General features: G+C 70.2%; 56 protein-coding genes, 1 pseudogene and 1 riboswitch (1 of these 58 only partly in view). Of the genes and pseudogenes, 30 read left to right on the top strand and 27 right to left on the bottom strand.

Features of this window, described 5'->3' with window-relative positions; genetic code table 11:
• Together QSK25_RS22135 and QSK25_RS22130 are read left to right on the top strand one after the other, a co-directional pair.
• Positions 1 to 1,449, top strand: partial view of an ATP-binding protein gene (locus QSK25_RS22135; RefSeq protein ID WP_285640847.1) — the 3' portion only. The gene continues 1,104 nt to the left of window position 1, outside the view; 1,449 of the gene's 2,553 nt are visible here — the last part of the coding sequence; its start codon lies off the left edge, out of view; it ends in the stop codon at positions 1,447 to 1,449.
• 57 nt (positions 1,450 to 1,506) lie between these two features.
• Entirely contained in the window at positions 1,507 to 2,022 is a 516-nt protein-coding gene (locus tag QSK25_RS22130) for an EF-hand domain-containing protein (RefSeq protein ID WP_285640845.1), read from the top strand.
• On the opposite strand, the gene folE is transcribed toward QSK25_RS22130, so the two are convergent.
• Positions 2,010 to 2,558: a GTP cyclohydrolase I FolE gene (gene folE / locus QSK25_RS22125; RefSeq protein ID WP_285640844.1), complete on the bottom strand. Its 549-nt coding sequence runs from the start codon at positions 2,556 to 2,558 to the stop codon at positions 2,010 to 2,012. The two genes, QSK25_RS22130 and folE, sit on opposite strands and share 13 nt — an antisense overlap.
• A 54-nt stretch (positions 2,559 to 2,612) precedes the next feature.
• Between folE and QSK25_RS22120 the strand changes: the two genes are divergently transcribed.
• Positions 2,613 to 3,290: a helix-turn-helix transcriptional regulator gene (locus QSK25_RS22120; protein WP_285640842.1), complete on the top strand. Its 678-nt coding sequence runs from the start codon at positions 2,613 to 2,615 to the stop codon at positions 3,288 to 3,290.
• Here the strand turns inward: QSK25_RS22120 and cobN are convergent.
• A complete protein-coding gene (gene cobN / locus QSK25_RS22115; protein WP_285640841.1) occupies positions 3,230 to 6,817 on the bottom strand; it encodes a cobaltochelatase subunit CobN in 3,588 nt (1,195 codons plus the stop codon). The genes QSK25_RS22120 and cobN overlap by 61 nt on opposite strands.
• Positions 6,818 to 6,852: 35 nt before the next feature.
• Positions 6,853 to 6,987, bottom strand: a riboswitch (cobalamin riboswitch).
• 8 nt (positions 6,988 to 6,995) lie between these two features.
• Between cobN and QSK25_RS22110 the strand changes: the two genes are divergently transcribed.
• The 3 genes from QSK25_RS22110 to QSK25_RS22100 are packed head-to-tail and all read left to right on the top strand — an operon-like array spanning position 6,996 to position 10,131.
• Entirely contained in the window at positions 6,996 to 8,051 is a 1,056-nt protein-coding gene (locus tag QSK25_RS22110) for a ferredoxin-like domain-containing protein (protein WP_285640839.1), read from the top strand.
• The gene (locus QSK25_RS22105; protein WP_285640837.1) at positions 8,048 to 8,668 is read left to right on the top strand and encodes a precorrin-8X methylmutase; all 621 of its coding nucleotides are present in this window, start codon (positions 8,048 to 8,050) and stop codon (positions 8,666 to 8,668) included. Before QSK25_RS22110 ends, QSK25_RS22105 begins: the two co-directional genes overlap by 4 nt.
• Positions 8,665 to 10,131, top strand: a complete 1,467-nt coding sequence (locus tag QSK25_RS22100; RefSeq protein WP_285640835.1) for a precorrin-2 C(20)-methyltransferase — start codon at positions 8,665 to 8,667, stop codon at positions 10,129 to 10,131. Before QSK25_RS22105 ends, QSK25_RS22100 begins: the two co-directional genes overlap by 4 nt.
• Here the strand turns inward: QSK25_RS22100 and QSK25_RS22095 are convergent.
• The 6 genes from QSK25_RS22095 to QSK25_RS22070 are packed head-to-tail and all read right to left on the bottom strand — an operon-like array spanning position 10,103 to position 16,093.
• Positions 10,103 to 10,849 (bottom strand): cobalt-precorrin-6A reductase, encoded by a 747-nt coding sequence (locus QSK25_RS22095; protein ID WP_285640832.1) that lies wholly within the window; start codon positions 10,847 to 10,849, stop codon positions 10,103 to 10,105. The genes QSK25_RS22100 and QSK25_RS22095 overlap by 29 nt on opposite strands.
• On the bottom strand, positions 10,846 to 11,586 hold the full coding sequence (gene cobM / locus QSK25_RS22090) for a precorrin-4 C(11)-methyltransferase (protein ID WP_285640831.1): 741 nt from the start codon (positions 11,584 to 11,586) through the stop codon (positions 10,846 to 10,848). The genes QSK25_RS22095 and cobM overlap by 4 nt, the downstream gene beginning before the upstream one ends.
• A complete protein-coding gene (cbiE, locus tag QSK25_RS22085) occupies positions 11,583 to 12,728 on the bottom strand; it encodes a precorrin-6y C5,15-methyltransferase (decarboxylating) subunit CbiE (RefSeq protein WP_285640829.1) in 1,146 nt (381 codons plus the stop codon). The genes cobM and cbiE overlap by 4 nt, the downstream gene beginning before the upstream one ends.
• Positions 12,709 to 13,098, bottom strand: a complete 390-nt coding sequence (locus tag QSK25_RS22080; protein ID WP_285640828.1) for a TIGR03618 family F420-dependent PPOX class oxidoreductase — start codon at positions 13,096 to 13,098, stop codon at positions 12,709 to 12,711. Before QSK25_RS22080 ends, cbiE begins: the two co-directional genes overlap by 20 nt.
• A gap of 37 nt (positions 13,099 to 13,135) precedes the next feature.
• Complete coding sequence (locus tag QSK25_RS22075) at positions 13,136 to 13,606, bottom strand: hypothetical protein (protein WP_285640827.1); 471 nt, start codon at positions 13,604 to 13,606, stop codon at positions 13,136 to 13,138.
• A gap of 51 nt (positions 13,607 to 13,657) precedes the next feature.
• Positions 13,658 to 16,093, bottom strand: coding sequence for a pectate lyase-like domain-containing protein (locus QSK25_RS22070; RefSeq protein ID WP_502881888.1), 2,436 nt, complete (start codon positions 16,091 to 16,093; stop codon positions 13,658 to 13,660).
• 264 nt (positions 16,094 to 16,357) lie between these two features.
• Between QSK25_RS22070 and QSK25_RS22065 the strand changes: the two genes are divergently transcribed.
• Complete coding sequence (locus tag QSK25_RS22065; protein WP_285640824.1) at positions 16,358 to 17,197, top strand: helix-turn-helix domain-containing protein; 840 nt, start codon at positions 16,358 to 16,360, stop codon at positions 17,195 to 17,197.
• Complete coding sequence (locus QSK25_RS22060; RefSeq protein WP_285640821.1) at positions 17,172 to 17,357, top strand: DUF397 domain-containing protein; 186 nt, start codon at positions 17,172 to 17,174, stop codon at positions 17,355 to 17,357. Before QSK25_RS22065 ends, QSK25_RS22060 begins: the two co-directional genes overlap by 26 nt.
• On the opposite strand, the gene QSK25_RS22055 is transcribed toward QSK25_RS22060, so the two are convergent.
• The 6 genes from QSK25_RS22055 to QSK25_RS22030 form a co-directional block, all read right to left on the bottom strand.
• On the bottom strand, positions 17,341 to 18,330 hold the full coding sequence (locus QSK25_RS22055; protein ID WP_285640819.1) for a hypothetical protein: 990 nt from the start codon (positions 18,328 to 18,330) through the stop codon (positions 17,341 to 17,343). The two genes, QSK25_RS22060 and QSK25_RS22055, sit on opposite strands and share 17 nt — an antisense overlap.
• A gap of 16 nt (positions 18,331 to 18,346) precedes the next feature.
• On the bottom strand, positions 18,347 to 20,011 hold the full coding sequence (locus QSK25_RS22050; RefSeq protein ID WP_285640817.1) for an aminotransferase class V-fold PLP-dependent enzyme: 1,665 nt from the start codon (positions 20,009 to 20,011) through the stop codon (positions 18,347 to 18,349).
• A 1-nt stretch (position 20,012) separates the two neighbouring features.
• Complete coding sequence (locus QSK25_RS22045; protein WP_502881882.1) at positions 20,013 to 20,771, bottom strand: amino acid ABC transporter ATP-binding protein; 759 nt, start codon at positions 20,769 to 20,771, stop codon at positions 20,013 to 20,015.
• Positions 20,758 to 21,564 carry an amino acid ABC transporter permease gene (locus QSK25_RS22040; protein ID WP_285640812.1) on the bottom strand — a complete coding sequence of 269 codons (807 nt, stop codon included), beginning with the start codon at positions 21,562 to 21,564 and terminating at the stop codon, positions 20,758 to 20,760. The genes QSK25_RS22045 and QSK25_RS22040 overlap by 14 nt, the downstream gene beginning before the upstream one ends.
• Entirely contained in the window at positions 21,554 to 22,456 is a 903-nt protein-coding gene (locus tag QSK25_RS22035) for an ABC transporter substrate-binding protein (RefSeq protein ID WP_285640810.1), read from the bottom strand. Before QSK25_RS22035 ends, QSK25_RS22040 begins: the two co-directional genes overlap by 11 nt.
• Before the next feature lie 222 nt (positions 22,457 to 22,678).
• On the bottom strand, positions 22,679 to 23,773 hold the full coding sequence (locus QSK25_RS22030; protein WP_285640808.1) for a HEAT repeat domain-containing protein: 1,095 nt from the start codon (positions 23,771 to 23,773) through the stop codon (positions 22,679 to 22,681).
• A gap of 97 nt (positions 23,774 to 23,870) precedes the next feature.
• Here QSK25_RS22030 and trxA point away from each other — a divergent pair, with 97 nt between their 5' ends.
• The 8 genes from trxA (at position 23,871) to QSK25_RS21990 (ending at position 28,497) form a co-directional block, all read left to right on the top strand.
• Positions 23,871 to 24,251 carry a thioredoxin gene (gene trxA / locus QSK25_RS22025; RefSeq protein WP_285640806.1) on the top strand — a complete coding sequence of 127 codons (381 nt, stop codon included), beginning with the start codon at positions 23,871 to 23,873 and terminating at the stop codon, positions 24,249 to 24,251.
• A gap of 33 nt (positions 24,252 to 24,284) precedes the next feature.
• A complete protein-coding gene (locus tag QSK25_RS22020) occupies positions 24,285 to 24,674 on the top strand; it encodes a phage holin family protein (protein ID WP_285640804.1) in 390 nt (129 codons plus the stop codon).
• A complete protein-coding gene (locus tag QSK25_RS22015) occupies positions 24,671 to 25,057 on the top strand; it encodes a DUF3618 domain-containing protein (RefSeq protein WP_285640803.1) in 387 nt (128 codons plus the stop codon). Before QSK25_RS22020 ends, QSK25_RS22015 begins: the two co-directional genes overlap by 4 nt.
• The gene (locus QSK25_RS22010; protein ID WP_090101560.1) at positions 25,054 to 25,323 is read left to right on the top strand and encodes a DUF4235 domain-containing protein; all 270 of its coding nucleotides are present in this window, start codon (positions 25,054 to 25,056) and stop codon (positions 25,321 to 25,323) included. Before QSK25_RS22015 ends, QSK25_RS22010 begins: the two co-directional genes overlap by 4 nt.
• A gap of 75 nt (positions 25,324 to 25,398) precedes the next feature.
• The gene (locus QSK25_RS22005; protein ID WP_285640800.1) at positions 25,399 to 26,238 is read left to right on the top strand and encodes a chorismate transformation FkbO/Hyg5 family protein; all 840 of its coding nucleotides are present in this window, start codon (positions 25,399 to 25,401) and stop codon (positions 26,236 to 26,238) included.
• A gap of 39 nt (positions 26,239 to 26,277) precedes the next feature.
• Positions 26,278 to 26,796: a VOC family protein gene (locus tag QSK25_RS22000; protein ID WP_285640799.1), complete on the top strand. Its 519-nt coding sequence runs from the start codon at positions 26,278 to 26,280 to the stop codon at positions 26,794 to 26,796.
• Positions 26,797 to 26,809: 13 nt separating this feature from the next.
• The gene (locus QSK25_RS21995; RefSeq protein WP_285640798.1) at positions 26,810 to 27,898 is read left to right on the top strand and encodes an S-(hydroxymethyl)mycothiol dehydrogenase; all 1,089 of its coding nucleotides are present in this window, start codon (positions 26,810 to 26,812) and stop codon (positions 27,896 to 27,898) included.
• Positions 27,898 to 28,497 (top strand): MBL fold metallo-hydrolase, encoded by a 600-nt coding sequence (locus QSK25_RS21990; RefSeq protein WP_285640797.1) that lies wholly within the window; start codon positions 27,898 to 27,900, stop codon positions 28,495 to 28,497. The genes QSK25_RS21995 and QSK25_RS21990 overlap by 1 nt, the downstream gene beginning before the upstream one ends.
• 18 nt (positions 28,498 to 28,515) lie before the next feature.
• Here QSK25_RS21990 and QSK25_RS21985 read toward each other — a convergent pair whose 3' ends face one another.
• Together QSK25_RS21985 and QSK25_RS21980 are read right to left on the bottom strand one after the other, a co-directional pair.
• Complete coding sequence (locus QSK25_RS21985) at positions 28,516 to 29,790, bottom strand: pentapeptide repeat-containing protein (RefSeq protein ID WP_285640795.1); 1,275 nt, start codon at positions 29,788 to 29,790, stop codon at positions 28,516 to 28,518.
• 12 nt (positions 29,791 to 29,802) lie between these two features.
• Entirely contained in the window at positions 29,803 to 30,561 is a 759-nt protein-coding gene (locus QSK25_RS21980) for an enoyl-CoA hydratase/isomerase family protein (RefSeq protein ID WP_285640794.1), read from the bottom strand.
• 104 nt (positions 30,562 to 30,665) lie between these two features.
• Here QSK25_RS21980 and QSK25_RS21975 point away from each other — a divergent pair, with 104 nt between their 5' ends.
• Together QSK25_RS21975 and QSK25_RS21970 are read left to right on the top strand one after the other, a co-directional pair.
• Positions 30,666 to 31,637, top strand: coding sequence for a DUF2332 family protein (locus QSK25_RS21975; protein ID WP_285640793.1), 972 nt, complete (start codon positions 30,666 to 30,668; stop codon positions 31,635 to 31,637).
• Between the two features lie 11 nt (positions 31,638 to 31,648).
• Positions 31,649 to 32,566 carry a hypothetical protein gene (locus QSK25_RS21970; RefSeq protein ID WP_285640791.1) on the top strand — a complete coding sequence of 306 codons (918 nt, stop codon included), beginning with the start codon at positions 31,649 to 31,651 and terminating at the stop codon, positions 32,564 to 32,566.
• Here the strand turns inward: QSK25_RS21970 and QSK25_RS21965 are convergent.
• A complete protein-coding gene (locus QSK25_RS21965; protein WP_285640789.1) occupies positions 32,563 to 33,381 on the bottom strand; it encodes an esterase/lipase family protein in 819 nt (272 codons plus the stop codon). The genes QSK25_RS21970 and QSK25_RS21965 overlap by 4 nt on opposite strands.
• 222 nt (positions 33,382 to 33,603) lie before the next feature.
• Here QSK25_RS21965 and QSK25_RS21960 point away from each other — a divergent pair, with 222 nt between their 5' ends.
• A complete protein-coding gene (locus QSK25_RS21960; protein WP_285640787.1) occupies positions 33,604 to 35,145 on the top strand; it encodes a WS/DGAT/MGAT family O-acyltransferase in 1,542 nt (513 codons plus the stop codon).
• Between the two features lie 47 nt (positions 35,146 to 35,192).
• Complete coding sequence (locus QSK25_RS21955) at positions 35,193 to 35,699, top strand: hypothetical protein (RefSeq protein ID WP_285640786.1); 507 nt, start codon at positions 35,193 to 35,195, stop codon at positions 35,697 to 35,699.
• Here QSK25_RS21955 and QSK25_RS21950 read toward each other — a convergent pair.
• The 3 genes from QSK25_RS21950 to QSK25_RS21940 are packed head-to-tail and all read right to left on the bottom strand — an operon-like array spanning position 35,609 to position 38,023.
• A complete protein-coding gene (locus QSK25_RS21950; protein WP_285640785.1) occupies positions 35,609 to 36,523 on the bottom strand; it encodes an alpha/beta fold hydrolase in 915 nt (304 codons plus the stop codon). The genes QSK25_RS21955 and QSK25_RS21950 overlap by 91 nt on opposite strands.
• A gap of 43 nt (positions 36,524 to 36,566) precedes the next feature.
• The gene (locus QSK25_RS21945; RefSeq protein WP_285640783.1) at positions 36,567 to 37,451 is read right to left on the bottom strand and encodes a hypothetical protein; all 885 of its coding nucleotides are present in this window, start codon (positions 37,449 to 37,451) and stop codon (positions 36,567 to 36,569) included.
• Entirely contained in the window at positions 37,448 to 38,023 is a 576-nt protein-coding gene (locus tag QSK25_RS21940; RefSeq protein WP_285640781.1) for an RNA polymerase sigma factor, read from the bottom strand. The genes QSK25_RS21945 and QSK25_RS21940 overlap by 4 nt, the downstream gene beginning before the upstream one ends.
• 71 nt (positions 38,024 to 38,094) lie before the next feature.
• Here QSK25_RS21940 and QSK25_RS21935 point away from each other — a divergent pair, with 71 nt between their 5' ends.
• The 8 genes from QSK25_RS21935 to QSK25_RS21905 are packed head-to-tail and all read left to right on the top strand — an operon-like array spanning position 38,095 to position 45,112.
• Positions 38,095 to 39,000, top strand: a complete 906-nt coding sequence (locus QSK25_RS21935; RefSeq protein WP_285640780.1) for a protein kinase family protein — start codon at positions 38,095 to 38,097, stop codon at positions 38,998 to 39,000.
• Positions 39,001 to 39,059: 59 nt separating this feature from the next.
• Positions 39,060 to 39,149 carry a putative leader peptide gene (locus QSK25_RS45430; RefSeq protein WP_322789012.1) on the top strand — a complete coding sequence of 30 codons (90 nt, stop codon included), beginning with the start codon at positions 39,060 to 39,062 and terminating at the stop codon, positions 39,147 to 39,149.
• A 40-nt stretch (positions 39,150 to 39,189) separates the two neighbouring features.
• On the top strand, positions 39,190 to 40,305 hold the full coding sequence (locus tag QSK25_RS21930; RefSeq protein ID WP_285640779.1) for an ROK family transcriptional regulator: 1,116 nt from the start codon (positions 39,190 to 39,192) through the stop codon (positions 40,303 to 40,305).
• A 44-nt stretch (positions 40,306 to 40,349) separates the two neighbouring features.
• Positions 40,350 to 41,309 (top strand): TauD/TfdA dioxygenase family protein, encoded by a 960-nt coding sequence (locus QSK25_RS21925; protein WP_285640778.1) that lies wholly within the window; start codon positions 40,350 to 40,352, stop codon positions 41,307 to 41,309.
• Positions 41,309 to 42,331, top strand: a complete 1,023-nt coding sequence (locus QSK25_RS21920) for an ABC transporter substrate-binding protein (RefSeq protein ID WP_285640777.1) — start codon at positions 41,309 to 41,311, stop codon at positions 42,329 to 42,331. Before QSK25_RS21925 ends, QSK25_RS21920 begins: the two co-directional genes overlap by 1 nt.
• Positions 42,328 to 43,161 (top strand): ABC transporter permease, encoded by an 834-nt coding sequence (locus QSK25_RS21915; protein WP_285640776.1) that lies wholly within the window; start codon positions 42,328 to 42,330, stop codon positions 43,159 to 43,161. Before QSK25_RS21920 ends, QSK25_RS21915 begins: the two co-directional genes overlap by 4 nt.
• Complete coding sequence (locus tag QSK25_RS21910) at positions 43,137 to 43,799, top strand: ABC transporter ATP-binding protein (RefSeq protein WP_285640774.1); 663 nt, start codon at positions 43,137 to 43,139, stop codon at positions 43,797 to 43,799. The genes QSK25_RS21915 and QSK25_RS21910 overlap by 25 nt, the downstream gene beginning before the upstream one ends.
• Positions 43,796 to 45,112 (top strand): LLM class flavin-dependent oxidoreductase, encoded by a 1,317-nt coding sequence (locus QSK25_RS21905; RefSeq protein ID WP_285640772.1) that lies wholly within the window; start codon positions 43,796 to 43,798, stop codon positions 45,110 to 45,112. The genes QSK25_RS21910 and QSK25_RS21905 overlap by 4 nt, the downstream gene beginning before the upstream one ends.
• On the opposite strand, the gene QSK25_RS21900 is transcribed toward QSK25_RS21905, so the two are convergent.
• Complete coding sequence (locus QSK25_RS21900) at positions 45,101 to 45,961, bottom strand: patatin-like phospholipase family protein (RefSeq protein ID WP_285640771.1); 861 nt, start codon at positions 45,959 to 45,961, stop codon at positions 45,101 to 45,103. The two genes, QSK25_RS21905 and QSK25_RS21900, sit on opposite strands and share 12 nt — an antisense overlap.
• A 45-nt stretch (positions 45,962 to 46,006) precedes the next feature.
• Positions 46,007 to 47,104: an alkaline phosphatase family protein gene (locus tag QSK25_RS21895; RefSeq protein ID WP_285640770.1), complete on the bottom strand. Its 1,098-nt coding sequence runs from the start codon at positions 47,102 to 47,104 to the stop codon at positions 46,007 to 46,009.
• Positions 47,105 to 47,153: 49 nt separating this feature from the next.
• Here QSK25_RS21895 and QSK25_RS21890 point away from each other — a divergent pair, with 49 nt between their 5' ends.
• Complete coding sequence (locus QSK25_RS21890; protein WP_285640769.1) at positions 47,154 to 49,490, top strand: Tex family protein; 2,337 nt, start codon at positions 47,154 to 47,156, stop codon at positions 49,488 to 49,490.
• Positions 49,491 to 49,598: 108 nt separating this feature from the next.
• Here QSK25_RS21890 and QSK25_RS21885 read toward each other — a convergent pair whose 3' ends face one another.
• The gene (locus QSK25_RS21885) at positions 49,599 to 50,837 is read right to left on the bottom strand and encodes an ABC transporter substrate-binding protein (RefSeq protein ID WP_285640768.1); all 1,239 of its coding nucleotides are present in this window, start codon (positions 50,835 to 50,837) and stop codon (positions 49,599 to 49,601) included.
• A gap of 231 nt (positions 50,838 to 51,068) precedes the next feature.
• Between QSK25_RS21885 and QSK25_RS21880 the strand changes: the two genes are divergently transcribed.
• Entirely contained in the window at positions 51,069 to 52,640 is a 1,572-nt protein-coding gene (locus tag QSK25_RS21880) for a phytoene desaturase family protein (RefSeq protein WP_285640767.1), read from the top strand.
• Positions 52,641 to 52,738: 98 nt separating this feature from the next.
• Here QSK25_RS21880 and QSK25_RS21875 read toward each other — a convergent pair whose 3' ends face one another.
• From QSK25_RS21875 to QSK25_RS21860, 4 genes and pseudogenes are all read right to left on the bottom strand, one after another.
• Positions 52,739 to 53,602 carry an ABC transporter ATP-binding protein gene (locus tag QSK25_RS21875; protein ID WP_285640766.1) on the bottom strand — a complete coding sequence of 288 codons (864 nt, stop codon included), beginning with the start codon at positions 53,600 to 53,602 and terminating at the stop codon, positions 52,739 to 52,741.
• Between the two features lie 25 nt (positions 53,603 to 53,627).
• Positions 53,628 to 54,005 (bottom strand): GntR family transcriptional regulator, encoded by a 378-nt coding sequence (locus QSK25_RS21870; RefSeq protein ID WP_285640764.1) that lies wholly within the window; start codon positions 54,003 to 54,005, stop codon positions 53,628 to 53,630.
• Positions 54,006 to 54,036: 31 nt separating this feature from the next.
• Positions 54,037 to 55,005: an ABC transporter permease gene (locus QSK25_RS21865; protein WP_285640763.1), complete on the bottom strand. Its 969-nt coding sequence runs from the start codon at positions 55,003 to 55,005 to the stop codon at positions 54,037 to 54,039.
• Between the two features lie 224 nt (positions 55,006 to 55,229).
• Positions 55,230 to 55,736 (bottom strand): annotated as a pseudogene (locus tag QSK25_RS21860) (ATP-binding cassette domain-containing protein); the annotation flags it as partial.
• Positions 55,737 to 56,016: the final 280 nt, after the last annotated feature.

Below are 56,016 nucleotides of genomic sequence, written 5' to 3'. Positions count from 1 at the left end.
GCCGCCCGGTTGCTGTGGCGGGCGTTGCGCGAACCGGTGGCGAACCCGTCGAGGGCGTTGCGGTTGCTGGGGATCGCCGAACTGGTCGGCAACCTGCCGGGCGCGACGGCCCGGCTGCGCGAGGCGTACCAGTCCGATGTGGACGACGTCGAGTCCGCGATCGCGTTGTCGTACGCGCTGCACGCCGACGGCGAACCCGCGGAGATCCGCGGCGTCCTGGGCGGTTCCCCTTGCGCCGAGGCACATCTGGCCGTGCACGGGCTGGCGTGGCAGGAGGCGGTGCCGTCCGCCGTCTCGCTCGACTCCCCCGCCGGTGTGCTGCACCGCGTGATGGTCGGCGACATCAGGGCGTCGGAGGCCGTGCGGCTGGTGTCGACGGACGGCGTGCTGGCGTCGCTCGCGTCGGCGATGACGCTGAACCTCGCCGACTCGCTGGACGAGGCGCTGGCCGTGCTGGACGAGGTCGACCGCGCGCAGGCACCGGTGCTGCGCGCGCTGACGAACGTGATGCGCGCGAACGTCCAGCGCCGCAAGGGAGATCTCGCCTCCGCCCGCGCCGACCTGGAGACCGCCGGCGTCCACCTGCGGCAGGACCGCCGCTGGCACGCGGTGACGGCCTGGCACGCGGCGTTGCTCGCGGACATCCTGCTGGAGGAAGGCAGGCTGGACGAGGCAGCCCTGGTGATCGCCGAGGCCACGACGGACGACACCCGCCGCGTGTGGTCGTTCGGCGGCGTGCTGACCGTGCGGGGCCGGGTGCTGACCGCGCGAGGCGACGACCACGAGGCACTGGAAGCGTTCCTGGCCGCCGGACGGCACTGCGCGGCCTGGCCGTACCGCAACCCGGCGGCCCTGTCGTGGCGTTCCGGCGCGGCCTTGGCGTGCGCGGCGATGGGTGACGGGGAACGCGCCCGCGAGTGGGCGCTGGAAGAGGTCGCGCTGGCCCGCGAGTGGGGTGCGCCGCGGGCGTTGGGCATGGCGTTGCGCGCGGCGGGCCGGGTGACGGCGGGCTCGGCCGGGCGGACGTTGCTGGAGGAGGCCGTCCGGGTGCTGCGCGGCTCCCCCGCCCGCCTGGAACTCGCACGCGCGTTGGTGGACCTCGGTGTGGTGGTGCGCCGCCAGGGCGACACGGCCAGTGCGCGCGTGTCCCTGCGGGACGCGGTGGACCTGGCGCAGAAGTGCGGGTCGTCGGCGATGGCCGCGCGGGCCTACTCCGAGTTGGTGGCCACCAGCGCCGGGCCCCGGCGGATGCGCCAGACGGGGCCGACCGCCCTCACCCCGGTGGAGCACCAGGTCGCTGAGTTGGCGGCACGCGGCCGTTCGGATGACGAGATCGCGTCGACGCTGCTCATGCCCGCTGAATCGGTCGCCGGAGTGCTGTCGGGCATCTACCGAAAGTTGGGTGTATCAGGCCGTTTGCAGTTGGCTGACGCTCTTTTGGTTGATTAGTTCGGACCCGTTCGGCCGATGGTTCGGTTGCGACTTTCGGCCCTATCGTCCTGTCGCATGGCGAGCGAATTTCAGCGCAGCAAGGTGGTTCTGGTCTTCGGGGCCATGGACGTCACCGGGGACGGGTACCTGACCGAGGAGGACTTCCGGCTCCTCGCCCAGCGCTGGTCCGCGTTGCGCGGCAGCGACGAGAAGCTGCTGACCCAGGTCATGCTCGGCTGGTGGGAGACCCTCCAGCAGGCGGCGGGCGGTGCGGAGCGGGTGACGCTGGACGACGTGCTGAGCGTCGTGGACCTGTTGCCGGACAACATCGAACCGGTGCTGGGCACGGCCGACGCGATGTTCGGCGTCGTCGACTCCGACAACGACGACTACGTGTCCGAGGACGAGTACCGGGTGATGATCGAGGCCTGGCTCGGCCACGAGGGCGACACCGACTTCACCGTGCTCGACCTCGACGGCGACGGCAGGCTGTCGCGCGCCGAGTTCGCCACGCTGTGGGCCGAGTTCTGGGCGGGCGACGACGAGGACGCGCCCGGTTCGTACGTCTTCGGGCCAGTTCAGGCCGCCTGAACGAGGGTGAAGAACTCCTGACGGGACGCGGGGTCCTCCCGCAGCACGCCCTTCAACGCGGACGTGACCGTGCGGGATCCCGTGACCCGCACACCCCGCAGCGCCATGCACATGTGCTCGGCCTCGATCACGACGCCGACGCCCAAGGGCTGCAACCGGTCCTGCAACCAGTCGGCGACCTGCTTCGTGAGCCGTTCCTGGACCTGGAGGTCCCGCGCGAACATCTCCACGACCCGCGCGAGCTTCGACAGGCCGAGAATTCGTTCACCGGGCAGGTAACCGACGTGCGCGACGCCGTGGAACGGCAGCATGTGGTGCTCGCACAACGACTGCACCGGAATGCTGCGCGCGAGCACGAGTTCGTCGTAGCCCTCGTCGTTCGGGAACGTCGTCATCGTGAACTCGCGGGGCGTCAGCATCTCCGCGTACGCCTCGGCGACGCGGCGCGGGGTGTCCTCCAGGTGCACCGAGTACGGGTCCTTGCCCAACGCCTTGAGCAGGTCCGTTACCGCCCGCTGCGCCGCTTCGACGTCCATGCGGTCACGGTAGATCCGCTGGCCGAATTTAGTCAACAAGAGTAGTTTTTAGAGATGGCCGACCCCGTCGCCGCCGTCGCGGCCCTGGACGAACCGAACCGGCGCAGGCTCTACGACCTCGTGGCCGCCGCCACGTGCCCCATCAGCAAGGACGAGGCGGCGCAGGCCGTCGACCTGCCGCGCACGACGGCCGCCTTCCACCTCGACAAACTGGTGGAGATGGGCTTGCTCACAGTGGTCCACGAGCGCCGCACCGGCCGGTCCGGACCGGGGGCCGGCCGGCCCGCGAAGCTGTACCGGCGGTCGGACGAGCAGATCGCGGTGTCGTTGCCGGACAGGCGCTACGAGGCCGTCGGCCATCTCGTGACGGACGCGTTGGTGGAGGCGGAGACCACGGGAGAGCCGGCGCGGGTGATCCTGAACCGGCGGGCGTACGAGTGGGGCGCGGACCTCGCGGCGAAGTCCCCCGGTGACGTGACGGAGGCGTTGGCGGCCTTCGGGTTCGAGCCCAGGACCGAGGGCGGGGAGATCCTGCTGCGCAACTGCCCGTTCCACAGCCTGGCGCACCGGCACACGGAGTTGGTGTGCGGCATGAACCTCTGCCTCGTCAGCGGCCTGCTGGACGGGATCGAGGCGAGCGGGGTGACCGCCCACCTCGATCCGTCACCGGGTCACTGCTGCGTCCGGATCTCTCCGGCGCCGTCTTCCAGGTCGCCCTCGGTCTCCAGGTAGGCGGCCCGCAGTGCGTCCAGAGTGGACTCCTCCGGGTGCTCCCACATCTTCCGCTCGGCCGCCTCCAGCAGGCGTTCCGCGATGCCGTGCAACGCCCACGGGTTCGACGTCTGCATGAACTTGCGGGTCTCCGGGTCGAGCACGTACGTCTCGGTGAGCTTCTCGTACATCCAGTCGGCGACGACACCGGTCGTGGCGTCGTAGCCGAACAGGTACTCGACCGTCGCCTGGAGTTCGAACGCGCCCTTGTAGCCGTGGTTGCGCATCGCCCCGACCCAGCGCGGGTTCACCACGCGGGCGCGGAAGATCCGCGACGTCTCCTCGGTGAGCGTGCGGGTGCGGACGGCCTCCGGGCGCGTGCTGTCGCCGACGTACGCGGCGGGTGCCTTGCCCGTCAACGCCTTCACCATCGTGACCATGCCGCCGTGGTACTGGAAGTAGTCGTCCGAGTCGGCGATGTCGTGCTCGCGGGTGTCGATGTTCTTCGCCGCCACCGCGATCCGGCGGTACGCCGACTCCATGTCCTGGCGCGCCTCGATCCCGTCGACGCCACGGCCGTAGGCGTAGCCGCCCCACACCGCGTAGACCTCGGCGATGTCGGACGAGTCGCGCCAGTTGCGGCTGTCGATCAACGGCAGCACGCCCGCGCCGTACGCGCCGGGCTTGGAGCCGAAGACCCGCAGGGTCGCGCGACGCTGGTCGCCGTGCTCTTCGAGGTCGCGCAACATGTGCGCGCGCACGAAGTTCTGCTCGGCGGGTTCGTCCAGCGCTGCCACCAGCTGCACGGCATCGTCCAACATGGACACCACGTGCGGGAAGGCGTCCCGGAAGAAGCCGGAGATGCGGACCGTGACGTCGATGCGCGGCCTCTCCAGCTCCTCCAGCGAGATCGGCTCGAGCCCGGTGACGCGCCGGGACTGGTCGTCCCACACCGGCCGGACGCCGAGCAGTGCGAACACCTCGGCGATGTCGTCGCCGGCGGTGCGCATCGCGGACGTGCCCCACACCGACAGGCCGACCGACGGCGGCCACTCGCCGTCGTTCTCGGACCGGTAGCGCTCCAGCAGCGAGTCGGCCATCGCCTGGCCGGTCTCCCACGCGAGCCGCGACGGGATGGCCTTCGGGTCGACCGAGTAGAAGTTGCGGCCGGTCGGCAGCACGTTCACCAGGCCGCGCAACGGAGAACCCGACGGGCCCGCCGGGACGTAGCCGCCGTCGAGCGCGTGCAGGACGTTCGTCATCTCGTCCGTGGTGCGCGCGAGCCTCGGCACGACCTCGACGGCCGCGAACTCGAGGATCTTCCGCACGTCCTCGGACTCGTGCAGACCCGCTGCGGCCGCACGGTCCCAGCCCGCGTCCTCCATCGCCTGGACGAGCGCGCGGGCCTCTTCCTCCACGGCGTCAACGTCTTCACGGCCGGTCGTCGTGAGCCCGAGCGCCTCGCGCAGCCCCGGCAGCGCGGCGACCTGACCGCCCCACATCTGCCGTGCCTGCAACATGGCGAGCACGAGGTTGACGCGGACGCTGCCGGTCGGCGCCTCACCGAGGACGTGCAGGCCGTCGCGGATCTGGACGTCCTTGACCTCGCACAGCCAGCCGTCGACGTGCAGGATGAACTCGTCGAACTCCGCGTCGTGCGGCCGGTCCTCCATGCCGAGGTCGTGGTCGAGCTTCGCGGCCTTGATCAGCGTCCAGATCTGCGCGCGGATCGCCGGCACCTTGGCCGGGTCCATCGCGGAGATGTTGCCGTACTCGTCGAGCAACTGCTCCAGGCGCGCGATGTCGCCGTAGCTGTCGGCGCGGGCCATCGGCGGCACGAGGTGGTCGACCAGCGTGGCGTGCGCGCGCCGCTTGGCCTGCGTGCCCTCGCCCGGGTCGTTGACGAGGAACGGGTAGATCAGCGGCAGGTCGCCGAGCGCCGCGTCGGTGCCGCAGGACGCCGACATGCCGACGGTCTTGCCGGGCAACCACTCCAGGTTGCCGTGCTTGCCGACGTGCACCACGGCGTCCGCGCCGAAGTTCGACTCGACCCACCTGTACGCCGCGAGGTAGTGGTGCGACGGCGGCAGGTCCGGGTCGTGGTAGATCGCGATGGGGTTCTCGCCGAACCCGCGCGGCGGCTGCACGATCACCGCGACGTTGCCGGACCGCAGCGCGGCCAGCACGATCTCGCCGTCCTTCGACTTGGAGTGGTCGACGAAGAGCGTGCCGGGCGCCTCGCCCCAGTGCTCCTGCATCGACTCGCGGAAGTCGTCCGGCAGCGTCTCGTAGAACTCGCGGTAGTCGGCCGCGGCGATGCGGATCGGGTTGCTCTCGAACTGCTCCTGCGTGAGCCAGTCCGCGTCCTGGCCACCGGCGGCGATCAACGCGTGGATGAGCTTGTCGCCGTCGAGCTCGTCGACGCCCGGCAGCTCGTCGCCGATGTCGTACCCGTGCTCGCGCATGGCCTTCAGCAGCCGGACGGTCGACGCGGGCGTGTCGAGGCCGACGGCGTTGCCGATGCGCGAGTGCTTCGTCGGGTACGCCGACAGCATCACGACGATCTTGCGTTCGGCGACGGGGATGTGCCGCAGGCGGCCGTGCCGCACCGCGATGCCCGCGACGCGCAGCGCCCGTTCGGGGTCGGCGACGTAGACGGTCAGGCCGTCGGAGTCGATCTCCTTGAAGGAGAACGGAACCGTGATGATCCGGCCGTCGAACTCCGGGATCGCGACCTGGGTCGCGGTGTCCAGAGGAGACAGTCCGTCGTCGTTCTCGTCCCACGTCTCGCGGCTGGAGGTGAGGCAGAGCCCCTGCAGGATCGGCACGTCCAGCGCGGCCAGCGCACCGACGTCCCACGCGTCGTCGTCACCACCGGCGGACGCCTTGGCGGGGTTCGTGCCCCCCGCCGCGAGGACCGTGACGACCAGTGCGTCGGCCTTGCGGAGCGTGTCGAGCAGCTCGGGTTCGGCGGTGCGCAGCGACGAGCAGTAGACCGGCAGCGGCTTGCCGCCCTTGGCCTCGATGGCGTCGCACAGCGCGTGCACGAACGAGGTGTTCCCGGCGACGTGGTGCGCGCGGTAGTAGAGCACCGCGACCGTCGGGCCCTCGGCCTTCGGCTCCTCCCGCTCCAGCACACCCCACGTGGGGGTGGCGGCGGGGGCCGCGAAGCCGTGGCCGGTCAGCAGCACGGTGTCGGAGAGGAACTTGTGCAGCTCGGTGAGGTTCGCCGGGCCGCCGTGCGCGAGGTAGAGGTGCGCCTCGGCACACACGCCACCGGCCACCGTCGACAGCTCCATCAGCGCCGCGTCGGGCTGCATCTCGCCACCGAGCACGACGACGGGCAGTCCGCAGGCCAGCAGCCAGTCGAGCCCTTCCTCCCACATCCGGCGGCCACCGAGGATGCGCACGAGGACCAGGTCCACGCCCTCCACGAGGCCGGGAAGGTCGTCGACGGTCGTGCGCGCCGGGTTGCCGAGCCGGTACTCGGCACCGCTCGCACGCGCCGACAGCAGGTCGGTGTCGGAGGTCGACAGCAGCAGGATCACGCGGGCTCCATCCCTCGTGGGGTCCTCGCCCCAGGTTGCGGGTGACTGGCGAAGCAGAGTTCCTGACTCCCAGCCGGTTCGGCTGGTCACAGTGGCGGGACCGCGCCGGATTCACACCGGCTTCCTCCTGCGCTTCGTCGTTCGGGCTCACCCTAACCGGCGGGTTACAGTCCGACCTATGCGTAGTCACCCGGATGCCTGCCCCGGCGCCGTCGAGCTGCACCAGGCGGCCGACGGCGGGCTGGCGCGCATCCGGGTGCCGGGTGGCACGCTCTCCGCTGCCCAGTGGGACGTCGTGCGGGGTGCCGCCGCGGAGCTCGGTTCGGGGTCGATCGAGCTGACCTCGCGGGCGAACCTCCAGATCAGAGGCCTGGCGGACGGCGTGGAGCTGGGTGCGCGGCTGGCCGCGGCGGGGCTGCTGCCGTCGGCGACGCACGAGCGGATGCGCAACATCATCGCGGCGCCGCTGGAGGACAACCAGGGGCTGGTCGACGAGATCGACGCGGCGCTGTGCGGAGACGCTTCGCTGGCGGATCTGCCGGGGCGCTTCCTGCTGACGGCCGGTGCCGCGGTGAGCGGGCTGGGCGGCGACTTCGGGCTGGTCAGCGAGCCGTCCGGCACGTTCGCCCTGCTTCTCGCTGGCCAGGACACCGGCGTCCGCGTCACCGACCCGGTCGACGCCGTCCTGTCCGCCGCCCGCCTCTTCCAGCGGCTGCGCGGCACGGCCTGGCGCCTGTCCGAAGTGGACGACGGTGTGCGAAAGATCACCGCTCACTTCGGCACTTCCGACGCCCCGCGGATCACCCCCGCTGTGACCCCTGTCGCACCTTCACCGTTGACGCCGGGCGTCCCGCTCGGCCGCCTCGACGCCACGCAACTCCCCGGTGTCGCGCTGCGGCTGACCCCGTGGCGCAGCCTGGTCGTGCCCGCCGGCACCGACACGTCCGGCCTCATCACCGACCCGCGCTCCCCCTGGCACGGCGTGAGCGCCTGCACCGGACGCCCCGGCTGCGCGAAGTCGCTCTCCGACGTCCGGGCCGATGTGCGCGCTTGGCTCGATATGCCCCACCACACACACGGGCCAGGCCGGGTACCCCCAATTTCGATTCCAGGGAGCAGGTCCGACAGTCCGGGCGCCGTGCACTGGTCGGGTTGTGCCCGCCGCTGCGGCCGCCCGGCGGGCGATGTGATCGAGTTCGTCGCGACCGGCGACGGCTACGAGGAGATCCGTTGACGCAGTACATCAAGGACGGGGCGGAGATCTACCGCCAGTCCTTCGCCACCATCCGCGCGGAGTCGGACCTCACCGGGTTCCCCGACGACGTGGCGCGGGTCGTCGTCCGCATGATCCACGCGTGCGGCATGACCGACCTGCCCGCCGACGTGGCGTTCTCGCCGAACGTCGTGCGCGACGCCCGTCGAGCGTTGCTGGCAGGCGCGCCGATCCTGTGCGACGCCAACATGGTGGCGTCCGGGGTGACGCGCCGCCGGCTGCCGCGCGACAACGAAGTCCTCTGCTTCCTGCAGGATCCGCGCACGCCGGAACTCGCGCAGGCCATCGGCAACACGCGCAGTGCCGCCGCGCTCGAACTCCTGCGGGACAGGTTCGACGGTGCGGTGATCGCGATCGGCAACGCGCCCACGGCGTTGTTCCACCTCCTCGACCTGATCGCCGCCGGGGCACCGCGCCCGGCCGCGGTCCTCGGCATCCCGGTCGGGTTCATCGGGGCCGCGGAGTCCAAGGAAGCTTTGGCCGCAACGGATCTCGAGCACCTCGTGGTGCGCGGGCGGCGCGGCGGCAGTGCCATGACGGCGGCGGCCATCAACGCGATCGCGAGCGAGGAAGAGTGACGGGCAAACTTTACGGCGTCGGCCTGGGTCCGGGTGACCCGGAACTCCTGACGGTCAAGGCCGCGCGGCTCATCCGCGAGGCCGACGTGGTGGCGTTCCACAGCGCCCGCCACGGCCGGAGCGTCGCGAAAACCATTGCGGCGCCCTACTTCCGCGGCCAAGACGATCCGAATCCGCAGATCCTGGAACAGCTCGTCTACCCGGTCACCACCGAGGACACCGACGACTACCAGGGCGAGATCGACTCCTTCTACGAGGAGGCCGCCGCCACGCTGGCCGCGCACCTCGACGCGGGACGCACGGTCGTCGTGCTGGCCGCCGGGGACCCGTTCTTCTACGGCTCCTACATGCACATGCACAAGCGCCTCAAGGACCGTTACGAGTGGGAGGTCGTCCCCGGCGTCACGTCGGTGAGCGGGGCCAGCGCGGTGCTCGGCACGCCGCTCGTCGAACGCGACGAGGTGCTCACGATCCTGCCCGGCACGCTGCCCCCGGCCGAGCTCGCGAGCCGGCTCGCCGACACCGACTGCGCCGCGATCCTCAAGCTGGGCCGCACCTTCGGCAACGTCCGGGACGCGCTCGAGGCGTCCGGCAGGCTCGACGGCGCCTGGTACGTCGAACGCGCGACGACCGCCCGGCAGAAGATGGCGCCGCTGGCCGACGTCGACCCCGCCGACGTCCCGTACTTCTCGATCGCCGTGCTGCCGAGCCGGTCGAAGCCCGCGAAGCCGAAGGGCGAGGTCGTCGTCATCGGCCTCGGGCCGGGCGACCGCGCGTGGCTCACCCCGGAGGCCCGCCAGGAGGTCGAGGCCGCCGACGAACTGGTCGGCTACAGCACCTACCTCGACCGCGTCCCGCAGCGTCCCGGCCAGAAGAAGCACTCGTCGCACAACCAGGTCGAGTCCGAACGTGCCGCGTTCGCGCTCGACCTCGCGCGCAAGGGCGCACGGGTCGCGGTGATCTCCTCGGGTGACCCCGGCGTCTTCGCGATGGCCACCGCGGTCCTCGAGGTGGCGGCGGAGACCGGTGACGTGCCGGTGCGCGTGCTGCCCGGCGTCACGGCCGCGAACGCCGTGGCGGCCAAGGCGGGCGCGCCGCTCGGCCACGACTACGCGGTGATCTCGCTGAGCGACCGGCTCAAGCCGTGGAACGTCATCGCCGAACGCCTCGAAGCCACCGCGAAGGCCGACCTGGTGATCGCGATCTACAACCCGGCGTCCAAGGCCCGCACGCACCAGGTGGCGGACATGCGCGACCTGCTGCTGCGACACCGCGCGCCGGAGACCCCGGTCGTCGTCGGACGGGACGTCGGCGGCCCGGAAGAGGAGATCCGCGTCCTCACGCTCGGCGCCCTCGACCCGGCCACGATCGACATGCGCTGCCTGCTGATCATCGGTTCGTCCCAGACGGTCGTGACCGAGCAGGGCGTGGTCTTCACGCCCCGGCGGTACCCAACCAGCTGACCGCGGCGTCGACGGAGGTCACCGTTTCCACGGGTGGGAGCGGTGGCCTCCGCACGACCACGACCGGAATCCCGAGCAGCTCGGCGGCGTCGAGCTTGGCCGAGGTCATCGGCCCGCCGCTGTCCTTGGTGACCAGCACGTCGATCTCACGTGATCGCATCAGCCCCAGCTCACCGTCCACTGTGAACGGTCCGCGCGAAAGCAGCACCTCGATCCGTTGCGGCAGCGGGGGTTCCGGTGGTTCGACCATCCGCGCGAGGAACCACTGCGGGCAGCCGGCGAACTCCGCCAGGTCCTGCCGCCCGGTCGTGAGGAACACCCGCTCGCCGGGCAACGACCGTGCCGCCTCGGCCACGCCGTCCACCCACAGCCAGCCGGGCCGGGCCTCGAACCCGGGCCGCCGCAGCACCAGCAACGGCACGCCGACCCGGTGGCAGGCCTCGACAGCGTTGGCGGTGATCTGCCGCGCGAACGGGTGCGTCGCGTCGACCACGGCCCTGACGTCGTTGTCCCGCAACCACTGCGCCAAGCCGTCCGGCCCGCCGAAGCCGCCCACGCGGACTTCGCCGGCGGGGAGAGCGGGATTGCTGACCCGCCCTGCCAGGGACGAGACCACCCGGCAGCGCGGGGTGGTGGACGCGCCCGCGTTCGACGAGGCCGCGGCCAGCCTGCGCGCGAGGTCCCGCGCTTCCCCCGTGCCGCCGAGGATCAGGATCATCGAACGCGCGTGGCCGAGTACAGGTGGCTGTCCGGGAACTGCGTCGCCCCCAGCGTCCGTCCCACGATGATCACCGCGGTCCGCTTGATCCCGGCGGCCGCGACCTGCGCCGCGATGTCGTCCAACGTCCCGCGCAGCACCACCTCGTCCGCGCGCGACGCGTAGGCCACGACCGCGACCGGGCAGTCCAGGCCGTAGTTCGGCACCAGCTCCGCCACCACGTCGGCGATCCGCTGCACCGCCAGGTGCAGCACCAGGGTCGCGTGGCTGCGACCCAGCGTGTCCAGGTCCTCCCCCTCGGGCATCGGCGTGGCGCGCTGCGAGGTGCGGGTCAGGATCACCGTCTGCCCCACGCCGGGCACGGTGAGCTCCCGTTGCAGCGAGGCGGCAGCGGCGGCGAACGCGGGCACCCCCGGCGTCACGTCGTACGCGATGCCCAGCGCGTCCAGCCGGCGCATCTGCTCGGCCATCGCGCTGAACACCGACGGATCGCCGGAGTGCAGCCTGGCCACGTCGAGCCCGGCCTCGGCGGCCGCGACCAGTTCGGCGACGATCTCGTCCAGGGTCAGCTCTGCCGTGTCGACCTTCCGCGCGCCCGGCGGGCAGAAGTCCAGCAGTTCCACCGGGACCAGCGCGCCCGCGTACAGGCACACCGGCGACGAGGCGATCAACGACTGCCCGCGCACGGTGATGAGATCGGCGGCGCCTGGTCCGGCGCCGATGAAGTGCACGGTCACTTGACGACGCTCCACGTGGTCACGGGCATGTGCGGCCGCCAGCCGGTGAAACCGCCGACCGCCGACCCGCGGTTCACCGCGATCCGCACCAGGTCGCCGCCGAGCTTCGCGTACCACTGCGCCACGACGGCCTCGGACTCGAGCGTCACGGCGTTCACCACCAAACGACCGCCGGAGGCCAGGGCGTCCCAGCAGGCCTGGAGGACGCCGGGCACCGTCACGCCGCCGCCGACGAAGATCGCGTCGGGCTTCTCCAAGCCCTGCAACGCGTCCGGCGCCCGTCCGATGTGGACCTCCACCCCCGGCACGCCCAGAGACGCAGCGTTACGGCCGATTCGCTCTGCGCGTTCGGCCGACTGCTCGACGGCGATGACGCGGCACGTCGGGTGCGTGCGCGCCCACTCGATCGCGATCGAGCCCGACCCGGACCCGACGTCCCACAGCAGCTGCCCGGGCAGCGGCGCCAATCTCGACAGCGAAATAGCCCGCACCTCTCGCTTCGTCAGCTGGCCATCGGATTCGTACACGTCATCAGGCAGTCCGGGAACCCGCGGGAGAGCGCTTCCGCCGTACTCGATCGCGATCACGCACAGAGGGTCCGAGTCCTGCCCGGACCAAGGGTAAACCCGCTCGGCGGCACCACCTAGCTGTTCGAGCACGATGATCGGTCCGGCAAGCGCCGCAACGGTCTCCGGGTCACCGCCGAGCACGAGCACGCGCCGTCCCGGCGTCAACACGGGGCGTAGCAGGTCGGCCGAACGGGCCACCAGCGACACGACCTCGACCTCGTTCAACGCCCACCCGAGCCGCGCGCAGGCGAGGGACACAGAGGACGGATGCGGGATCACCGTGACGCGTTCACCCAGCAGCCGCACCAAGGTGGTCCCGATGCCGTGGAACATCGGGTCACCCGACGCGAGCACGCACACGTCCCGGAAAGTTTCGAAAAGTCCGGGCAACGCCGGTACCAGCGGCGACGGCCAGGCCACCCGCTCGAACTCCCCCGGCACCAGGTCGAGTTGCCGCTGCGACCCCATGAGCACACGTGAGCGGGAAACAGCCTGCTGGGCCGCAGGGGAAAGCCCGTCCCAGCCGTCGGCGCCGATGCCGACGACCACGACGTCAGACGGTGCCGGTGACACGCTTCACCTGGATCTCGATGACGACGCGCTCCGGGTTGACCCGGGGCTTCTTGTAGCGCAACGCGTACCGCCGTTCGGCGTCGCGCACGGATTCCACGTCGTCGCGCACGACCGCCGGACCCTCCAGCGTGGACCAACGCCGACCGTCCACCTGGCACACAGCGGCGTAGCCCGCCTCGCTGACGTGCTTGACCTTCCACGACGCGCCGGACGTGATGATCCGCGCGATCCCGGCCTCGGCGTCGAGCGTGACGCCGACCGGCACCACGTGCGGAGTCCCGTCGAGACGGACGGTGGACAGCGTGCACAGGTGCCGCTCGGTCCAGAACTCGGTGAACTCGGGGCCGCGCTCGATCGACATGGCACGCATCATCGCAATGCGGCGGCCGCCGGACGAAATCAGGCCCTCAGAAGTCGGCGAACCGCGGCCTGGCCAGCGCGCTGGTGCTGACCGGCATGACGGCCCAGCCCCCGCCGGTGCCGAGGAACCACGCACCACCCGGCGGGTCCGGCGGGAAGGTTCCGGACAGCAGCTCGAGGCACCCGTCCGCGACCTCCAGCACCCGGACGGCCTCGACGTGGTCCTTTCCCGTTCGCGTGAAATCACGTGGCACGTCACCGCCCTCGACGGCGTGCCGCCGGGCGTCGGCGCAGACGGCGATCAGCAGCCGCCTCTGCGGATCGGTCAGGTCGCGGTAGAAATCGCCCAGGTGGGGGCAGTGCCGGAGGCTCCTCCAGCCCTCGGCGAGCTCAGCGGCCCAGGGATCAGCCTCGATCCGTTCGGCGGCGTCGACCAGGTAGCAGAGCCAGACCTCGAACGCGTCGTCCAGCAGCCAGAAGCCCTGGTCGTCCACCGAGAACGTCGTCGTCTTGCCCACCGGACGAGAACAGGGCCCGCCACCGGGGTGACGGGCCCTGTTCTCCGTGCTCTACGGGTAGTTGACGACGTTCACCGGCACAGTGCCCGGCGGTGTCACCCCGCCCACGCCGTTGATCACGTGGGAGATCGTGCCCTGGTAGTTGAGCGACACGGTGAGCAGGTTGTGCATCCTCACCCCGGACCGGTTGGGCACCTCGAACGCGTTCTCGGCCCGCACCGACGGGTTGACGTTGAAGAAGCAGTAGCTGCCCAGCCCCCATGCCTCGTGCGACGTGACGCTGTCCGCGACCTTGTAGGCCGCGTAGCCCGTCACGCCGTTGGGCGCCATCCAGGACGCCTGGTTGGGCACGTCGTACGGCATCTCGTTCTGGAAGAAGATGGTCCGCCCGCCGTTGCCGTTCCAGATGACCTGGTACTTCTGGTAGTGCTCGACGAACAGGCCCGTGGCCAGCACGTCGTTGCCGTTCACGACCAGGCCGGTGTCACCGATGGCCTCGTCCCAGCCCCAGGTGCCGGCGTTGCCGTGGTCGGCGCGCCAGATCCAGGTGTGGTCGATGATCGTGTTGTGGCTGTTGATCACGAGGCTGTTCGTCGCCTTGCCCGCGATCGCGCCGCCGACGCGGAAGAACACGTCCTGCAGCGTGGTCGGGTTGGACGCGTGCGAGGCCGACGAGCCGGCGGGGCCGACGGTCAGCAGCGACTGCGACAGGGTGGTGCCGGCGTCGAACAGGATGCCCTTGATCCGCACGCCGTCGACGTCCGCGACCTGCATGGCCGTGACGCCGTTCTGCGGCACGATCGTCGCGTAGCCGATGCCCAGCACGACGGTGTTGGGCCGCGTGATGTTGATCGTCTGGTTGACGTTGTAGATGCCGGGCGTGAAGAACAGGTTGCAGCCGTTGCCCAGCGCCGCGTTGATCGTGGCGGCCGTGTCACCGGACTTCACGACGTAGAAGTCGCTCATCGGGAGGGACGAGCCGGGCGTGCCGCCGTTGATCCACGACGCGCCGGAGGCGTTGGTGCGCAACGAGGGCAGGAACACCCGGTACTTGCCGTTCTCGAAGTAGAGGTACGGCACGTCGCGCGAGATCGGCGTCGTCGCCAGGTTGGTCGACGGCGGGTTCGGGAACGTGGTGGCCGGTGCGCCGGGCGTTCCGGAGAACACCATGTTCCACACGCCGCCGTTCCAGCTGCCGTAGTTGGAATCGCGCGTGTACCACTGCTGCTGCGAGACCGACGCGGTCTGGCCGGAGACGCGGGTGTCGGCCGTGTAGCCGCCGGACGCGAAGCCGTAGCTGGCCGGGTAGAGCGCCAGGTTGCCGCGGACGTCCATGCGGCGGAACGGCGCGGCCTGCGCGACGGCCCAGCGGTTGGTGCCGTTGCTGGGGACCACGGCCATGTTCTCGGCGGAGCGCCAGAAGTTCTGCAGCGCCACGCCCTTGTCGGACTCGTTGAACGCGTCCACGGTGATGTCACCGTTGATCACGACGTCCCCGGGGTTCTTGCCGAGCCCGGACACCGAGGTGTAGTAACCGACGTCGTCGTGGATGCCGCTGTAGGTGCCGGGCTTGAACAGGTGCGCGACCCGGCGCGGCGCCATCTGCGCGGTGATCGTGTCCTTCTGGTTGTTGAAGTCGATGTCGAGCTGCGTCTGGATGCTCGTCGCCGACATGCTCGGGTCGAAGATCCGGGTGTTGGGCCCGAAGTTCGGGGTGTCGGACTGCAGACACCCCTGCTGCGTCCCGATCGTGTAGGTCGCGCTGGCCACGGCCGAGTTCGCGAGCCCGGACTTGATGCCGATCGCCTGCACGGTCCTGTTGCTGGACACGGAGATCGGCCCGCTGTACACCGGAGAGCTGCCGGTCGGCGTCGAACCGTCCACTGTGTACCGGATGGTCGCGCCGGACGTGCTCGTCGAGATGGTCACCGTCTGCGCGGAGGCGTAGGCACCACCGGGAGGGCTGAACGTCGGCGTGGCGACCGGAGTGCCGATCACGTACGACGCGCTGCCCACCGCCGAGTTCGGCTGGCCGGACTTGATGCCGATGGCGTTGATGGTCCTGTTGCCGGTCACCGAGATCGGCCCGCTGTAGACCGGGCTGCTCGTCGTCGGCGTGGAGCCGTCCGTGGTGTAGCGGATCGTCGCACCGGACGTGCTGGTCGAGATCGTCACCGTCTGCGCCGTCGAGTAGGTACCACCCGGCGGGCTGAACGTCGGCGTCGCGACCGGCTGCGCCGCACCCTGGTGGGTGTAGCTGAAGTGCGGCGTGTCGTACTGCGGACCGCTCTTCTCGTAGGTGAACCAGTAGTCGATGACCGTGCCGGCCGACAGCGACCCGACGGTCTTCTGCCAGGTCCCGGCGTTGTTGGTCATGCGGAAGTTCTGCTGCGGAGTACCCGGGATCAGGTAGTGCACGTCGACGTAGTTGGCAGGGGTCGTCGGCGTGAAGTTGATCCGGGCCTGAGTCGCGTCGATCGCGGTCACGTTCTGCGTGTAGTCCTCGGCCGCGTGGGCGGCCTGGACCGTCGCCAATGACGACAGGGCAATCGCTGCGGCGGCTAGTCCCCGCCGCCATCTCACCTTTGAGAGCGCTCTCACACCTGGAACGGTAAAGCCGAGATGACGGTGAGGGAAGACGTAAGTTTCGAGAAAGCCCGAACGCTCTAGTGGCACGCGATCCCGGCCCCGGAACCGTTTTCACCCGAACGAGCACCTGATTGTAGGCAGTTCAAGCCATAGCGTCGGCATATGACTGCATCCACCGCGTACAGCCGAGACCTCGGCGACGAGCTGCGCCGCCTCCGCGAGACCTGCATGGGACTGAACGGCAACAAGATGGCCGAAAGGCTGGGGTGGGACCCGAGCAAGGTCTCCACGGTCGAGAACGGCCGGGCGCGAGCCAGCGAGGTCGACCTCATCCAGTACTTGTCCATGTGCGGCAAGGACATCGACTTCATCAACGACTTCCGGCGCCGCTACCAGTACGCCTTCGAGGAGTACATCGTGCAGGTGTCCGACGAACTGCGTACGGTCGCGATGGCGGAGGCCACCGCGATTGCGATCACCAGCTACTCCCCGCTGTCCATACCGGGCCTGGCCCAGACCCCGGAGTATGCCGACGGCCTCTTTCGGATGAGCGGCCAGGTGACCGAGTCACGTATTCCGGCTCTTGTCGAGTTCCGCACCGGTCGCCAGACGATCCTTCGCCGACACGATCGACCGACTTGCTTGTTCTACGTCCATGAGCACGCCTTGCAGCTCCAGGTCGGTAGCAGCGCGATCATGGAGGACCAGTACGCCCGGCTCCTGTTCGACACTCACACCATCCGGATCGTGTCCGCGGACGCGCCCCTAGCGGCATCTGGTTGTGTTCTCTGGGAGTACGAGAAAGCACGCCCCATCGCCTTCAGCGAATCCGACCTCACCAACGTGTTCGTGCAAGACCCTGGGGCGATCGCGCGCACCCGGCTGCTCTTCGACCGTCTGGATCAGGTCGCCTTGAGTGCGGAACAATCGCGGAGCAAGCTGGCGGAGTACGTCAGCCGACCGCGAGAGGACTTCGATGACTCAGGACCGCACCTGGCGTAGGAGCAGCTACAGCAACGGCACCGAACACGGTGAGTGCGTCGAAGTGTCGCTGGCCCACGAAGCCCTCGTCCGGGACTCGAAGAACGCGGGCGGCGACGTGCTCGCGTTCTCGGTTCCCGCCTGGCAAAGCCTGATCCGGCTGGCTACTGCATGTTCGTGACGTGGCGGTGCGCGGCGTCGGCGGTGCAGGCGTAGAACTGCAGGTTGTAGCCGCGCCCGATCATCAGCTCCGTCGGCTCGTTCAGCAGCGGGAACGGCGGGTGCTCGCCCTCCGCGTCCTCGACCGGCCGCCAGCTGCCCCCGCCGTCCCACTCCGAGCTGGCGAGGGTGAGCAGCGGCGCGACGTCGGCCCCGCAGTCGGGGCAGGACATCGGGAACGGGTCGGAGAAGCTCCACGGCCCGTGGCCACCGGCCTTGGTGCCGGCGGCCACCGCCAGGTTGTGCTGGTACGCCCCGTGTTTCCCGTCCTCCCACTCGCTGACCAGCGCGGCCAGGTCGGGCGGCAAGCAGTGCGGCGCCGGGTGCTCGAGGACCTCCTCCGGGTGCAGCACGCACGGCTGCGGCAGGTAGTGCTCCTCCACGGCGGCGGGCAACGGCGCCTCAACGAGCGGGTCGGTCACGTCGGCGGCGACGCGCCAGCGCAGTGCGGTGGTGGGGACGTAGCCCTCGTCCTCGTGGTCGAACGGGCACCACAGCACCTGCAACAGGTCCGCGCCGCCCGGACTGGGCAGGCCGGGGACGTCGCGCGCGTACAGCTGGGCGACCGGCACCATCGGCAGCGGGCCGTCCACCGTGATCTCCGAACCGTCGTCCACCCGGTCGACGACGATCTTCTCCTGCTCTGTCAACAGGTTCTGACCGGGCGGACGCGGACGTGCCCACGCCTCGGCGAGAATCCGCCGCCGCTCCAACACATCTGGGATGGAAGCGCCTTCGAGCACCGGGCCGGCGTGCTCAGGACACGTCGGCCAAGCCTCGTCCGCCGGCCACAGCAGCGGGCCGCCGATCGAGCTGTCGGCGGCGGTCGGCTCCCCCGGCCTGGGGTGCAGTCGCACGGCAACACGCGCGAGCGGGGCCAGGCCGGGGATGAGCGCCGCGATGTCGAACGGGCGTGGCGGCGTGGTGCGGACCATGGCGCCGATCCTAGGCTCAGGTGCCCCGGTTCTCGTTGAGGTAGTTGTAGATCGTGTAGCGGGTGACCTCGAGGTCGGCCGCCAGGGCGTCCACCGAGTCGCGGATGAGGAAGTAGCCCGCCTCGTCCAGCACCCGGACGACCTGGGACTTGTGCACCTTTTTCATCAGCTCGACCGGCACGCCGACGTCGGCGATCGCCTTCTCGACCAGGACGCGTTGCAGCGTGTCCACGTCCTGCGGGAACGACTCGACCGGACCGGACGCCTCGTGGGCCGCGAGTTTGTTGACGCACAGGCATCCCACGGCCACGCCCGCCGCGTCGCGGACGAACGTGGTGGAGGACCAGATCGCGCGGCCGTCCGGGGCGTAGGTCTCGTAGCCGGGCATGTCGGTGGTGGTGCCACGCCTCACCAAACCCAGCAACAGGTCCGTCATCGGGCCGCCCACCTGGCGGCCGGTCAGCGAACCCGCGATGGCGATGATCGAGTTCGGCAACCGCGACAGGTCGTGCACGACGACCTCGGTGTCCGGGCCCAGCGCCGAGGCGAGGCTGTCGATCGTGGGCACCAGAGCCGAGAGCGCGGCCGGGATCGGCGAGGACGCCGTGCCGGACAACGACTTCAGCGCCGCGCGCACCCGTTCCAACGTGCCGCGCGAGGTGGTGGCGTGCGGGGACAGCCGCACGTGCTCGGGACGCACCGTGGCGGTGACACCGAAGGCGTTCAACGCCTCCCCCACCACCGAGGCGGCCTCGGGCATGGTGAAGGCGAGGATGCCGGCCCGGCGCTCGCGGGCCGACACGATCGTGCCGCCGGCCGCCAGCACGATCTCCTCGACCTCGCCGACGATCTCGCTGACCGCCGCGTCCAAAGAGGAAACCCCGGCCAGTTCGACGAGTTCCAGCGCTTCGGCGAACGCGCCGGAGACGACCGGCGAGAGGTTCGTGATGTTCCACGAGGCCGCGTCCGGGGCCGCGTCGTGCACGGAGTCGTCGAACAGGCCCGCGTCGAGCGCGCCCGTCCAGCCCGACAGCACGGGCGACATCCGTTCCAGCGCACGGTCCGACAGCACGACGAAACCGGTGCTCCAGCCCGCGCGCAGCCACTTCTGGCCGCCGACCACGAGCACGTCGGCGACCTCCCACGGTTCGTCGACCACGCCGAAGCCCTGGATGCCGTCCACGATCAGCAGGCGGTCGCCCACCACCTCGCGCAACGCGGCCAGGTCCGCGCGGTAGCCGGTGCGGAAGTCCACAGCGGACACCGACAGCGCCGACACCTCCGGTGTCAGGCCGACCGACACCGCGGCCGGGTGCACCGGGCCGTCGAGCACGACCGACGGCAGGCCCGCCCGCACCCACGGGTAGGTGTTGGACGGGAACTCCGCCGCCGAGTACATGACCGTGCCGGACAGGCCGAAGGCGGCCTGGAAGAGGCCGGTCGACGTGTTCGGCACGAGGGCCACGTGGTCGGTGTCCGTGCGGCACAGGCGGGCCACGGCCGCCTTCACCCGTTGTTCCTCGCGCATCAGGGTGTCCACGGTGGACGGCCCGGCGAGCGAGGCCTGCTCCATCAGCCGGGCGGTCGCGGTGACCACCGGCAGGGAGGGCGGGCCGAAGCGGGCGAAGTCGAGATACCCCTCCGGTTCGCGGAACTGCGAGAGGTACGAGGCGTCGATCAACTCAGAGCACCTTTGCGAGGAACTGTTGCGTGCGCGGCTGCTGCGGATTGTCCAGGACGTCGGCCGGGGTACCGGTCTCCACCACCGCTCCGTCGACGAGGAACACCACGCGGTCGGCGACCGAGCGGGCGAAGCCGATCTCGTGAGTGACCACGATCATCGTCATGCCGTCACGGGCGAGCGAGGTCATCACGTCGAGCACCTCGCCGACCAGCTCCGGGTCCAGCGCGGACGTGGGCTCGTCGAACAGCATCAGCTTGGGCTTCATCGCCAGCGCACGCGCGATCGCAACACGTTGCTGCTGACCGCCCGACAACTGGGCCGGGTACGCACCGGCCTTCTCGGCCAGCCCCACCCGTTCCAGCAGCTCCGACGCCTCCGCGCGCACCTCCGCGCGGCCGCGCCCGAGCACCTGGACCGGGCCCTCCATGATGTTCTCCAGCGCCGTGCGGTGCGGGAACAGGTTGAACCGCTGGAACACCATGCCGACGTCCCGGCGCTGCGCCGCGACGTCCTTCTCCCGCAGTTCGTAGAGCTTGCCACCGGACGCGCGGAACCCGACCGGCACGCCGTCGACCCAGATGCGGCCGGCGTCGATGGTCTCCAGGTGGTTCACGCACCGCAGGAACGTCGACTTGCCCGCGCCGGACGGCCCGAGCAGGCACACGACCTCGCCCCGCTCGACCTCCAGGTCGATGCCGCGCAGCACCTCGGTGTGCCCGAACGACTTGCGGACCCCAACAGCCTCAACGAGGGCCATAAGCACGCTCCAGGTAGTGCTGCCCGATCGACGCGAGGGACACCATCACGAGGTACCAGGCCGCGGCGGCGAACAGGGTTTCCATGATCTCCAGGTTCCGCGACGAGATGTTGTTCGCGGCGTGGATGAGCTCCAGGAAGGCGATCACCGACGCCATCGAGGTGCCCTTGATCATGTTGATGAAGTTGTTGCCCGTGGGCGGGATGATCACCCGCATGGCCTGCGGCAGCACGACCCGGCGCAACGTCGTCAGCGGCGTCATGCCGATCGACTTGGCCGCCTCGGTCTGCCCCTCGTCCACGCTGCTCAGGCCCGCGCGGACGATCTCGGCCATGTAGGCGCTCTCGTTGAGCCCCAGGCCGAGCAGCGCCGCGACGAACGCCGTCATGACCACGTTGGTGGGCACGGAGAACAGCATCGGGATGCTGATGTTCTTGAAGATCAGCGCGAGGTTGAACCAGATCAGGATCTGCAGCAGCACAGGCAGGCCGCGGAACAGCCAGATGTAGCCGACCGCGAACCACCGCGCGACGGGGTTCGCCGACAGCCGCATCAACGCGATCACGACGCCGAGGACGATCGCGCCGCCCTGTGCGGCGAGGGCGAGCACGATCGTGTTGAGCAGGCCTTCGAGCATCACGGGGTGCGTGAAGAACCCCGGCACGTCCTCCCACTGGATCTGGGCCTCGGCCATCGCCCAGCCCAGAGCCGCGATCACCAGCAGGATGACCGCGCCGCTGACCCACCGCCAGGGGTGGCGCAGCGGCACGACCACCAGTTCCTCACTTGCCATTGATCTGGGCCTTCGTGATCGCACCCTGCTTGATGTCCCAGGTGGTGACGATCTTCTCGTAGGTGCCGTCGTCGATCAGGGCCTGCAGCGCGCCCTTGATCGCCTCGGAGAGCTTGGCGTTCTTCTTCGCGACGCCGATGCCGTACGGGCCACCGTTGATCGGCGCGAGCGGCACGACCTCGAAGTACTCGCCGTCACCCGCGGTCTTCGCGACGTACACGGCGGTCGGCAGGTCGTTGAGGATCGCGGCGACGCGGCCGGTGCGCAGCTGGTTCTGGTTGCCGGTGTCGCTGTCGGTGACGCTGAGCTGCACCTCGGGCTTGCCCGCGGCGACGCACTTGGCGCTCTGCTCCTTGCCGAACTGCTCCTGCGAGCTGCCCAGGTTCACCGCGATGCCCTTGCCGCACAGGTCGTCCGGGCCCTTGACGCCCTGCGGGTTCCCCTTCTGCACCATGATCGTGATGCCGGAGGTGAAGTAGTCGACGAAGTCGATCTTCTGCTGACGCTCGGCGGTGTCGTTCATCGCCGCCATCGTCACGTCGACGCGGCCGGTCTCGAGGCTCGTGATCAGCGAGCTGAACGCCATGTCGCTGTGCTCGGCCTTGAGCCCGAGCTTGGCGGCGATCGCCTTGATCAGGTCGACCTCGGACCCCATCGGGGTCTTGCCGTCCTGGTCGTAGAAGTTGTTCGGCGGGTTCTGGATGTTCGACCCGACCTTCAACGTGCCGGCCGACGCGATCTCGGGCGGCAGCAGCGCGGCGAGCTTGTCGTCCTTCTGGACCGACGACAGGTCGGACGACGGCGGGGTGGACGTCTGAGTCGACTCAGACGTGGACCCGCAGGCAGCGAGCCCCAGTACGAGCAGCGAGGTCACGAGCAGGCGCGGCTTCATGGCCGGGAACCGTACAACGCCGAGTTGAAGCCGTCCACAAAAAGTTGAAGCAGCCATTTGCGACAGTCAGGCGGCGCCGACGCCGAATACCGTGCCTGAACTGCGCAAACAGACTGTTGAAGACCTCCACAAAAAGTTGAGAGCGCTGGCTGCGGGACACTCTGCGCTCATCTTGGCCGGAACGCGCGCTGCGGTCCTGACGCTCGGTACGGCCGCCCCCAGCTACAAGAGCGCCCCCAGCGCGTCCCGTCCGGTCGGCAGGCCGGCTTTCCGCAGCCACGAGTCCCGGTTGCCGATCTTGCCCCAGCACCCGTCGTTGGCCACGAGCGCGCCGAGGAACCGGTGCTGGGCCGCGGTGAGCGCGGCGGCGGGACCGTCGGGGAACGCCCTGACCAGCAGCGGTCCCCAGTCGTTGTCGACGATGTAGGCGTTGGTCATCCGCGCGATGGCGACGGCCTCCGCCTCGATCTCGTCGAACGTGGCGGTGCGCCGCAGCAGTGCCGCGACAAGGTGGAACCGCAACTTCATGCCGAGCTGCGGAGGTGTGTCCTCCAGCAGGTCATCCGCCGCCGCCGGGTCGCGCAACGCCGTGCGCACTTCGGCGAGAGCGGCGGGATCGTCGTCGTAGGCGGCGACAACGGCCGCGTACGCCCGCACGCCGGGGTGCTCGTCGTCGAGCAGCACCGGCACGCCCCAGCCACCCAGGGTCAGCGCGATACCGGCCCGGTCCAGCGGAGACGCGTCCCGCACCGCGCGCAGCAGCCGTTCGGCGACCCCGGCCCGATGAGCAGCGAGCTCCTCCGCGCTCAGCAGGTTGGCCACGGCACCGGTCGCGGCCCGGCGCACGGCGGGGTCGGCGTCGTCCAGGAACGGCGCGACCCGCTCGAACAACTCGGGCAGGAGCGCGCGGCCGGCCGTCAGGGCCTCCGCCTCCTCCTCGAGTTCCTCCGGGTCGACCTCGAACTCGTACGAGTCCGGGTCGAAGGTGACGGAGTCCGCGAACTCCCCCAGCCACTCCAGCAGGGCGGCACGCAGCGGGCGCTCGCGGTCGTCCCACGGCAGCGCGCTCTCACACGGCAGGCTCAGGCGCGGGTCGTCGAGGATCGCGGCCACGTACTCGGCGGCGGGCGCGGTGGCCGAGTACACCGACCCCTGGTGCAGCACGGCCGCGTCGAGGTAACCGAGAGCGTTGCCGGCCGCCTCCTCGTTCTCGCTGAGCAGGTCCAGCAACGGCTCGGGGGCGTCCGCGGCGGAGCCGTAGGCGTGGGCGAGCTCGTCCCAGCGGGTGTCCCGCAAGATCTCTTCGGCAGTGCGCACGGCGTGATCCTTTCAGGCGTGACCGGGCGCACGCTGGGAATTCCGGGGGCACCGGCTTCGTTGGACGAGGAGCCCCCAGCGAACGAGGAGGACCAACATGGCGACGGTCGAGCTGACCAAGGAGAACTTCGACGAGGTGGTCGGCGGCTCCGAGGGCTCCGGCATCGTCCTGGTCGACTTCTGGGCCGAGTGGTGCGGTCCGTGCCGCGCGTTCGGGCCCACGTACGAGGCCGCTTCGGACAAGAACGAGGACGTCGTGTTCGGCAAGGTCGACACGGAGGCGCAGCAGGAGCTCGCGGCCACGTTCGGCATCCGGTCGATCCCGACGTTGATGATCGTGCGCGAGGGCGTCGTGCTGTTCTCGCAGCCCGGTGCGCTGCCCGCGCCGGCCCTGGACGACCTGATCCAGCAGGCGCGGAACGTGGACATGGACGACGTGCGCGCCAAGGTGGCGGAGGCCCAGGCCCAGCAGGGCTGATTGGTCCAACGCCCGTGTGGGTACATGACGTGCATGAACAGCGACACGTCGACCGCGCAGCTGGTGCGCCAGCTGTCCGAGCAGGTGAGCACGCTCGCGCGCGATGAGATCCGTCTCGCCGTCGCCGAGCTGAAGGACAAGGGCAAGCACGCCGGTGTCGGCGCCGGGATGTTCGGCGCGGCCGGCGTGTTCGCGTGGTGGGGTGGGCTGAGCGTCGTCGCCGGCCTGATCCTGTTGCTGGCCCTCGTAGTTCCGCCCTGGGCGGCCGCGTTGATCGTCGCGGCCGCCCTTCTGCTGTTCGCGGGCGTGTTCGCGCTCGTCGGCAAGGGACAGGTCAAGCAGGCGGCCCCGCCCGTGCCGCGGCAGGCGATGGACAACGTCCAGCAGGACATCGCGACGATCAAGGAGAGCGCGCACCGATGAGCGACGAGAAGAAGCAGCTGCAGGCGGAGGTCGAACGGACCCGGCGTGAGCTCGGCGAGACCGTGGAAGCGTTGGCGCACAAGGTGGACGTGCCCTCCCGCGTGAAGGAGCAGGCGCAGGAGACCAAGCTCAAGGTCACCGCCGCCACCAACGACGCGATCGACTCGGTCTCCACGGCGACGGCGAACGCGATCGGGTCCGCCACCGCGGCGACGAACAAGGCGATCGACTCGGCCACCGCGGCGACGAACCACGCGATCGACTCGCTGCCCGACCCCGTGGCCGAGCAGGTCGAGAAGGCACGCCGCCACCCCGGTGCGATCGCGGCCGCGCTGATCGCGCTGGTCCTCGCGATCTGGGCGATTTCCCGGAGGAACCGATGAAACTCCTGTACCGACCCCTGGGAATGTTGTTCGGCGCTCTCGGCGGGTTCCTCGCGACCGCCATCTTCGGCCAGATCTGGAAACTCGTCGCGGGCGACAAAGAAGCGCCGAGCGCCACCATGCGCAACCGCGCGTGGACCGAGGTGCTGCTGGCAGCGGCGTTGCAGGGAGCCATCTTCGGCCTGGTCAAGGCCGCGATCGACCGCGGTGGCGCCAAGGGTTTCCAGAAGCTCACCGGAGAATGGCCCGGCGACGAGGAAGATTGAGCGAAACGAGACGCGGTGGTTCACGACCGCATCCGCGGCGAATAGCCTGACCCGGTCTCCCGGGAAAGGCCAGTGATGACTCGTCGACTGCGGGCCCGTGCGCTTTCTTCGACGTTCGAGCCGCTCGGCGCGATCGCGGACGGTCAGCGGCACCGGCTCGGCGTCGTGCGCTTCGCCGGCACGTCCTTCAACCCGGCGGTGAAGGACGGCCACCCGGAACTGACCGTGCACCTCGCGGACGAGCGCGACGGGTTCGCAGAGGTGTGGACGAGCGCGCACGGCGTCGAATCCGGGGAGCACAAGGCGATCGCGTACGCGCACGACGGCGAGTACCTGTTCTGCGCGGGCCGGATCCCGCCGTGCGACGAGCACACCTACGCGGGCCGGCTCGCGTTCCGGGCGGCGCTCGAAGTGGCCGCCGAGCTCGGCTACCACCACGTCTTCCGGATGTGGAACTACGTGCAGGACCTCAGCCCGCGAGTCTACCGCGAGTTCCTGCTCGGCCAGGCCGAGGCGTTCGCGCGGCGCCCGGTGACGTGGAGCGGCCTGACGGCGGCCACGGTCGTGGGCTCGCGCGGCGGCGGCATCGCGTTCCACTTCCTCGCCTGCCGCACCGGCGAGCCCGTCACGATCATCTCGACCGGCGGCGCGCGCGGCGTCTACACGCACGGACGGCTGTACTTCACGGCGCGGTCGCTGGACGACGCGGCGGAGTTGATGAGCGCGCGCACCCTCGCGCAGTGGGGTATCGACGACGGATTCGGACTGTCCGACGTGACGTCGCTGAAGGCCTACTCCCGGCAACCCCGGGCCGAGCGCGACCCCCGTCTGGCCGCCGGGACGAGCGTGGCGTTCGTGCAGGCCACGCTGCTCGGCGACGACCACGCGACGGAGTTCGAAGGGGTCGCGGGCTGAGGCCTGCGGATCTTTGAACCCTCAACTACTCTGAGCCCCATGCCACAGCCAGAGGGTGAAGAGCTCGCCGCCATCCGCGCCAAGCGCGACGAACTGCGCGAACGGTACGTCAAGCCGCTCGCCGAACGGGGCGGCTCGCCGACGCGCGGGGTTCACCACATCGCGTTGATCTGCAAGGACGTCGAGGAGACGATCAAGTTCTACCAGGAGTTCCTCGGCTTCCCGTTGGTCGAGCTCGTGGAGAACCGCGACTACAACGGCTCCAGCCACTTCTTCTTCGACCTGGGCGCGAAGAACCTGCTGGGGTTCTTCGACTTCCCGGGCCACGACCACCCGGCGTTCTCCGAGACGATCGGCGCCGTTCAGCACCTGGCCCTCTCGACCTCGCCCGAGCGGTTCGACGAGATCAAGTCCAAGCTGGACGAGGCGGGGATCGAGTACCTGGGCCCCGACCGCGGCGTCGAGGACAGCCTGTACATCCGCGACCCCAACGGTGTAGGGATTGAGTTCTACCGGGAAGTTCTCGGCGAGTTCGAAGGCACGACGCTGATCAACTGAGGACGGAGTCGCAGTGGCGCAAGAGGTCAAGGGCATCGTCGCCCGGGGCAAAGGTCAACCCGTCGAGCTCACCTCGGTGCTGGTGCCCGATCCCGGCCCCGGCGAGGCCGTGGTGAAGATCCAGGCGTGCGGCGTCTGCCACACCGACCTGCACTACCGCGAGGGCGGCATCAACGACGAGTTCCCGTTCCTGCTGGGTCACGAGGCCGCGGGTGTCGTGGAGTCCGTGGGCGCCGGTGTCACGGACCTGGAGCCCGGCGACTTCGTCGTGCTGAACTGGCGGGCGGTCTGCGGCACGTGCCGCGCCTGTCGTCGTGGCAAGCCCTGGTACTGCTTCTCGACGTTCAACGCCTCGCAGCCGATGACGCTGGTGGACGGCACGAAGCTCTCGCCCGCGCTGGGCATCGGCGCGTTCGCGGAGAAGACGCTCGTCCACTCCGGACAGTGCACGAAGGTCGACCCGTCCGCGCGGGCCGCGGCGGTCGGCCTGCTGGGCTGCGGTGTGATGGCCGGTGTCGGCGCCGCGGTGAACACCGGTGGCGTCGGCCGCGGTGACTCGGTGGCCGTGATCGGTTGCGGCGGTGTCGGTGACGGCGCCATCGCGGGCGCGCGCATCGCCGGCGCCGCGAAGATCATCGCCGTGGACACCGACCCGCGGAAGCTGGAGTGGGCCAAGGGTTTCGGCGCCACGCACACGATCAACGCCCGTGAGGTCGACGACGTCGTCACGGCGATCCAGGACCTGACGGACTCGTTCGGCGCGGACGTCGTGATCGACGCGGTCGGCCGCCCGGAGACGTGGAAGCAGGCGTTCTACGCCCGCGACCTCGCCGGAACCGTTGTCCTGGTGGGTGTTCCGACGCCGGACATGCGACTGGAGATGCCGCTGATCGACTTCTTCTCGCGCGGCGGATCGCTCAAGTCCTCGTGGTACGGCGACTGCCTGCCGTCGCGCGACTTCCCCATGCTGGTGGACCTGTACCAGCAGGGCCGCTTCGACCTGGACGCGTTCGTCACCGAGGAGATCCCGCTCGACGGCGTCGAGGGCGCCTTCGAGAAGATGCACCACGGCGACGTGCTGCGCTCGGTGGTGGTGTTCTGATGGCGTTGCGCGTCGACCACACCGTCACCTCCGGCACGTTCTCGCTCGACGGCGAGACCTTCGACGTCGACAACAACGTCTGGGTCGTCGGCGACTCGTCGGAATGCGTCGTCATCGACGCCCCGCACGACGTGGACGCGATCCTCAAGGCGGTCGACGGCCGCCGCGTGGTCGCGATCCTGCTGACCCACGCCCACGACGACCACGTCCGGGTCGCCCCGGACCTGGCGCACGCGACGAACGCGCCTCTCGCGCTGCACCAGGCCGACCACGTGGTGTGGAACCTGACGCACACCGGCGTCCTCCCGCACCAGGCGCTGGAGGACGGCCAGGTGCTCACCGTCGCCGGCGAGGAGATCCACGTGCTGCACACGCCGGGGCACTCGCCGGGCGCGGTGTGCTTCTACGTGCCGTCGCTGGGCGCGGTGTTCACCGGTGACACGCTGTTCCAGGGCGGGCCGGGGGCCACCGGCCGGTCGTTCTCGGACCGGCCGACGATCGAGGCGTCGATCAGGGAGAAGCTGCTGACGCTGCCCGGCGACACGGTGGTGCACACGGGCCACGGCCCGGACACCACGATCGCCGCCGAGGTGTTCTAGGAACTGCGTGCCGAGGCCTCACTCGGCGCGATGTGTGATCACGCCGTCCGGCCCGACCACCCAGTGGTCGGGCCAGGACGAGGCGAAGACCTGGTGGTCTGCCTGGTACCTCGTCGGCCCCAAGGCGCGGTAGTGGCCTTCGCATTCGACCTCACCACTGACATCCTCGAACGTCGTCAGATCCTCGAAAAGCGCTCCGTCGAACTGAATGCTGTAGTGAGCTTTTACGTAACTAAAGTCGACGCCGTTGCCGAAAGTCACGTTGGGGAAGTGCGCGGCGTAGTGGAAAACGGCACCGCTGAACGTGTCTCCTGGATACACACGACGGCGCTCCACGGCCACCTTGCGGAACGTCGCATCCGAGAAGTCCGCAACCCCCTCGAACTTGCAGCTCCTGAAGCTCGCCTTGTGGAAAACCGCGTTCCTGAAGAACACCCGCTCCTGGAACACAGTTCGGGCGAATGACGCCCGCTCCGCGAACGTGGTCCCCGTGAAGTCCGCTTCGTCCACGAACACCGCTTGGTCGAAGGTGGTCTCGCCGAAGTGGCACCGGGCGAAGTCCGCTGCCAGCAGGGTGGCACCGTTCAGGTTCAGCTTGAGCGCCTCACCCCAGCACGCGGCACCGGCCTCAGGCCGCAGGTGGGTCGCGAGCACGTGCTGGGCGGTGAGCCGCACCTCCCGTTCCTGGACGCGTTCGCGGTGCTCGGAGTCCTTCGCGTCGCCCGGCGGCAGGTACGGCATCCTCAGGTACGCGCACAGCAGGCTGACGATCGTCTGCCGGTGCTCGACGTTGTCCTGGGCCAGGCGTTCCAGGGCGAAGATCCCCGCCAGGCGCACCGGGGCCTTGTCGGACCCGAGCTGCTCACTGGCTTTGGTGTACAGCTCGGTCACCCGGCGGTCGGCCGCGTCCTTCTCCGTCGCCTCAGCCACACGTTCCGCGTGCACGCGGTTGTGCTCGGCGACCTCCTGCTGGAGCTGGTAGGCGCGGGCCACGTCCTCCTGGTCGCGTTCCTTCTGCACCAGACCGACCTCGGTCGCGTGCTGCCGCCTCCACGCCAGGTACAGCGCGAAGACGCCACCTCCACCGATCCCGATGCTCAGTCCCGTCCGCAGCGCGTCCAGCCGCGCCGTGACCAGGTCCTTGCCCGACAATCCCGCCGTACCCGCCCACCACAGCCAGACGACGACGCCCGCGGTGACCACCGCGATCCCCGCCGCCACCAGAGCGATCACCTTGCGCGGCATCGGTCGCAGCGGCTCGCGCCGGGTCGGCTGCGGGAGCGGAGAGATCACTCCCCGACCTTATTAGAACCGCGGAGGACGCTTCTCCAGGAACGCCGTCACGCCCTCGGCGTAGTCGGCGCTGGAGGCGGCCTCCGCGTACAGGGCGCGCACGAAGTCGTCCTCGTGGCCGCCGTCCGTGATCGAGTTGATGATCTTCTTGGCGCCCCGCACCGACACCTGCGCACGCCCAGCGATCTGCTCGGACAGCTCCTTCACGCGGGCGTCCAGCGCCTCGACGACCTCGTTCACCAGGCCGATCCGCAACGCCGTGGCCGAGTCGATCAGGTCGGCCGAGAACAGGATCTGCTTCGCCCAGGCCGGGCCCACCGCGTCCACCAGCGCTTTGGTCGAGGTGAAGTTGTAGACGATGCCGAGCTTCGCGGGCGTGATGCCGAACCGGGCGTCGGCCGAGGCCACCCGGAGGTCGCACGCGAGAGCGATCTCACAGCCCCCGCCGACGCAGAACCCGGAGACCGCCGCGATCGTGGGTTTGCCCAACTGGGAGATGGCGCGCTCGCCCTGGTGGACGGCCTCGCCGTAGTGGGCGGCGCCTTCCGGGCCGCGCCTCAACGACCCGAACTCGGCGATGTCGGCGCCGGCGGAGAAGTGCTCGCCACCCCGGATGACCAGCACGCGGACGTCGTCGTCGGCGGCGACGCGCGCCATCAGGCCGGGCAGCGCGGACCACATGTCGTAGGACATGGCGTTGCGCTTGGCCGGGCGGTTGATCGTCAACGTCGCGACCGGTCCGGCCGCCGTCAGTTCCAGGAACTCGCTCACCCGCCGCACGATACCCACCGGTAGCTCGCGGCACGCGAGGTCACATATGGGTAGGAATGCGTTCACGCCCTTGTAAAGTCGCTTGCCGAGCAAGGGGAGGGCACGTGACCGCGGCCGCCATCGGGGCTTCGACGCTGCGCACGCTCGCGGTGCGCCTGCGCACCAGTGCGCCGGTGTCCGCGCGCATCCTCTCCGAGCTGGCGAGCGAGCTCGACCGGGGCGGGCCGGTGGCGGACCTGCTGTGCTCGCACAGCGCCGTGCACAGCCCGTTGTTCGGCATCCAGGCGCTCGCGGGCGTGCGGCTGCTGATGCTGTCGGGCAAGGCTCCTGAGCTCAGCCAGCGGTTCGCCAGCGCGCACGCGGCGGCGATGGCCGGGGAGTCGGACTCGACGGCGTTGCTCGCGTGGCTCGCGGCGCGGCGGGCGATCGTCGAGAACGCGGGTGAGATCCTCGCGGCGCTCGACCGGACCGTGCAGCAGCACCAGCCCAAGACGGCCGGGTTCCTGCTCAGGGGCCTCACGATGATCGGCGCGCAGAAGGTCAGGCTGCTCGAACTCGGCGCGTGCGCCGGGCTGAACCTCATCCTCGACCACTACCGCTGGTTCGGCCTCGGCTGGGAGTGGGGCGACAAGGACTCGCCGGTGCGCCTGGCCGCCGTCGGGCCGCAGCCGCCACCCGAGCTGGAGATCGTCGACCGGGCGGGCTGCGACCTGCAGCCGCGCGACCCGGCCGACCCCAAGCACGCGATGATCCTGCAGTCGTTCATCCCGCCCGAGCACGACGCGCTGCGCTGGGACCTCGACGACGCCGTCGAACTCGCGGCGAAGGTGGGTGTGAAGGTGGCGCGCTCCCCCGCCGGCCGGTGGCTGCGGGAGAACCTCGTGCCGCCCGACGAGCGCGACACGTACACGGTGATCTGGCACAGCTCGTTCTGGGCCTACCTCACCGAGGACGAGCGCAACGAGATCGAGACGACGCTGACCGCGGCCGCCGGCTCGATGCCACTCGCGCGCGTCGCCTACGAGTCGACGGACTTTCGCTCGAACCCCCGCCTGACGGTCACCATCTACAGCTAACGTGCGCCGTCGTGAAAACGATTCGCGCCTCCCTGCTGGCCGTCGCTCTCTTCACCACGGCCCTGACCACCCCGGCGAACGCTGCCGTGTCGGACCACGACCTCGCGTTCCACTGGGCGCCGGTCCACCACCAGGACACCGACTCCTCGGACCACGACGCCGACTACCTGTCCACTGTGGACTTCGACGGCGACTGGAACACGCTGAACAACTGGGAGAACCAGCCCCAGCTCGCCAAGCTCACCGGCGCCGCCTACTACAGCGTCACGGAGACCTCGACGCACTGGTTCCTCGTCTACGGCTTCTACCACCCGCGCGACTGGGACGACCAGCCCGACCCGTTCGGCACCCGCACCCACGAGAACGACCTGGAGGGCGTCCTGCTCGCCGTCCGCAAGGACGCGTCGTTCGGCAGGCTCGAAGCCGCGGTCACGGTGGCGCACAGCGACTTCTACTCCTACACCCCCGCCGGGTCGCCGTACACCGGCGGCAGCGAGACCGTCGACGGCACGCTGCTGCTCACGGGCGGCCGCCCCACCACGTTCCAGGAGGCCAAGGGCCACGGCCTGTACCGCTGGAACGGCGCCGAGTTCCCCGGCGGCGACGGCGTGGTCTACGTGCCCGCCGCCACCGGCGAGGTGCCGTCGAGCGGCAACGACCGCAGTGTCGGCTACCGGCTCGTGAACATCCTCGACGCCAACGGCATGTGGGCACGCCGCAACAACACGGAGACGTTCGCGTCGTTCGGCACGTTCCGCGGCGACAACGGCAAGGACAACGCCGCGCACGCGCCGTGGGGCTGGGACGACCAGAACGACGGCCCGATCTACCGCGGCTACCTGGCCACGGACCCGGCCGCCGTGATCGACCGGTACTTCGCGAACAAGGGCAGCTTCAGCCTGACCTACACGCGCAACGCGTTCCGCTAAGCGGCGCGCGGGTACAGGCGCTGCATGCCGGGAGGCGCGGCGAAGGGTGCCCACGTGCCCTCCGCCTGCGCCAAGCGGTCCGCCACCACCCACAGCACGCTGGAGTTGAAGCCGTAGCCCAGGTGTGACGACGACACCTGGACGTTCTCCCGGCGCGGTCCCGGTTCCTCGACGCACGACTCCCACGACACGATGCCGTCGGTCTTGGAGTAGATCGACGTGGCGGGCACCGGGATCGGCGGCCGGGTCGACTCCGGCGGCGGGAACTCGTCCTTCGGGATGTGCAGGCGCGAGAACAACGCGAACGCCGGCATCGCCCGCGACTGCACGGGATCGCACATGTTGTACGGCGAGCCCATCGTGATCACCTGACGGACGCGGTGCGGGTGGTCGCGCGCCATCTCGCGCGCGAAGATCCCGCCGAGCGACCAGCCCACAATGGACACCGGTTTGCCGCACTCGTCGGAGACCTTCTTCACCAACGCGTGCATGCCGTCCACGGCCTTGCGCGTCGGCCCGATGTTGCGGCCGAGGCCCCACGGGTTCACCCGATAGCCCAGGCCGGTCAGGAAACGGCGCAGCATCACCGTCGACGAGTCGGCGGCGCCGAGGCCGGGGAAGACGAGGACCGGGTGGCCGTCACCCGACGGAGCACCGCGCAGCATCGACCTGGTGGCCACGAACTCGCTGACGTCGAGCGCGCAGCGGGTGGGTTCGGTCAGGTACCAGAACAGACCGGGTGCGGAGCCTCTGACGAGCTGGAGGGGAGAGGCAGCAGGAACATCGAAGACTTCGTCCGAAGGTACGGCGGACATACGAGCCTCCCCACACGTCGACAACCCCGAGCCGGCGCCCCTGGGCGGCGCTGCCCAGTGAGTCCATGATGTTTCCTGAACGATCTTTTGGCCAGTACTTTCGAGTCTCGATTCGCCACGTGCAGGTAACGCGTTGGCAACCTCACAGCTGTGCAGTGCCTCTCACCTGCATGGACGTCGATTGAGACGCAGTGCTGCTCTACTCTTTTTCGAGTGGATCGCATGAGCTCTTTGGACGCCAGCTTCTACTTCATCGAGGACGAGAACGTGCCCATGCACGTGGGTTCCGTCCTGGTCTTCGAGGGACCGGTCCCGTCGTACGGCGACGTGATCCGGCTCTTCCTGGCGCGCATGGACCAGGTGCCGCGCTACCGGCAGAAGGTGAAGGCGCTGCCGTTCCACGTCGGCCGCCCGGTGTGGGTCGACGACGACCACTTCAACATCCTCTACCACGTGCGCCACACCGCGGTGCCGTCGCCGGGCGGGGAGGACCAGCTGCGCAACCTCGCGGGCCGGATCTTCGCGCAGAAGCTCGACGACAAGAAGCCGATGTGGGAGGCGTGGCTCGTCGAGGGTCTCGAGGGCGGCCGCTGGGCGATCATCTCCAAGGTCCACCACTGCATGATCGACGGGGTGTCCGGATCGGACATGCTCCAGCTCATCCTCGACTTCAAGTCCGAGAGCGTGCTGCCGGAACCGAAGGAGTGGACGCCGGAGAAGCAGCCGTCCACTCTGGACCTCGTGATCGACGGCGTGCGCGACGCCGTGGTGACGCCGGTGCAGCACCTGTCCGCGTTGCCCGCGGTGGCGCGCAACGTCCGTTCGCTGAGCGAGATCCTGGACTTCGGCAAGACCGTTCTCGGTTCTCTTCCCGGTACGGCGAAGCGTCTGGTCACGCGCGCGGCGACGTCGCTCAACGGTCCCATCGGGCCGCACCGCCGCTGGGTGTGGGCGCGCGCGAACCTGGCTGAGATCAAACAGATCCGCGCCGCCGCGGGGGGCACCGTCAACGACGTCATCCTGACGGCGATCACCCGCGGGTTCCGCGACCTGCTGGAGAAGCGCGGCGAACTGACCGAGGGCATGGTCGTGCGGACCATGGTGCCGGTGTCGATGCGCAAGGCGGACCAGCACAACGAACTCAACAACCGCGTCAGCGCCGTGCTGGTGAACCTGCCGGTCGGCGAGGCGGACCCGGTCAAGCGCCTCGCGTCGATCCGCGCGCAGATGGACGACCTGAAGAGCTCGCGCCAGGCCGCGGGCGCCGACGTGATCACGAACCTGTCGAACTTCGCGGCGCCGACGTTGATGGCGCTCGGTTCGCGCACGGCGATGCGGTTCCCGCAGCAGATCCTGCAGACCGTCACCACGAACGTGCCGGGCCCGCGCATCCCGCTCTACATGCTCGGCCGCCCGCTGGTGGAGATGTTCCCGTACGTGCCGGTCGCCTCGACGATCCGGATCACCGTCGGCATCTTCTCCTACCTCGACCGGTTCACCTTCGGCATCAACGCCGACTTCGACGGCGTGCCGGACGTGCAGCTGCTCGCGGACGGCATCCGCACGGGCTTCGACGAGATGGTCGCGCTGGCCGCCGAAGCCGCGGAGAAGACGGAAGTGGCGGAGAAGGTCGTGGACGCCGCTCCCGCCAAGCCGGTGGCCAAGAAGCCCGCTCCCCGGCCCCGTGCCGTGCGGTCGACCTCCAAGGCCGCCACGAACGGCGTGAAGCCGGAGCCCGCCGCGAAGCCGGAGCCAACGGCCTGAGGCACGACCTGACGATCCAGGCGGGTGCGCACGAGGCGCACCTGACCGTGGTCGGACTCGACGCACGGCTGGGCGCCCTGGGACTGGCGCTCGGTCAGCTCGACGACGTCCGGATCGAGCTGGAGGACGTGCGGTGGTCGCGCTGGCGGGCGCGCCGCGCGACGGTCGTGTGCCGCGACGTGCACGTCAACCCGCCCGCGGTCCTGGTGGCCTCGCCGGTCGAGTTCCGCGTCGAGGTCGCCAAAGCCGACATCCCGGAGTTGCACCCGTTCGGTTGGTTGCCGCTGACTGTCCGGTTGGTCGGTGGCGAGCTGCACGTCAGGCCGCACCGGTGGCTGCCGGCGAAGGTGTTCGCCGTGCCGGACCTGCCGCGTGGCATCGAGCTCACCGGCGTCGAGCAGCACGACGACCACTTCGTGCTGACCGGGGCCGCCCCCGTGCTGCGGGAGCGGCTCACCCTCGGTCAGCTCGCGGACGTGCTCAGGCGGTTGGCGTCCATCCAGGCCAGGACCCTCTCGGACACGACCTCGGGGATCTCCATCTGGGGCACGTGACCGACGTTCGCGAACTCGTCGTAGCGCCAGTGCGGGTACATGCGCGCCACGTACCGGGCGGCGGCGACGTTGACCAGCCGGTCCTTGTCGCCGCTCATCAGGAACACCGGCACGCGGATCTTCCCCATCGCGGCGTGGTAGGCGCCGCGCCTGGAGCTCGTGAACACGACGCTGCGCGCGGCCGCGATGAACGCCTTGTCGAGGCCCTCGACCTTGGCCCGCTCGCCGATCAGGTGCACGCTCGCGTTCTTGAGCTCCTCGGGGATGCCGGAGGGGTCGGCGCACACCAGTTCCAGCAGGCGGTCGACCTGCCGGCGGGCGGGCACGGCCCGTGACCTCGCGAGGAACCGCTCCCCCAGGCCCGGCACCGAGTACAGGAAGAACGTGCCGAGCATCGTCGGGTCCGGGCGCGTGCCGAGCACCATCGGCAACGCCGGGTCGACCAGCACCAGGCCCCTGACCAGCTCGGGGTCGTAGGCGGTCTGGAAGAGCGAGATCAGCCCGCCCATCGAGTTGCCGACGAGGACCACCGGTTCGCCGACGACCTCGCGCAGGAACCGGCCGAGCAGCTTCGTGTTGGCCTGGACGGTGGTCTCGCGCCCCTCCGGGTTGGTGAGGCCGTGCCCGGCGAGGTCGACGGCCGTGACGCGGGCCTTCCGCGCCAGCAACGGCGCCAGCAGCACCCAGTTGAGGTGGGAGCCGCCGAGCCCGTGCACGAGCACGACGCGGGGACCGTCTTCCGGTCCGCCGAAGTCGACCCAGTGCACGGGCCCGTCGAGGTCCGCGTGGTGGCTGGTCCCGCCGAAGTGCGCCACAGTCGTCATACCAACCAGTATGTCGCTTGAACTGACCGGGTGGTAGTGAGCTCTACCTCGGGTTCCACGGGGTGGCGGGGACGCACGTCGCCGGGTCCGCGCGCCGGTCGCCCTGGACGACCTTGCCCTGGGGGTCGACGTAGCACTTCTTCCACACGTCGGCACCGGTGCCGAGCAGGGTGCCCGCCGCGTCGTAGAACCGCAGGACCCCCTGGTCGTCGATGTTCGGGATCTGCCAGTCCGACGGGTAGTACATCCGGACGAGGAACGTGCCGTTGGCGATGCCGGCCTCCACGGTCCGGCCGTCGATCGTGTACGTCACCCGCGCGACCCGGCCGTCGACCCGGCCGGCGACGGTGCGGCTGCCGGGCACGCCTTGGTAGATCGGCTTCAGGTTGAGGTCACCACCGGCGCTCGCCCCGCTGAGGTCGACGGAGAAGTGCCCCGGCAGCCACTTCACCTCGGTGCCCGCGAAGCCGGAGTTGTACGGCATGCCGCCGACACCGATGGTGCAGTCGAGCGCCGCGCTGCCGCTGTAGAGCAACGCGAACCGGACCTCGCCGTCGAGCAGCTGGTACAGCTTCGCGTCGCCGGCCCCGGCGACTTGGCCGCAGTCCTTCTCGATCGCCTTGACGGTTTCCTCCGGCACCCCGAAGTCCGGTGCCTTCGGCGTGTCCATCGGGGTGCTGGTGATCTGGACGGCCGGGGCGGGCGGTCCCGGGGCCGGCGGGAGCAACGCCACGCTGGTGGCCACGGCCGCCACCGAGGCGACCCCGGCGAGGACGGGGAACAGCAGCCGGCGACGGCTCTTCCCGGCGAGCACGGGGAAGAGCGACCGGCGCCTGGTGCGGCCCGCGGCGGCCCGTTCGAGCTCGGCGCGGATCCGGGTGTGGCTGCCGGGAGGCAGGTCGCGGGTGGGCGGGAGCATGTCGGTCATCGGTCCTCCCCTGCGGGCACGAGTTCGCGGTGGTGCTGGAGCTTCGACCTGGCCTTGCTGACCCGTGCGCGGACGCTGCCCTCGGTGATGCCGAGGACCGCCGCCGCGTCGGCGTAGGACACCTCGGACCACACGCACAGGGCGAGCGCCTCGCGTTCGTTGCGCGGCAGCTTGCGCACGGCGGCGAGCAGGTCGCGCATCCGCTGCTGGTCGTCGATCCGTTCGGCGACGAGGTCGGCGTGGTCGGGCACGGCGCGGTCCTCGCTCACGCGCCGGAGGTTCTTGAGGCGCCGGGTGAGCGAGCGCTGTTCGTTGCGCACGACGTTGGTGGCGACGGTGAGCAGCCACGGCAGCGCGGACTCGCGTTCGAGCCGCACGTCGGCGCGTTTGCGCCAGGCCAGCAGGAACGTGGCCTGCAGCTGGTCCTCCGCCTCGGCCCAGGAGGCCGTCAACCGGAAGCAGTGGTTGTAGACCGCCTTCGCGTGCCGGTCGAACAGCACCCCGAAGGCGTGCGCGCTGCCACCGGCGGCCTGCGACCACAGCGTGCGGTCGTCAGGGTCTTCGGTTGTCATACCTGCTCGTGTCCGCCCGCCCCGCAAGTGTTGGCACCGGTTTCACGTGCCTCCGTCTATCGTCGCCGAGCGTGGCACATCTGGGGGTGGCCGACCTCGCGGGCATCGCGCAGGCGGCGTACGGCAGAGAACTGCGCGACGTGGCCCGGCTGCGCGGCGGCAGCAAGAAGGGCGTCTACCGGCTGACGCTCGACGACGGCACCACCGGCGTCGCCTACGTGTGGCGCCCGGACGAGGACTACTGGCCCGAGCACGAGCCGGACCCGTTGTTCGGCAACGCGAGCGGGCGCGACCTGTTCCTCACCGCCCACACCACCCTGGCTGAGGCGGGCGCGGGCGTGCCCCGGCTCGTGCTGGTGGACCGGGACGTGATCGTGGTCGAGGACCTCGGCGGCGAGTTCCTGGAGAAGGTGCTGGGCCACGACGCCGACGCCCTGGACCGGCTGTGGGACGACGTGGCGGGCATGCACCGGCACACCAGCCCGCGCTACGGCCGCCCGAGCGCGTTGCAGCCGGCCGACGCGCCACCGGTGCCGGACGTGGTGCTGGAGCGCGCTCTGCGGCACCTGGACGAGTGCTGCGCGCGGGTGCCACGCATCGCCGCCGAACGAGCGCGGCTGGAGTCCGCGCTGCGCGACCGGCACGCGGCGATCGAACCGCGCTCGACGTACGGGCTGATCCACGGCGAACTCGGCCCCGACCACGTGCTCGTGGTGGACTCACGGCCGGTGCTGATCGACATCGAGGGCGTGATGTTCTTCGACGTCGAGTGGGAGCACGCGTTCCTGGAACTGCGGTTCCACGAGCACTACCGGCCGGCGCCAGGGCTCGACCCCGCGCGGCTCTCGCTGTACCGGCTGGCGCAGCACCTGTCCCTTGTGGAGGGTCCGCTCCGGTTGCTGGACGGCGACTTCCCGCACCGGGCGGCGATGCGGGAGATCGCCGAGCACAACGTCGAACGCGTGCTGGCCCGCTAGCCCGTCCCACCACGTGGGCGGTCTGGCTGAAGAGCGCGGCGGGTGTCAGCATCGGAGGCGTGTCCCAGGCATCCGTGCTCAGCACGCGCCGCCACGTCGACCTCCGTCGGCAGGCGAGCGCGATCTGTGCCGTGCCCGCCTTCGCCTGACCGGAGAGCAGCCGAGCCCCTGCGAGAAGGGGAGGGACACGTGAGCCGCACCGCCGCCACCGTGCTCAGGTCCGTGCTGGACCACGGGCCCGTCGCGCGCAGCACCATCGCCCGCCTCACCGGGCTGAGCGCCGCCACCGTCACGAAGCAGTACGCCGAACTCGCCGAGCGCGGGCTGGTGCGCGAGGTCGACGCACGGGTGCCGCGGGTGACGATCGGGCGGCCGCACGTGCCGGTGGACATCGACGTGGACCGGCACGTGGTGTGCGGGGTGCACATCGCTTACGGGCACACGACCCTGGCGCTCGTGGACCTGCGGGGGCGGGTGCTCGCCGAGGAACGGGAGCCGCACCACCGGCCCGACGCGGCGAAGGCGTTGCGGCGGATCGCCGAACGGGTGCCCGCGTTCCTGCGCCGGCACGACAGGGTGCCGATCGGGGTCGGGCTCGCCACCGGCGGGCGGATCGACGACGGCACGATCGTGGAGCACAGCCAGCTCGGCTGGAAGGACGTTCCGGCCGGGCAGTTCCTGACCACCGCGCTCGACATGGCAGTTCAGGTCGAGTCGCACTCGAGGGCGCTCGCGCGGGCCGAGCAGCTCTTCGGGGCTGATCCCAGAGCCCGCACCAGCCTGGTGCACCTGTTCGTGGGCAACGTGGTCGACGCGGCCATCGTCACCGGCGGGTCGGTGCACAGCGGTCCGGGTGGCGCGGCGGGCGAGATCGCGCACCTGCGGCTGCGGGACGACGACACCCCGTGCCCCTGCGGGCGCCGGGGTTGCCTGGAGGCCGCGACGTCGAACCGGACGCTCGCGGAACGGGCCGCGCGGCTCGGGATCATCGCGGAACCGTCGCTGGACCTGCTGATCGAGGCGGGGCGACGCGGTGACGGGCGCGCGGTCGAGTTGTTCCGGCGACGGGCGCGGCTCGTCGGGCAGGCGGCGCAACTGCTGCTCGACGTGATCAACCCGGACGTGCTCGTGGTCGTGGAGGCGGGCGCGATCCTCGTTCCCGGATGCTGGAACGAATTGACAGCGGAAATCCACGAGCGCAGGGGCGACGTCATTCAGACGAGTTTCGGTAGCGACGTTCTCAGCGTCGCCGCCGGAAGCGTCGTGCTCAGCGACATCTACGGTGGAACGACTTATTTTCCCTGAGCAGAAAATAGACATCACAAAACCCTGAACTGCACGCTTGCCCCATGACCTCAGTCCAGGAAAAGACGCTCACCGTCAAGCCGGTTGCCGGGCACATCGGCGCGGAAATCTCGGGCATCGACATTTCTCAGCCGCTGCGGGCACTTGAGCTGGAAGCCCTTCAGAACGCACTGCACGCACACAAGGTGATTTTCTTCCGCGACCAGGAGCTGGACCACGCGAGCCAGATCGCGTTCGGCCGCCAGTTCGGCGAACTCACCTACGCCCACCCGCACGACGACGCCCCGCCGACCGGTTTCCCGGAGATCTTCACGATCGACCCGCGCCGGTACGAGGACCGCTACGGCAAGGACTTCACCGAGCAGACCCGCAAGCGCCAGTACAGCTACTTCGCGGGCTGGCACACCGACGTCACCGCCGCCGTGAACCCGCCCGCCGCCTCGATCCTGCGCGCCGAGGTGGTGCCCGAGATCGGCGGCGACACCACGTGGACCAACCTCGTAGCCGCCTACAACGGACTCTCGCAACCCGTCAAGTCCTTTGTGGACGGACTCAGGGCCGAACACCGCTACGGCGGTGCGGTGAAGGTCGCGGACGGCACGTACGCCAAGCGCGTCAACGACAACCTGCTCGTCGCCGAGCACCCGGTCGTCCGCGTGCACCCGTTCACCGGTGAGAAGGGCCTGTTCGTCAACCCCGGCTTCACCAGTCACGTCGTGGGCGTGTCCGCCAGTGAGAGCAAGGCGATCCTCGACCTGCTGTACGCCGAGCTCACCCGCCCCGAGTACACCGTGCGGTTCCGCTGGGAGCCGGGCAGCGTCGCGTTCTGGGACAACCGCGCCACCGCCCACCTCGCCCCGCGCGACCTGGAGCACCTCGACGTCCAGCGCACCCTGCACCGCGTCACGCTCGTCGGCGACACCCCGGTGGGCCCGGACGGCCGCGAGTCCACGCTGCTCGCCGGCCGCCCGTTCACCGCAGACCACGCCGTGGTGGTGGACTGATGCTGACCAGGCGTTCCCTGCTGCTCGGCCTCGCGGCTCTCGGTGCCGCGGGGTGCTCCGCGGGCGGCACCACCACGCAGCAGGTCCTCGGCGACCTGCCCACCACACCCCCGCCGCCCGACACGAAGCTGTCGATCTCCATCCGCACCACGCTCAAGCAGCTCGAAGCGAGCGGCGAACTCGGCAAGCTCCCGTTCCAGGTCAGCGACTGGCCGAACATCCAGGCCGGGCCGGACGTCATCCAGGCGTTCCGCGCGCGGTCCGTCGACCTCGGCTCCAACGCCGGCATCCCGCCGATCCAGGCCCAGGCCACCCGGCTGCAGACGAAGATCGTCGCGGTCGGCGAGCGCGACCAACCCCTCTACACCTACGCCACCAAGCCGGGTTCACCCATCAAGTCCCTGGGCGACTTCAAGGGCAAGAAGATCGCTTTCAGCCAGGGCCAGGCGCAGGGCGTGGTCGTCCTGCGCACCCTGAAGGAACTCGGCCTGAAGACCGGCGACGTCGAGCTGGTCCCGTTGACCAGCAACCAGTTCCTCACCGCCGTGCAGGCGGGTCAGGTCGACGTGGCCGTGCTCGCCGAGCCGCAGCTCACCAAGTACCTCGGCCAGTACCCGGACGCGACCGCGATCAAGATGAACTCCGTCGACCTGCTCACCGTCCTGTGGGCACCGGTCGAGGTCCTCAACGACCCCGCGAAACTGGCCGCCATCAAGGCGTTCATCCCGTTCTGGGCGCGCGGCACCGTGTGGACCTACGAGAACCCCGACAAGTGGGTCGACCACTACTACGTCAAGGACCAGAACGTCTCCAAGGCCGACGGCGACCGCATCGTGCAGTCCACCCCGCCGCTGACCTTCCCCACGAACTGGGACCGCGCGATCGCGTGGGAGCAGGAGACCGCGGACCTGCTGGCGGAGGGCGGTTTCGTGGAGAAGTTCGACGTCACCGGCCTGTTCGACCGCCGGTTCGAGAAGGTCGCGGCCGAGGCCGTCGACGCGAAGTACCGGAGCCGGACATGACCCACGTGCTCGACCGCCCCGCCGCCGTCGCCGCACCGGCCGCGCCCACCCGCCGCACACGCCTGGGACTGGGCAGACCCATCCCCTACGGACGGGTCCTCGGGCCGACACTGATCATCGTGGTCTGGAGCGTCGCCTCCGCGACCGGCGCACTCGACCCGCGCATCCTGTCCGCACCGTGGACGATCGTCCGAACAGGAATCGAGCTCACCGAGAACGGCAAGCTGCCCGAGAGCGTCCTCACGTCGTTGCAACGCGCCGCGCTCGGCTTCTTCTTCGGCGCCGCAACCGGGACGCTGCTCGCCATCGCGTCCGGGCTGAGCCGCGTCGGCGAGGCGCTGATCGACGGCACGGTCCAGGTCAAGCGCGCGATCCCGTCGCTCGGCCTGATCCCGCTGCTGATCCTCTGGCTCGGCATCGGCGAGGAGTTCAAGATCGTCGTGATCGCCGTGACCATCGCGACGATCATGTACCTGCAGACCCACGCCGCCCTGACCGGCATCGACAGCCGCTACGTCGAACTCGCCGAGGCCGTGGGCCTCAACCGCGCCCAGTACGTGCGCAAGGTCGTCTTCCCCGGCGCGCTCCCCGGCTTCTTCCTCGGGCTCCGGCTCGCCGTCACCGCGTCCTGGCTGTCGCTCGTGGTGCTGGAGCAGATCAACGCCACCAGCGGCATCGGCTACCTGATGTTCCAGGCCCAGAACTACGGCCAGACCGACGTGATCGTCGTCGGCCTCGTCGTCTACGGCCTGTTCGGGTTCGTCTCGGACGCCGTTCTCCGCCTCGTCGAACGGAGGGCGCTGGCATGGCGACGCACGCTGTCCGGGTGAACGGCCTCACCCGCCAGTTCCAGGACCGCAAGATCCTCGACGACCTCGACCTCACCATCGCACCCGGCGAGTTCGTGGCCCTGCTCGGCCGCAGCGGCTCCGGCAAGTCCACGCTGCTCAAGGCCATCGCAGGCCTCGACCACGACGTCACCGGCGAGGGCACCCTCGAGGTCCCGCACGAGGTCGCCGTCGCGTTCCAGGACTCCCGCCTGCTTCCCTGGCTGCGCGTCCTCGACAACGTCGAGCTCGGCGTCAAACCGGGCAGGGGCGCGGCAGCACTGGAAGAGGTGGGGCTCCAGGGCCGCGAGAAGGCCTGGCCCGCCGAACTCTCGGGCGGCGAGCAGCAACGCGTCGCGCTCGCCCGCTGCCTCGTCCGCGAACCCCGCCTGCTGCTCGCCGACGAACCCTTCGGCGCGCTGGACGCGTTGACCCGCATCAGGATGCACGACCTGCTGCGCGAACTGTGCGCCAAGCACCGGCCCGCCGTCCTGCTGGTCACGCACGACGTCGACGAGGCGGTCGAACTCGCCGACCGCGTCCTCGTCCTGCAGGACGGCCGCATCGGCCTCGACCTCCCGGCGCACGACACCGACCGCACGCACCTGTTGTCCGCACTCGGCATCGGAGCACCCGCATGACGTTGCACCTCAACCTCTTCCTCCACGACACCGGCCACCACGAGGCGTCCTGGCGGCTGCCGGAGTCGGAACCGCTGGCGCACCTCGACATCGCCTACCACCAGCGGATCGCGCGGATCGCCGAGGACGCCAAGTTCGACTCGGTCTTCCTCGCGGACTCCCCCGTGCTGTGGGGAAACCCGAGCCGACGCCCGGCCGGGAGGATCGAACCCACGATCCTGCTGACCGCGATCGCCGCCGTCACCACCAGGATCGGCCTGATCGCCACCGCGTCCACCACCTACAACGAGCCGTTCAACCTCGCCCGCCGGTTCAGCTCCCTCGACCACGTGAGCGGCGGCCGCGCGGGCTGGAACATCGTCACGACGGCGGGCGACGACGCGGCCCGCAACTTCGGCCTCGACGCCCAGCCCGCGCACCTGACCCGCTACGACCGGGCCGCGGAGTTCGTGGAGGTGTCGAAGAAGCTCTGGGACTCCTGGGACGACGACGCGATCGTCGCCGACAAGACCACCGGCGTGCACGCGCTGGACGACCGCGTCCACACCGTCGACCACGTCGGCCCGCACTTCAAGGTCCGCGGTCCGCTCAACCTCCCGCGCTCACCCCAGGGCTACCCGCTGCTCGTGCAGGCGGGCAGTTCCGAGGACGGCAGGGACTTCGCCGCCCGGCACGCGGAGGCCGTCTTCACCGCGCACCAGACGCTGGAGGACGCCGTCGCGTTCTACCAGGACGTCAAGCGCCGGGCGGTCGAGTTCGGCCGCGACCCGGACGAGGTCAAGATCCTCCCCGGCCTGGTCCCGGTCATCGGTGCCACCGAGGAGGAAGCGCACGCCCTCGACGCCGAACTGGAACGCCTGATCGTGCCCGAGCACGCCGCCCGTCAGCTCGCGGGCCTGCTCAGGGTCGACCACCTGGAACTCGACGAGGAACTCCCCGCCGACCTGCCGGACGAGGCCGCGATCGAGGGCGCCAAGTCCCGCTACACGCTGATCGTCGAACTGGCCCGGCGCGAACGCCTCACCGTCCGGCAGCTGATCGGCAGGCTCGGCGGCGGCCGCGGCCACAAGACGTTCGCCGGCACCGCGGTCCAGGTCGCCGACCAGCTCGAGCAGTGGCACCGCGCCGGCGCGGCGGACGGGTTCAACATCATGCCCGCCGTGCTGCCGTCCGGCCTGGAGCGGTTCGCCGAGGACGTCCTGCCGATCCTGCGGCAACGCGGCCTCTTCCGCACCGACTACACCGGCACGACCCTGCGCGAGCACTACGGCCTGCCGCGCCCGGCGAGCCAGTTCGCCGCGCTACCCGTGTGACGGGTGCCCGTAGAGCCCCACGCCGGCGATCTCCAGCGTCGTGAGGAACGTGGTCGAGGCCTGGTAGGAGGCCTCGACCAGTTCCGCGGTGTGCGAGAAGTCGAGCGGTGTCACGGCCTGGACGGGCGCACCCGGCAGGTAGAGCACCGGCGCGCTCTGCGAGGCGAGCTCCACCTCCAGCACGGCCTGGTTGCGCATGCCCAGGGTCGCCCAGAACAGCAGCGTCTCGGCCAGCGTCTCCGGCACCGTCGGCAGGTGGCCGGGGAACGCGCAGTCCAGCACCACCAACGACTTCGCGCCCATCGCCAACGCCTGGCGGATCGGCACGTTCGCCAGCACACCACCGTCGTAGAGCACCTGGTCGCCGATCCGCACGGGCGGGTAGACGCCCGGGATCGCCGCGCTGGCGAGGATCGCGGGGATCAGCTCGCCCTCGGTGATGTTGACCGCCTCGCCCGTCACGCCGTTCACCGACACCGCGCCGAACGGCAGCGTCAGGTCGGAGAACGACGTGCAGCCGCCGAGCCCGTCCTCCAGCACGGACGCCAGCCCGGTGTTCGGGAAGAGGTAGGTCTTGTTGGTGCGCAACGACCTCAGCTGCGCGATCGGCCCGCCGGGGAACACCCGCGGCCGGGTCATCCCCTCCCACAGCAGCGCGAGCCGCTCGAACGCCTTGTCCGGGTCCAGCGCGAGCAACGAGCCGTTGACCGACCCGACCGACGTGCCGACCACCAGATCGGGCCGCACGCCGTGCTCGTGCAACGCCCGCAGCATGCCCACCTGCGCGGCGCCGAGGCTTCCCCCGCCGCCGAGCACGAACCCGACTGGTCCTGGCAGTTCGATCGTCACGTCCGGTGATCCTAAAGCGAGCCAAGGAATCCAGCTGGTTTCGGTCTACACTGAAGCCACTGAGTGCACAAGCAACGGGATGGCCAGCTCCGCCCGCGTCCGCGAGCCGTGGACCCCGGTCAGCCCGCTCAGCAACGGCTCGGCCTGGCTGCGCACCACCACGTGCGCGTCCCGCATCGCCACCACCACGTCCCCGATCCGGTCGGCCGCGAGCGGGCTCACCGGTCCGAACCACCCGGCCTCCACGGCGTCCTCGCGCGTCAGCACGTCCGCGCGGTCGCCGAGGAACTCCCGCCACGTGAAGAGCACCTCGTCGCTCTCCACGTGCAGGTACCGCACCCGCGGCTCGCCCGCGATCACGCGAACCCCCTGCCACAGCAACGGTTCCGTGTCGAAGTCGATCCGCTCGCCCGCGGTCACCATGCCGTGGTCCGCCGTGACCACGAGCTGCGCGCCGGAGGGCAGCCGCGACGCGATCCGCTCGGCCAGCGAGTCCACGAACTCCAGCTGCACCAGCCACTCCTCGGAGCCCGGCCCGTAGAAGTGCCCGATCGTGTCGAGGTCCGCGTGGTAGGCGTAGCAGAACGACCGGTCCTGCCCGACCGCCGCCACGGCCCCGAGCGCCAGGTCGCCGAAGCCCGCCACGCCGCGGAACCACGAGCCGCGCAGCACCGCCCTGGTCAGCCCGGACGAGCGGTGCAGCAGCGGGGCGACCGCGCTCACCGCGACCCCGGCGGCCGCCGCGCGTTCGAACAGCGTCGGGTGCGGCTGCACGACCTCCGGCACGAGCGTCTTGCGCAGGTCGTGGCCCTGCTCGCCGGCCCGCGACCAGGTGAGCGAGTTCAGCACCTCGTCACCCACGGCGAACGTGTAGCCGACGATGCCGTGCTCACCGGAGTGCAGCCCGGTGCCGATCGAGGCGATGCTGGTGGCCGTCGAGGACGGGAACCCGGCGTCGATCGAGCGGTCCGGCAGCGAGGACAGGAACGGCGCGTGCGCGGCGTGCGCGCGCAGCAGCTCGTGGCCCAGGCCGTCGACGAGCAGCAGGACGACACGCCGGGCCGCGGGCAGGCCGAGCGTGTTGTCGGCACCCGGAACGTCCAGGCCCGACAGCAGTGAGGGAACGACCTCGGCGATGGTCATGAAGGACACCGTGCCACGTCGAATCGGACAGCGGGCAGAATGGCGCGCTGTGACAACGCTCATCCACCAGAAGATCGCTGACGAGCTCGGCGTGGCCGCTGGCCAGGTCGGCTCTGCTGTCGAACTGCTCGACGGTGGCGCGACCGTCCCGTTCGTCGCCCGCTACCGCAAGGAGGCGACCGGCGGTCTCGACGACGCCCAGCTGCGCACGCTCGAGGAACGCCTCGGCTACCTGCGCGAACTGGAAGAGCGCCGGGCTGCCGTCCTCAACTCCATCAGCGAGCAGGGCAAGCTCACCGAAGCCCTCGAAGCGCAGATCCTCGCCGCCGAGTCCAAGGCGCGGCTGGAGGACCTCTACCTGCCGTACAAGCAGAAGCGCCGCACCAAGGCCCAGATCGCGAAGGAGGCCGGTCTCGAACCGCTCGCCGACGCACTTCTGGGTGATCCTGGCCTGAACCCCCAGGAGGAGGCCGCGAAGTTCGTCGACCCCGCCAAGGAGGTCGCGGACGCCGCGGCCGCCCTGCAGGGCGCGCGGGCCATCCTGGTCGAGCGGTTCGGCGAGGACGGCGACCTGATCGGCGAGCTGCGCGAGCAGATGTGGACGCGCGGCCGGGTCGTCTCCAAGGTCCGCGAGGGCAAGGAGACCGAGGGCGCGAAGTTCTCCGACTACTTCGAGTTCGACGAGCCGTTCGCGAAGCTGCCGTCGCACCGCATCCTCGCGCTCTTCCGCGGCGAGAAGGAGGAGGTCCTCGACCTCGTCCTGGAGCCGGAGGAGCCGAACGAGGAGGGCGGGCCGTCCACGTTCGAGGTGCGGATCGCCTCGCGGTTCGGCATCGACGACCAGGGCCGTCCCGGCGACAAGTGGCTCACCGACACCGTGCGCTGGGCGTGGCGGACCCGGATCCTCGTGCACCTGGGCATCGACCTGCGCGGCCGGCTGCGCTCGTTCGCCGAGGACGAGGCCGTCAAGGTGTTCGCGTCGAACCTGCGCGACCTGCTGCTGGCCGCCCCGGCCGGCACCCGCGCCACGATGGGCCTCGACCCCGGCTACCGCACCGGCGTGAAGGTCGCGGTCGTCGACGCCACCGGCAAGGTCGTCGCGCACGGCGTCATCCAGCCGCACGTGCCCGCGAACCGCTGGGACGAGTCGATCGCCAAGCTCGCGGCCCTGGCCAAGCAGCACAACGTCGACCTGATCGCCATCGGCAACGGCACGGCCTCGCGCGAGACCGACAAGCTCGCCGCCGACCTGATCAAGCGCCACCCCGACCTGGGTCTCACCAAGATCGTGGTGTCCGAGGCGGGCGCGTCGGTGTACTCGGCGTCGGCCTACGCGTCGTCCGAACTGCCCGGCCTCGACGTCTCGATCCGCGGCGCCGTGTCGATCGCCCGCCGTCTGCAGGACCCGCTGGCCGAGCTCGTGAAGATCGACCCGAAGTCCATCGGCGTCGGCCAGTACCAGCACGACCTCGCGGAGTCGAAGCTGTCGCGGTCTCTGGACGCGGTGGTCGAGGACTGTGTGAACGCGGTCGGCGTGGACCTCAACACCGCGTCCGTGCCGCTGCTGACCCGCGTCTCCGGCATCACCGCCGGCCTCGCGGAGAACATCGTGCTGCACCGCGACTCGAACGGTCCGTTCAGGACCCGCAAGGCGCTGATGGAGGTCGCACGGCTCGGCCCCAAGGCGTTCGAGCAGTGCGCGGGCTTCCTCAAGATCCGCGGCGGCGACGAGCCGCTCGACGCGTCCTCGGTGCACCCCGAGGCGTACCCGGTCGTGCGCCGCATCCAGGAGGCCGCGGGTGCCGAACTGATCGGCAACACGGCGGTGCTGACGAAGATCCGGCCCGAGCAGTTCGTGGACGAGCAGTTCGGTCTGCCGACCGTCACGGACATCCTGAAGGAGCTCGAGAAGCCCGGCCGCGACCCGCGCCCGGCGTTCAAGACGGCGACCTTCGCGGACGGCGTCGAGAAGATCGCCGACCTCAAGCCCGGCATGGTGCTGGAGGGCGTCGTGACGAACGTGGCCGCGTTCGGCGCGTTCGTGGACATCGGCGTGCACCAGGACGGCCTCGTGCACATCTCGGCCCTGTCCAACAACTACGTGAAGGACCCGCGCGACGTCGTGAAGTCCGGTGACGTGGTGCGGGTGAAGGTGCTGGAGGTCGACGAGGCCCGCAAGCGCATCGGCCTCACGCTGCGGCTGACCGACGAGCCGGGCAAGCCCGCGCCGAAGCAGCACGGCGGTGGCGGCCGGGACCGCGGTGGCCGTCCGCAGCAGCGCGGCGGGGGCGGGCAGCAGCGCGGCGGTGGGCAGCAGCGCAACTCGCCGCCGCCCGCCAACGGCTCGATGGCGGACGCGCTCCGCAAGGCCGGGTTCGGCAAGTAGAACGGACGGGAAACGGGCCCTCCTGGCGACAGGACGGGCCCGTTTCTCATTTGGCGGCTGGGAGGGCGTCCGCGGGGCCGGCAGACCCCTGGGGCGGCCGTGCGGTGCTCACTTGGCGCGGGTGCCCTTGGCCTTCACGAGCTCCGACTCGAACAGCTCCTCGACGGTGGTCAGACCGCCCGGCACCTTCGAGTCGACCTTCGTGATGTAGGACTGCGTGGCCGAGGGCCGTCCGACGAGCGAGTAGTGCAGCGCCCCGGTCAGCCCCTGCGTGTCCAGGCCGTTGGTGTTGTGGAACGCGTCCAGCACCCCGTCCCGCGAGAGGTCGCCGTTCTGGCAGGCCTTCTCGATCACCGACAGGAACACCTTCGCGACGGTGTAGCCGTGGTCGACGTAGATCGCCGGCTTGTCGTTCGGGTAGTACTTGTTGAACGCCGCCGCGACCTCGCGCGGGCCCTGCTGCGTGCCGGTGAACGGCGCCACCGACGTCACCACGGTCACCTGCTTCTCGACGGCCGGGCCGACCGGCGAGTCGAGGATGGCGGTGTCGAAGCCGACCACGTTGACCAGGAACGGCACGTCCCACTTCAGCGCGGCGGCGACGCCCACGGCGGCGGCGGTCTGCGGCGGGGTGGTGCTCAGCACGACGGCCTTGGCGCCCTGGGCCTTCAGCGCGGCGACCTGCTGGCTGAGGTCGGCGGCGACCTCGCTGATCGGCTGCTCGGCGATCTTCATGTTCCACTGCGTGCCGACGAACCGGCTGCCCTCGACCGCGTTGTCGCCGTAGCTGCCCTGGGCGTAGATGTGTCCGACGGTGTCGCCTTCCTTGATCACGCCGCGGCGCTTGTAGTGATCAAGTCCGTTGATGACGTCGAGGTCGTACGTCGTGCCGACGATCATCATGTGCGGGTTGCCGAGCAGGGACGCCGCCCACGAGGCCGGGGCCGTCAGCGTGCGGGTCTGCATGATGTCGGGCTCGATGGCGGCGGTCATCGGTGTGCCCGCGAGTTCCAGCAGGCCGAGGACCTGCGGCTCGAGGTCGAAGTACGCGTCGAGCGCCTTCTGGACGTCGTAGGCGTGGTCCTTCTGCTTGAGCTCGATCTTGCGGCCGCAGATGCCGCCGCGGTCGTTGACCTGCTTGACGTACAGGTCGTAGCCCTTCAGGCGGGTCAGCGCGGAGCCTTTGAACGGGCCCGTCATGTCGGTGAGGATGCCGAGCGAGATCGTGTCGTCGGTCACGCCCGGCCCCGTCTTGACCTGGGGCTTCTCGGTTGTCTCCGCACCGCAGCCGGCCACGAGGACGGCGAGCGCCAGTGCGGCGGTGGGCAGTGCGCGACGGAAGGGCATGCAGCAGTCCTTGTCAAATGATCGACACATACTAAGCGGTAGCTCAGTATTGACACGGGGGTCACACAATGGCCCCTTATGTGGTACGGAACACAGACACGTAAGGTTCATGTGACTACCGTTCGACTACGGAGTGTGCTAGCTCTTCGGTGCCGAACGAAATGAGATACGGCGTGTTCGGTCACATTCCACACCTCCGTCCGGACGCATCCGAACGTCCGAAGATCTGAAATGGTTGCCCCACACGGTTATGGGGAGGCGTGCGTGAACGAGGCCGACGCGATCGTCATCGGGTCAGGACCGAACGGGCTGGTGGCCGCCGCACTGCTCGCCGACGCGGGCTGGGACGTCCTCGTGCTGGAGCGGCGGGACAGCCCTGGTGGCGCCGTGACGTCGGCGGAGACGACCGCGCCCGGCTTCACCAACGACGTCTACAGCGCCTTCTACCCGCTGGGCCTGGGCTCCCCCGTGCTCGCCGCGCTGCACCTCGACGTGCGGTGGCAGCACGCTCCAGCCGTCCTAGCGCACGTTCTGCCGGATGACCGAGTCGCGCTGCTCTCCCGCGACGTCGCGGAAACGGCCAAATCCGTCGGCACGTTTGCCCACGCGGACAGCGAGCGCTGGCAGACGGAGTACGCGCGGTGGCTCCGAGTGCGCGAAGCGGTACTTCACTCTCTGTTGCAACCGTTTCCACCCGTGCGCGGCGGCCTCTCCCTCCTGCGTTCGGCGGGCGTCGGCGAGGCCCTGCGGCTGGCCCGCACGCTGACGATGCCGGTGCGCCGCCTGGGCGAGGAGCTGTTCGACGGCGAGGGCGCGCGGCTGCTGCTGGCGGGCAACACGATGCACACCGACCTCGGTCCCGACCAGGCGGGCGGCGCGGGGTTCGGCTGGCTGCTCGCGATGCTCGGCCAGGAGGTCGGCAACCCGGTCCCGCGCGGCGGCGCGGGCGAACTGACGGCGTCACTGGTGCGCCGGTTCGGTGGCCGCGTCGAGACGAACGCCGAGGTGACCGAGGTGCTGCACGCGCGCGGCGTGGCCGTGGGCGTGCGTCTGGCCGATGGCTCGGTCGTGCGCGCACGCCGTGCGGTCGTCGCCGACATCCCGGCCCCGTCGCTCTACCTCGACCTGCTCGGCCCGGACGCGCTGCCTTCCCGGCTGGCCGAGGACCTGCGCCGGTTCCAGTGGGACAGCGACACCGTCAAGGTCGACTGGGCCTTGTCGGGCCCGATCCCGTGGGGGAACCCCGAGGCCGCGCGGGCGGGCACGATCCACCTCGGCGGCGACGTGAACGGCCTCGCGACCGTCGCGCACGAGCTCGCCTGCGGCAAGGTGCCGCGCACGCCGTTCATGGTCATGGGTCAGATGACGACGACCGATCCGTCCCGTTCCCCGGCGGGCACCGAGGCCGCGTGGGCGTACACGCACGTGCCGCGGGGCGGGAACTGGACACCGGACCGCCTGAAGCGCCGCGCCGACCGCCTCGAGGTGATGATCGAGGAACGCGCCCCCGGCTTCCGCTCGCGCATCCTCGGCCGTTCGGTGCTCGGACCGGCCGAGATCGGCTCGGTCAACGGCGGCACCGGCGCCATCCACCAGCAGCTGGTGTTCCGCCCGGTGCCGGGCCTCGGCCGAGCGGACACCCCGTTCGACCGCCTGTACCTCGCGGGCTCGTCGGCGTGGCCGGGCGGCGGTGTGCACGGCGCGGCCGGCGCGAACGCGGCACGGGCGGCGCTCGCCCGCTGGGGCGCGGCCGGTGAGCTCTACCGGACCCTGGTGCAGGGCCTGCACAAAGCTCTCTACTGAGCCGCTCTCCTGCTGAGTTGCTCTCTGCCGGGTGCTCTCTGCCGAGTTGCTCTCTGCTGAGCGGCCCCTGCTGAGTTGCTCCCCTGCTGGATGGCGCTCTACTGGGCGCGGACCCGCCGGCGGGTGCGCGACGCCCGCAGGTAGCCGAGCACGAGCGCTTCGAGGTCGGGGCGCGTCGTCTCCCACCCGGCTGGCACGCTCCCGCCGCGGACCAGCGCGGTGACCTGCCGGGACGTGCGGGAGGAGTCGACCACACCGTCCCGTTCCAGGTCCTGGTCGGCGGGCCCGACGACGACCAGGTGCTCGTCCAGGACCTCGTCGATGTCGCCGCACAGCTGCACGCGGCCCTCGTCGAGCAGCAGCAGGTGGTCGCAGACGTCACCGAGGTCGGTGAGCAGGTGCGAGGACAGCAGGACCGTCGTGCCGCGTTCGGCGACCTCGGTCATGACGATCCGCAACGTCTCGTCGCGCGCCAGCGGGTCGAGGTCGGCCATCGGTTCGTCCAGCAGCAGCACCTTCGGCAGGCGCCCCAACGCCATCGCGATCGCGACCTGGGTGCGCGCACCGGCCGACAGCGTGCGCACCTTCGCGTCCTTCTCCACGCCCGCAAGGAGGTCGAGCACCTCGTCCGCGCGTTCGGCCGACCACCGGTCGTTCATGGCCGCGCCCGCGCGCATCAGCTCGCGGACCGTGAACTGGTCGTACAGCGGCCTTTGCTGGGTCAGCAACGACACGTCGGGGTGCATCCGGCCGCGCACCGGCGTGCCGTGCACGGTGATCTCGCCGTGCGTGGGCCGCGCGAGCCCGCCGATCAGCGACAGCAGCGTGCTCTTGCCGGCGCCGTTCGGCCCGACCAGTCCCGTGACGCTGCCCTCCGGCAGCGCGAACGAGCACTCGTCGACGGCTCTGGTGCGCCCGAAGTGCTTCGCGACGTTCTCCGCGCGCACCGGACTGGCGTTCATGCTGCTCCCAGGTCCACAGTGGACTTCAGTAGTGCGTGCCCCGCACGTCGGTGTAGATCGCGTCGACCTCGTCGCCGGACAGCCCCTCGCCGACCGCGCGGTCCATCCAGCTCTCGAGGTCCTGCCGCAGCGGAGCGTCGGCCTTGGCCGCGTCGGTGGCGAGCGAGGCCGTGACGAACGTGCCCATGCCCCGCCTGCCCTCCACGAGGCCTTCGTGCTCGAGTTCGCGGTAGGCCTTCAGCACGGTGTTGGGGTTGACCCTGGTGGCCTCCACCACTTCCCGTGCCGTCGGCAGCTTGTCGCCGGGTCCGAGCAGCCCCATCCGCATGGCCTGCTTGACCTGTGCGGCGATCTGGAGATAGGTGGACACCCCGGAGTGCCGATCGATGCGAAACTCGATCACGCCGCTCAGCATAGGTGCCCACCCGCGCCGATCACGTCTGCCTGCGCACGGCCCACGCCGTGCCGAGCACGAACAGCACCGCGCACCCCACGAAGATCGACCCTTCGACCAGGTGCAGCGTCGTCGCCTGCTCGACGGGGATGACGTCGGAGAACCGCTGCGCCAGCCCGTTCTCCCGGAAGCAGGCCGCCGTGTCGACGACGCCCTGCGCGTCCTCCCTGCCGACGCAGTTCATCAACGGCGCCGGGTCGGCGACCACCTGCCCCTTGGCGTCGAGGTAGCCGCTCGCCACGTACAGCGGCCCGCGTTCCACCTGGGCGCCCACCACCTCGTCGCTGATCACCCTGGTCGGCGCGAGCAGGTGTTCGCGCGTCTGCAGGGCCACCGCCCGCACCACGACGTACAGCCCGAGCGTCACCGTCATCGCCACGACCGTGCGCTTGAACACCGCCCCCGCGAGCATGCCCAGCGTGAAGGCGAAGAGCGTGTACGCGACCGGCGAGACGCTCCGGCCGTCGAAGATCGTGCCGTAGAACGGCCCGAGGCCGAGCGGCCCGAGGTTGCCCACCGCGTCCATCCAGCTGTGCACGACGACCTGCCACACCACCACGGCTGTCAGCGCGGGCACCGCCGTCACCACGAACTTGGCGACCATCCACCGCGTCCGGCTCACCGACTGCGTGAACGCCAGCGCGTGCGTGCCGTGCTCGTACTCCCGCGCGAACAACGGCGCGCCGACGAACACCCCGATCAGCAACGGCGCCGCGAGCACCGTGACCGCCGCGATGTGCATCTTCTCGAACCAGGCGAGCTGGAACTCGGCGGCCGCCGGAACGCGGCATTCGTAGATCCCCTTGCCCACGCAGCCGAGGAGCCCGCGCGTGGTGAGGTCGGCCATCGACCCGGCCCGCAGCACGAGGACGGTGACCACTCCGACGACCAGCCCGATGGCGAGCGTGAGGAACAACGTCCGCTGCTGCCGCCACACGACCCACGTCATGCCGCCACCTCGTTCCGCATGTGCGCGAGCGCGAGCCCGCTGAGCGTCCGGTGCTCGGGGAAGGCCCGCAGCAGGGTCGCGACATCGCCCGCCAGCCGGACCTGGCCGTCCGCCAGCAGCACCAGGTGGTCGCACACGTCTTCCAGCTCCGCCAGCACGTGCGACGACAGCAACACCGTGATGCCGTTCGTCCGGCACTCCTGGGCGAGCATCCGCACCACGTTCTCGCGGGCCAGCGGGTCCAGGTCCGCGAGCGGTTCGTCGAGCATCAGGAGGCGGGGGCGCTTACCCAGCGCGAGTGCCAGCGCGACCCTCGTGCGCTGGCCGCCCGACAGCGTGCCCGTCTTGGCCGCGAACGGCACTTGGGCCTTCTCCACCAGTTCCTCGGCGTACGCCTGGTCCCAGTTCGGGTTGGTGTGCCGGCCGTAGCTGAGCGTGTCAGCGACGGTGAACTGCGGGTACAGCGGCTTGGCCTGGGTCAGGAAGGCGACTTCGTCGTGCATTCCGCGGCCGGTCGGGGTGCTGCCGAACACCTCGATCCTGCCCGTGGTGGGGTGCAGGAGGCCGGTGATCATGCCCATCAGGGTGCTCTTGCCGGCGCCGTTCGGGCCTACCAGCGCGACTGTTCTGCCTGCGGGGATCTCCAGGGTGCAGTCGCGTAGCGCCCAGCCTCTCGAGTACTTCTTGCCCAGGCTCTCCGCCCGGACCGGCGAGGGTTCCCTCTGCGTCATGGGCACCACCGTAGCACCCTTTCACTAGGTAACTAGTGAAAGGGTGCTGAGAGCTGGGGTTGCCATGGTCGCGTTGCGTTGGTGGTTGCGTTCGGCGCAAAGACTTGAGACGAGCTTTGGTTTCGTCATCGCCGCTGCGCGACGATAGAGATCGGGCTTGACAGTGAGGATGTGTGTGGTGGTTCTCGCTGGGCTGGTCTGACTCGTGGCTTGACTGACCTTGTGTCTTTCCGAAGATCTGTCGTCTGGTCTGGTGGGGACCGCTGCCAGGGTGTTCACC

The organism is Lentzea sp. NBRC 102530 (assembly GCF_030269365.1).
GTDB lineage: Bacteria > Actinomycetota > Actinomycetes > Mycobacteriales > Pseudonocardiaceae > Lentzea.
This window is presented reverse-complemented; position numbering and strand designations above follow the sequence as displayed.

Coding starts and splice junctions, on each gene's coding strand:
- QSK25_RS22130 (WP_285640845.1), top strand. CDS start 1,507: ATGGCGAGCGAATTTCAGCGCAGCAAGGTGGTTCTGGTCTTCGGGGCC.
- folE (WP_285640844.1), bottom strand. CDS start 2,558: ATGGACGTCGAAGCGGCGCAGCGGGCGGTAACGGACCTGCTCAAGGCG.
- QSK25_RS22120 (WP_285640842.1), top strand. CDS start 2,613: ATGGCCGACCCCGTCGCCGCCGTCGCGGCCCTGGACGAACCGAACCGG.
- QSK25_RS22110 (WP_285640839.1), top strand. CDS start 6,996: ATGCGTAGTCACCCGGATGCCTGCCCCGGCGCCGTCGAGCTGCACCAG.
- QSK25_RS22095 (WP_285640832.1), bottom strand. CDS start 10,849: ATGATCCTGATCCTCGGCGGCACGGGGGAAGCGCGGGACCTCGCGCGC.
- QSK25_RS22080 (WP_285640828.1), bottom strand. CDS start 13,098: ATGCGTGCCATGTCGATCGAGCGCGGCCCCGAGTTCACCGAGTTCTGG.
- QSK25_RS22065 (WP_285640824.1), top strand. CDS start 16,358: ATGACTGCATCCACCGCGTACAGCCGAGACCTCGGCGACGAGCTGCGC.
- QSK25_RS22060 (WP_285640821.1), top strand. CDS start 17,172: ATGACTCAGGACCGCACCTGGCGTAGGAGCAGCTACAGCAACGGCACC.
- QSK25_RS22055 (WP_285640819.1), bottom strand. CDS start 18,330: ATGGTCCGCACCACGCCGCCACGCCCGTTCGACATCGCGGCGCTCATC.
- QSK25_RS22045 (WP_502881882.1), bottom strand. CDS start 20,771: ATGGCCCTCGTTGAGGCTGTTGGGGTCCGCAAGTCGTTCGGGCACACC.
- QSK25_RS22040 (WP_285640812.1), bottom strand. CDS start 21,564: ATGGCAAGTGAGGAACTGGTGGTCGTGCCGCTGCGCCACCCCTGGCGG.
- QSK25_RS22035 (WP_285640810.1), bottom strand. CDS start 22,456: ATGAAGCCGCGCCTGCTCGTGACCTCGCTGCTCGTACTGGGGCTCGCT.
- trxA (WP_285640806.1), top strand. CDS start 23,871: ATGGCGACGGTCGAGCTGACCAAGGAGAACTTCGACGAGGTGGTCGGC.
- QSK25_RS22020 (WP_285640804.1), top strand. CDS start 24,285: ATGAACAGCGACACGTCGACCGCGCAGCTGGTGCGCCAGCTGTCCGAG.
- QSK25_RS22015 (WP_285640803.1), top strand. CDS start 24,671: ATGAGCGACGAGAAGAAGCAGCTGCAGGCGGAGGTCGAACGGACCCGG.
- QSK25_RS22010 (WP_090101560.1), top strand. CDS start 25,054: ATGAAACTCCTGTACCGACCCCTGGGAATGTTGTTCGGCGCTCTCGGC.
- QSK25_RS22005 (WP_285640800.1), top strand. CDS start 25,399: ATGACTCGTCGACTGCGGGCCCGTGCGCTTTCTTCGACGTTCGAGCCG.
- QSK25_RS22000 (WP_285640799.1), top strand. CDS start 26,278: ATGCCACAGCCAGAGGGTGAAGAGCTCGCCGCCATCCGCGCCAAGCGC.
- QSK25_RS21990 (WP_285640797.1), top strand. CDS start 27,898: ATGGCGTTGCGCGTCGACCACACCGTCACCTCCGGCACGTTCTCGCTC.
- QSK25_RS21965 (WP_285640789.1), bottom strand. CDS start 33,381: ATGTCCGCCGTACCTTCGGACGAAGTCTTCGATGTTCCTGCTGCCTCT.
- QSK25_RS21960 (WP_285640787.1), top strand. CDS start 33,604: ATGAGCTCTTTGGACGCCAGCTTCTACTTCATCGAGGACGAGAACGTG.
- QSK25_RS21950 (WP_285640785.1), bottom strand. CDS start 36,523: ATGACGACTGTGGCGCACTTCGGCGGGACCAGCCACCACGCGGACCTC.
- QSK25_RS21945 (WP_285640783.1), bottom strand. CDS start 37,451: ATGACCGACATGCTCCCGCCCACCCGCGACCTGCCTCCCGGCAGCCAC.
- QSK25_RS21940 (WP_285640781.1), bottom strand. CDS start 38,023: ATGACAACCGAAGACCCTGACGACCGCACGCTGTGGTCGCAGGCCGCC.
- QSK25_RS21925 (WP_285640778.1), top strand. CDS start 40,350: ATGACCTCAGTCCAGGAAAAGACGCTCACCGTCAAGCCGGTTGCCGGG.
- QSK25_RS21920 (WP_285640777.1), top strand. CDS start 41,309: ATGCTGACCAGGCGTTCCCTGCTGCTCGGCCTCGCGGCTCTCGGTGCC.
- QSK25_RS21915 (WP_285640776.1), top strand. CDS start 42,328: ATGACCCACGTGCTCGACCGCCCCGCCGCCGTCGCCGCACCGGCCGCG.
- QSK25_RS21910 (WP_285640774.1), top strand. CDS start 43,137: ATGGCGACGCACGCTGTCCGGGTGAACGGCCTCACCCGCCAGTTCCAG.
- QSK25_RS21905 (WP_285640772.1), top strand. CDS start 43,796: ATGACGTTGCACCTCAACCTCTTCCTCCACGACACCGGCCACCACGAG.
- QSK25_RS21895 (WP_285640770.1), bottom strand. CDS start 47,104: ATGACCATCGCCGAGGTCGTTCCCTCACTGCTGTCGGGCCTGGACGTT.
- QSK25_RS21885 (WP_285640768.1), bottom strand. CDS start 50,837: ATGCCCTTCCGTCGCGCACTGCCCACCGCCGCACTGGCGCTCGCCGTC.
- QSK25_RS21880 (WP_285640767.1), top strand. CDS start 51,069: ATGGTTGCCCCACACGGTTATGGGGAGGCGTGCGTGAACGAGGCCGAC.
- QSK25_RS21875 (WP_285640766.1), bottom strand. CDS start 53,602: ATGAACGCCAGTCCGGTGCGCGCGGAGAACGTCGCGAAGCACTTCGGG.
- QSK25_RS21865 (WP_285640763.1), bottom strand. CDS start 55,005: ATGACGTGGGTCGTGTGGCGGCAGCAGCGGACGTTGTTCCTCACGCTC.